Annotated in this window: 50 protein-coding genes (1 of these 50 running past the window's edge); 21 read left to right on the top strand and 29 right to left on the bottom strand. The window is 49.4% G+C overall.

The features are described 5' to 3' along the window. On the bottom strand, positions 1 to 305 hold the 5' end (the start) of the coding sequence (locus B160_RS0100295; RefSeq protein ID WP_083927660.1) for an isoaspartyl peptidase/L-asparaginase family protein. Its footprint begins 742 nt before the window's first position; the window shows 305 of its 1047 coding nt (coding positions 1–305); its start codon is at positions 303 to 305; its stop codon lies beyond the left edge, outside the window. A 64-nt stretch (positions 306 to 369) separates the two neighbouring features. Here B160_RS0100295 and queG point away from each other — a divergent pair, with 64 nt between their 5' ends. Next, positions 370 to 1299, top strand: a complete 930-nt coding sequence (gene queG, locus B160_RS0100290) for a tRNA epoxyqueuosine(34) reductase QueG (protein WP_018625833.1) — start codon at positions 370 to 372, stop codon at positions 1297 to 1299. A gap of 102 nt (positions 1300 to 1401) precedes the next feature. Here queG and B160_RS0100285 read toward each other — a convergent pair whose 3' ends face one another. The 3 genes from B160_RS0100285 to sppA all read right to left on the bottom strand — a co-directional run bounded on the left by B160_RS0100285 (position 1402) and on the right by sppA (position 4963). Next, positions 1402 to 1899: an SRPBCC family protein gene (locus tag B160_RS0100285; protein ID WP_018625832.1), complete on the bottom strand. Its 498-nt coding sequence runs from the start codon at positions 1897 to 1899 to the stop codon at positions 1402 to 1404. A gap of 139 nt (positions 1900 to 2038) precedes the next feature. Beyond that, positions 2039 to 3166 (bottom strand): ABC transporter permease, encoded by a 1128-nt coding sequence (locus B160_RS0100280; RefSeq protein WP_018625831.1) that lies wholly within the window; start codon positions 3164 to 3166, stop codon positions 2039 to 2041. A 42-nt stretch (positions 3167 to 3208) separates the two neighbouring features. After that, positions 3209 to 4963, bottom strand: a complete 1755-nt coding sequence (sppA, locus tag B160_RS0100275) for a signal peptide peptidase SppA (protein ID WP_018625830.1) — start codon at positions 4961 to 4963, stop codon at positions 3209 to 3211. 73 nt (positions 4964 to 5036) lie between these two features. Here sppA and folK point away from each other — a divergent pair, with 73 nt between their 5' ends. The 5 genes from folK to B160_RS0100245 all read left to right on the top strand — a co-directional run bounded on the left by folK (position 5037) and on the right by B160_RS0100245 (position 10263). Further along, positions 5037 to 5516: a 2-amino-4-hydroxy-6-hydroxymethyldihydropteridine diphosphokinase gene (gene folK, locus B160_RS0100270; RefSeq protein ID WP_018625829.1), complete on the top strand. Its 480-nt coding sequence runs from the start codon at positions 5037 to 5039 to the stop codon at positions 5514 to 5516. A 35-nt stretch (positions 5517 to 5551) separates the two neighbouring features. Then, positions 5552 to 6187: a deoxynucleoside kinase gene (locus B160_RS0100265; protein WP_018625828.1), complete on the top strand. Its 636-nt coding sequence runs from the start codon at positions 5552 to 5554 to the stop codon at positions 6185 to 6187. A 381-nt stretch (positions 6188 to 6568) separates the two neighbouring features. Continuing rightward, positions 6569 to 7831 (top strand): MFS transporter, encoded by a 1263-nt coding sequence (locus B160_RS0100260; RefSeq protein WP_018625827.1) that lies wholly within the window; start codon positions 6569 to 6571, stop codon positions 7829 to 7831. 180 nt (positions 7832 to 8011) lie between these two features. After that, positions 8012 to 8815: a 3-keto-disaccharide hydrolase gene (locus B160_RS0100255; protein WP_018625826.1), complete on the top strand. Its 804-nt coding sequence runs from the start codon at positions 8012 to 8014 to the stop codon at positions 8813 to 8815. Positions 8816 to 8994: 179 nt separating this feature from the next. Next, positions 8995 to 10263 (top strand): CinA family nicotinamide mononucleotide deamidase-related protein, encoded by a 1269-nt coding sequence (locus tag B160_RS0100245; RefSeq protein ID WP_018625824.1) that lies wholly within the window; start codon positions 8995 to 8997, stop codon positions 10261 to 10263. Between the two features lie 3 nt (positions 10264 to 10266). Here the strand turns inward: B160_RS0100245 and B160_RS0100240 are convergent, their stop codons facing one another. The 3 genes from B160_RS0100240 to B160_RS0100230 form a co-directional block, all read right to left on the bottom strand. After that, a complete protein-coding gene (locus B160_RS0100240; protein ID WP_018625823.1) occupies positions 10267 to 10782 on the bottom strand; it encodes a 5' nucleotidase, NT5C type in 516 nt (171 codons plus the stop codon). Positions 10783 to 10830: 48 nt separating this feature from the next. Then, positions 10831 to 11352 (bottom strand): GNAT family N-acetyltransferase, encoded by a 522-nt coding sequence (locus B160_RS0100235; RefSeq protein WP_018625822.1) that lies wholly within the window; start codon positions 11350 to 11352, stop codon positions 10831 to 10833. A gap of 114 nt (positions 11353 to 11466) precedes the next feature. Continuing rightward, entirely contained in the window at positions 11467 to 12564 is a 1098-nt protein-coding gene (locus tag B160_RS0100230) for a DUF3810 domain-containing protein (RefSeq protein ID WP_018625821.1), read from the bottom strand. Positions 12565 to 12626: 62 nt separating this feature from the next. On the opposite strand from B160_RS0100230, the gene B160_RS0100225 reads away from it, so the two are divergent. Then, positions 12627 to 13178 (top strand): GNAT family N-acetyltransferase, encoded by a 552-nt coding sequence (locus tag B160_RS0100225; RefSeq protein WP_026309416.1) that lies wholly within the window; start codon positions 12627 to 12629, stop codon positions 13176 to 13178. 9 nt (positions 13179 to 13187) lie between these two features. Here the strand turns inward: B160_RS0100225 and B160_RS0100220 are convergent, their stop codons facing one another. Beyond that, positions 13188 to 14378: a M20 metallopeptidase family protein gene (locus B160_RS0100220; RefSeq protein WP_040679340.1), complete on the bottom strand. Its 1191-nt coding sequence runs from the start codon at positions 14376 to 14378 to the stop codon at positions 13188 to 13190. A 208-nt stretch (positions 14379 to 14586) separates the two neighbouring features. Here B160_RS0100220 and B160_RS0100210 point away from each other — a divergent pair, with 208 nt between their 5' ends. Next, positions 14587 to 15264, top strand: coding sequence for an HD domain-containing protein (locus tag B160_RS0100210; RefSeq protein WP_018625817.1), 678 nt, complete (start codon positions 14587 to 14589; stop codon positions 15262 to 15264). Positions 15265 to 15269: 5 nt separating this feature from the next. Beyond that, positions 15270 to 16415, top strand: coding sequence for a methionine aminotransferase (locus tag B160_RS0100205; RefSeq protein ID WP_018625816.1), 1146 nt, complete (start codon positions 15270 to 15272; stop codon positions 16413 to 16415). A gap of 3 nt (positions 16416 to 16418) precedes the next feature. On the opposite strand, the gene B160_RS0100200 is transcribed toward B160_RS0100205, so the two are convergent. Both B160_RS0100200 and B160_RS0100195 read right to left on the bottom strand, forming a co-directional pair. Beyond that, a complete protein-coding gene (locus B160_RS0100200) occupies positions 16419 to 16910 on the bottom strand; it encodes a hypothetical protein (RefSeq protein ID WP_040679186.1) in 492 nt (163 codons plus the stop codon). A 258-nt stretch (positions 16911 to 17168) separates the two neighbouring features. Then, on the bottom strand, positions 17169 to 17870 hold the full coding sequence (locus B160_RS0100195) for a VIT1/CCC1 transporter family protein (protein ID WP_018625814.1): 702 nt from the start codon (positions 17868 to 17870) through the stop codon (positions 17169 to 17171). Between the two features lie 495 nt (positions 17871 to 18365). On the opposite strand from B160_RS0100195, the gene B160_RS0100185 reads away from it, so the two are divergent. Both B160_RS0100185 and B160_RS0100180 read left to right on the top strand, forming a co-directional pair. After that, complete coding sequence (locus B160_RS0100185; protein WP_026309412.1) at positions 18366 to 18983, top strand: FMN-binding negative transcriptional regulator; 618 nt, start codon at positions 18366 to 18368, stop codon at positions 18981 to 18983. A 2-nt stretch (positions 18984 to 18985) separates the two neighbouring features. Beyond that, a complete protein-coding gene (locus B160_RS0100180) occupies positions 18986 to 19744 on the top strand; it encodes a hypothetical protein (RefSeq protein ID WP_018625811.1) in 759 nt (252 codons plus the stop codon). Between the two features lie 382 nt (positions 19745 to 20126). On the opposite strand, the gene B160_RS0100175 is transcribed toward B160_RS0100180, so the two are convergent. Together B160_RS0100175 and B160_RS0100170 are read right to left on the bottom strand one after the other, a co-directional pair. Beyond that, positions 20127 to 21302, bottom strand: coding sequence for an oxygenase MpaB family protein (locus B160_RS0100175; protein WP_018625810.1), 1176 nt, complete (start codon positions 21300 to 21302; stop codon positions 20127 to 20129). Between the two features lie 36 nt (positions 21303 to 21338). Beyond that, on the bottom strand, positions 21339 to 22610 hold the full coding sequence (locus B160_RS0100170; protein WP_018625809.1) for a nucleoside recognition domain-containing protein: 1272 nt from the start codon (positions 22608 to 22610) through the stop codon (positions 21339 to 21341). Between the two features lie 180 nt (positions 22611 to 22790). On the opposite strand from B160_RS0100170, the gene ychF reads away from it, so the two are divergent. Next, a complete protein-coding gene (gene ychF / locus B160_RS0100165; protein ID WP_018625808.1) occupies positions 22791 to 23888 on the top strand; it encodes a redox-regulated ATPase YchF in 1098 nt (365 codons plus the stop codon). Positions 23889 to 24257: 369 nt separating this feature from the next. On the opposite strand, the gene lysA is transcribed toward ychF, so the two are convergent. The 4 genes from lysA to B160_RS0100145 all read right to left on the bottom strand — a co-directional run bounded on the left by lysA (position 24258) and on the right by B160_RS0100145 (position 28400). After that, complete coding sequence (gene lysA / locus B160_RS0100160) at positions 24258 to 25475, bottom strand: diaminopimelate decarboxylase (RefSeq protein ID WP_018625807.1); 1218 nt, start codon at positions 25473 to 25475, stop codon at positions 24258 to 24260. A gap of 65 nt (positions 25476 to 25540) precedes the next feature. Next, on the bottom strand, positions 25541 to 26440 hold the full coding sequence (gene scpB, locus B160_RS30365) for an SMC-Scp complex subunit ScpB (RefSeq protein WP_018625806.1): 900 nt from the start codon (positions 26438 to 26440) through the stop codon (positions 25541 to 25543). Between the two features lie 89 nt (positions 26441 to 26529). After that, the gene (gene atpG / locus B160_RS0100150; protein ID WP_018625805.1) at positions 26530 to 27411 is read right to left on the bottom strand and encodes an ATP synthase F1 subunit gamma; all 882 of its coding nucleotides are present in this window, start codon (positions 27409 to 27411) and stop codon (positions 26530 to 26532) included. 119 nt (positions 27412 to 27530) lie between these two features. Further along, positions 27531 to 28400 (bottom strand): phosphodiester glycosidase family protein, encoded by an 870-nt coding sequence (locus tag B160_RS0100145; protein WP_157557834.1) that lies wholly within the window; start codon positions 28398 to 28400, stop codon positions 27531 to 27533. 279 nt (positions 28401 to 28679) lie between these two features. On the opposite strand from B160_RS0100145, the gene B160_RS0100140 reads away from it, so the two are divergent. Then, entirely contained in the window at positions 28680 to 29294 is a 615-nt protein-coding gene (locus tag B160_RS0100140) for a hypothetical protein (protein WP_018625803.1), read from the top strand. Between the two features lie 16 nt (positions 29295 to 29310). Here the strand turns inward: B160_RS0100140 and B160_RS0100135 are convergent, their stop codons facing one another. After that, positions 29311 to 30345 (bottom strand): hypothetical protein, encoded by a 1035-nt coding sequence (locus B160_RS0100135; RefSeq protein WP_018625801.1) that lies wholly within the window; start codon positions 30343 to 30345, stop codon positions 29311 to 29313. A 261-nt stretch (positions 30346 to 30606) separates the two neighbouring features. Between B160_RS0100135 and B160_RS27980 the strand changes: the two genes are divergently transcribed. Together B160_RS27980 and B160_RS0100120 are read left to right on the top strand one after the other, a co-directional pair. Beyond that, entirely contained in the window at positions 30607 to 31224 is a 618-nt protein-coding gene (locus B160_RS27980; RefSeq protein ID WP_018625799.1) for an ankyrin repeat domain-containing protein, read from the top strand. Positions 31225 to 31265: 41 nt separating this feature from the next. Further along, positions 31266 to 31670: a hypothetical protein gene (locus B160_RS0100120; protein ID WP_018625798.1), complete on the top strand. Its 405-nt coding sequence runs from the start codon at positions 31266 to 31268 to the stop codon at positions 31668 to 31670. Between the two features lie 169 nt (positions 31671 to 31839). Here the strand turns inward: B160_RS0100120 and B160_RS0100110 are convergent, their stop codons facing one another. Then, positions 31840 to 32148, bottom strand: a complete 309-nt coding sequence (locus B160_RS0100110; protein WP_018625797.1) for a DUF3467 domain-containing protein — start codon at positions 32146 to 32148, stop codon at positions 31840 to 31842. 576 nt (positions 32149 to 32724) lie between these two features. On the opposite strand from B160_RS0100110, the gene B160_RS32045 reads away from it, so the two are divergent. Then, entirely contained in the window at positions 32725 to 32868 is a 144-nt protein-coding gene (locus tag B160_RS32045) for a hypothetical protein (RefSeq protein ID WP_157557833.1), read from the top strand. Between the two features lie 50 nt (positions 32869 to 32918). On the opposite strand, the gene B160_RS0100100 is transcribed toward B160_RS32045, so the two are convergent. From B160_RS0100100 to B160_RS0100065, 6 genes are all read right to left on the bottom strand, one after another. Next, positions 32919 to 34400, bottom strand: coding sequence for a SusD/RagB family nutrient-binding outer membrane lipoprotein (locus B160_RS0100100; RefSeq protein WP_018625795.1), 1482 nt, complete (start codon positions 34398 to 34400; stop codon positions 32919 to 32921). A gap of 11 nt (positions 34401 to 34411) precedes the next feature. Continuing rightward, positions 34412 to 37639 (bottom strand): SusC/RagA family TonB-linked outer membrane protein, encoded by a 3228-nt coding sequence (locus B160_RS0100095; protein WP_018625794.1) that lies wholly within the window; start codon positions 37637 to 37639, stop codon positions 34412 to 34414. Positions 37640 to 38761: 1122 nt separating this feature from the next. Continuing rightward, entirely contained in the window at positions 38762 to 39217 is a 456-nt protein-coding gene (locus B160_RS0100080; protein ID WP_018625793.1) for a lipid-binding protein, read from the bottom strand. A gap of 90 nt (positions 39218 to 39307) precedes the next feature. Continuing rightward, complete coding sequence (locus B160_RS0100075) at positions 39308 to 40021, bottom strand: BT_2262 family domain-containing protein (protein WP_018625792.1); 714 nt, start codon at positions 40019 to 40021, stop codon at positions 39308 to 39310. A 14-nt stretch (positions 40022 to 40035) separates the two neighbouring features. Further along, a complete protein-coding gene (locus B160_RS0100070; RefSeq protein WP_018625791.1) occupies positions 40036 to 41424 on the bottom strand; it encodes a SusD/RagB family nutrient-binding outer membrane lipoprotein in 1389 nt (462 codons plus the stop codon). Between the two features lie 28 nt (positions 41425 to 41452). Further along, positions 41453 to 44602 (bottom strand): SusC/RagA family TonB-linked outer membrane protein, encoded by a 3150-nt coding sequence (locus tag B160_RS0100065; protein WP_040679179.1) that lies wholly within the window; start codon positions 44600 to 44602, stop codon positions 41453 to 41455. Positions 44603 to 45064: 462 nt separating this feature from the next. Between B160_RS0100065 and folD the strand changes: the two genes are divergently transcribed. The 3 genes from folD to B160_RS0100045 all read left to right on the top strand — a co-directional run bounded on the left by folD (position 45065) and on the right by B160_RS0100045 (position 48020). Next, positions 45065 to 45943 (top strand): bifunctional methylenetetrahydrofolate dehydrogenase/methenyltetrahydrofolate cyclohydrolase FolD, encoded by an 879-nt coding sequence (folD, locus tag B160_RS0100055; RefSeq protein ID WP_018625788.1) that lies wholly within the window; start codon positions 45065 to 45067, stop codon positions 45941 to 45943. A 192-nt stretch (positions 45944 to 46135) separates the two neighbouring features. Then, complete coding sequence (locus tag B160_RS0100050; RefSeq protein ID WP_018625787.1) at positions 46136 to 46717, top strand: 7-carboxy-7-deazaguanine synthase QueE; 582 nt, start codon at positions 46136 to 46138, stop codon at positions 46715 to 46717. Positions 46718 to 46892: 175 nt separating this feature from the next. Continuing rightward, positions 46893 to 48020, top strand: coding sequence for a M42 family metallopeptidase (locus B160_RS0100045; protein ID WP_051107113.1), 1128 nt, complete (start codon positions 46893 to 46895; stop codon positions 48018 to 48020). Positions 48021 to 48089: 69 nt separating this feature from the next. On the opposite strand, the gene B160_RS0100040 is transcribed toward B160_RS0100045, so the two are convergent. The 3 genes from B160_RS0100040 to nth form a co-directional block, all read right to left on the bottom strand. Then, on the bottom strand, positions 48090 to 49604 hold the full coding sequence (locus B160_RS0100040) for a RagB/SusD family nutrient uptake outer membrane protein (RefSeq protein ID WP_018625785.1): 1515 nt from the start codon (positions 49602 to 49604) through the stop codon (positions 48090 to 48092). Between the two features lie 18 nt (positions 49605 to 49622). Beyond that, positions 49623 to 52781 (bottom strand): SusC/RagA family TonB-linked outer membrane protein, encoded by a 3159-nt coding sequence (locus tag B160_RS0100035; RefSeq protein ID WP_211218021.1) that lies wholly within the window; start codon positions 52779 to 52781, stop codon positions 49623 to 49625. A gap of 594 nt (positions 52782 to 53375) precedes the next feature. Beyond that, positions 53376 to 54254, bottom strand: a complete 879-nt coding sequence (gene nth, locus B160_RS0100025) for an endonuclease III (protein WP_018625782.1) — start codon at positions 54252 to 54254, stop codon at positions 53376 to 53378. 115 nt (positions 54255 to 54369) lie between these two features. Between nth and B160_RS0100020 the strand changes: the two genes are divergently transcribed. Further along, entirely contained in the window at positions 54370 to 55020 is a 651-nt protein-coding gene (locus B160_RS0100020) for a peptidase M10 (RefSeq protein WP_018625781.1), read from the top strand. On the opposite strand, the gene B160_RS27975 is transcribed toward B160_RS0100020, so the two are convergent. Then, a complete protein-coding gene (locus B160_RS27975) occupies positions 55017 to 55475 on the bottom strand; it encodes a copper resistance protein NlpE (protein ID WP_018625780.1) in 459 nt (152 codons plus the stop codon). The two genes, B160_RS0100020 and B160_RS27975, sit on opposite strands and share 4 nt — an antisense overlap. Before the next feature lie 56 nt (positions 55476 to 55531). Beyond that, the gene (locus B160_RS0100010) at positions 55532 to 56878 is read right to left on the bottom strand and encodes a sensor histidine kinase (RefSeq protein WP_040679331.1); all 1347 of its coding nucleotides are present in this window, start codon (positions 56876 to 56878) and stop codon (positions 55532 to 55534) included. A gap of 131 nt (positions 56879 to 57009) precedes the next feature. On the opposite strand from B160_RS0100010, the gene B160_RS0100005 reads away from it, so the two are divergent. Further along, the gene (locus B160_RS0100005; RefSeq protein WP_018625778.1) at positions 57010 to 57558 is read left to right on the top strand and encodes a YqgE/AlgH family protein; all 549 of its coding nucleotides are present in this window, start codon (positions 57010 to 57012) and stop codon (positions 57556 to 57558) included. Positions 57559 to 57671: the final 113 nt, after the last annotated feature.

Here is a 57671-nt window from a genome sequence, read left to right as displayed (position 1 = left end):
CCCTTGCCTGCGTTAAACAACGGATTGTCCTCCATTATCCGGATGGCGGCCTGTACCGCCTCCAGGGCCGGTTGCCCGTCTTTGATTTTTGCATATCCTGCTTTTAAAGCAGCCTCAAGCGCTTCCCGGTACACTTTTTCTTTTCCGGACGTCATTTTTGACCGCAGGATCGTGCCGGCCCCTCCGTGGATCAGCAATACGTACTGCCCCTGGCCGGGCAGCTGCTGACTGGTTACGGACTGGCCGGCCGCAATGTGGCACAGGAAGCTTGCTGCTAACAGGAAGCACAGCCGGGCTCTTTTCATATATCTGTTTTTAACCATCACAAATTTAAAGTTTAATTTACCGGAAGCCAGTAATTTTACCAAAATGGATCCGATCGCACAGCATACACAGCTTATAAAAAGATACAGTCGTGAACTGGGCTTTGACTATTGTGGTATCGCCAAAGCGGAGCAGCTGGATGAAGATGCCCGCAGACTGGAACAATGGTTGTCGAAAGGCATGCATGGGGGGATGCGGTACATGGAAAACTATTTCGATCTGCGGATCGACCCGGCAAAGCTGGTGCCCGGCGCCCGGTCGGTGATCACCCTGCTGATGAACTATTTTCCGCAGCAAACACAGCAAACGGACGGACCCAGGATCTCGAAATATGCATACGGGCAGGATTACCATGAAGTGATCCGTGCCCGGCTGAACGCGTTGCTCCAATACATAAGGGAACAGATCGGTGCCGTCAACGGCCGTGGGTTTGTAGACTCTGCACCGGTGCTGGAACGCACATGGGCCCGGAAAAGCGGGCTGGGATGGATTGGCAAAAATGGTAACCTGCTGGTAAAAGGCGCGGGATCGTTTTATTTTATTGCTACCCTTATCACAGATCTGGCGCTTCAATATGATGATCCCTACGGAAAAGATTTTTGCGGCAGCTGCACCAAATGCATCGATGCCTGTCCCACCCAGGCTATTTTACCCGGTAAAGTAGTGGATGGCAGTAAATGCATTTCTTATTATACGATTGAATTAAAAGAAGCGCTGATACCGGAGGAGGCAAAAGGCCGGTTCCAAAACTGGGTATTTGGCTGTGATGTTTGCCAGGACGTTTGCCCCTGGAACCGTTTCAGTACGCCCAACCAGCAGCCGGATTTTACACCCCTGCCGGAGGTCCTCAACCTTTCCACGAGGGAATGGGAGCATTTTTCAGAAGAACAATTCCGGAAGATCTTTAAGCATTCTCCCATCAAGCGCACGAAACTGAGCGGCATTCAGCGGAACCTGAAATTCATCCGGGGTTGAAGTCTGTTTGCCACCAAGTCCCAAAGGCAGAAAGAAACACTAAGATTTTTTATCTGCAGGCGTAAACTATATTATTGAATTCCTTCGTGGCCCCGTAGCCCATTAATGTACATTCTCCTTTAACTTTTTCAGCCCTTCTTCCATGATCTGCCCGTAAGACCGGTCTACCAGCAGCCCTGAAAAACGCTCCCAGGGGTACCATTTAAAATTAAAATCCATATAATTCTGAAGGGTCAGCGAATCCGAATGCGCATAACGGATCAGTCTCCAGCTGTTGAGCACCGGCTGTACGCCCTTTTTCATCTGAACGGTAACCAGCGAATCGGCACTGGTGGTCACCTCCAGCTGTATGTTCTTTACCGTCGCTCTTGTAACCCTTCCGCCCGCGACTGTTACATCTTTCAGTTGCAGTGTATCAAAACCCGGGTACCAGTTCTTCCAGCGCGACAGGTCCCCGACCTCGCTGAGTACAGAGTCGGCTCCCGCATAAAGGTTTATTGCCCGCGACACGCGGACATGCGACGGCAGCAAGAGCGTTACACCGGTAACGGCCAGTAAAAGAATGATCGCACTAAAAAATAAGAGCTTTATATATTTCATATTTGCGTTCTTAGATTAGACGTTAGATAATAGACGTTAGACGATAGACCTTCAACTTAAACATCGGTCCCCGGCGTATTCCCTTTCAGGGAGCAGGCCTGGAACTTTGAACCTGGAACCTGAAACGTTGAACCATTCCTCACTCCCACCGCATAATTTTTGAAACGGTGAAATAAACCACCAGGATCCACAAGCCCAGATAGCCCAGCTCTTTCCAGCAATCATACAGATGCAGGCCTTCAAATGACACTTTGCGCATGGCATCATTGAACTGTGTCAGCGGCAGCAACTCACAAAGACGCTGCATCCATTTCGGAAATACATCGATCGGAAAAAAGGTACCCGAAAGCAGTATTTGCGGAAATCCAAAAACATTGATCATGAGCGGGATCACCGTATCATTTTTTGCGATGCTGCTAATGATAAGTCCTACCCCCATCAGTAAAAACAACATCACCACCGATAGCACCAGCATTTCCAGGAAGGTCAATGCCCCGTGCACCAGTGTGAAATCTAAAAAGAAATGCCCCACCAGGATCAGCACCACCAGGTTGATCAGCTGGAAGAACAGCCGGCTGGCCCCGATGCCCACCAGGATATTGAGCTTTTTCACCGGTGAAGCATAAAAACGTTTTAAGACCAGCTGCTCGCGAAGATTAAAAAAGACAAAGGCAATACCGAATAAAGTGGAGAACAGGACGGAAAACCCAAGCTGACCGGGCAGTACAAAATCAATGGAACGGTATTTTTTTCCGGGAACGATCTGTGTTTGTATGGTATAGTTCTTTTTTATGTGCGCTGCATTCAGCTGAATACGAAGCGCTGCATAGTCAATGGCCCGCACCAGTCCCGGGAGGGCCGCCGTGCCGACCTCACTGGTCTTTAGCCATATCCGGGCCGTTTCGCCCGTATCCCTTGCGTTCCGGATGAGCAGCACGGCATCCAGCTTGCCTTTGCTCAGGTCCTCGTTGCGGGCAGCGGTATCATGATAATGCACCAGTTTCATAAACCCGCTGCTCACCAGGCTGTCATAAAGAACACCGGTGGTATCCCCGGAAGGGTCGACCGCCACGGTTCTTGCCGCGGCCGGCCGGTCGGTAAATGCCCCAAAGATCAGGATGAACACAATTGGAAAAAGCAGGCTGAAAAAAAGGGATGACGGCTGACTGAATATTGCTTTAAAACTTGCTTTTGTTATGGCCCACAGGGCCCTTGACTGGTTATACTTCATGCTGATGCCTGATTGCTTGATCTGCGGTTTGTTCAACCTTCTTTTTTATTATTTGTAGCGGGTCCCTGTTGCTCCCCTTTAATGGACCGAAAACGTAAAAGGCAGCCGTGCCTGCACACTATTGGTCATTTGTTTTACCGATTTCAGCTGCTCATACACGGTTGCATACTCCGGCCCCAGTTCCTGCCCCACCATCGTGGCGGCGCTGCTGTTCCTGCTCACTCCCAGGAGACGCTCCAGCAGGCTCCCATGCCGAGGGTATTCTTTTACCCTGAACGTTTTTAATCCTGCTTTTTTCGCCGCTGCGTTGAGCGCGTCTTCCAGCCCCCCAAAGCGATCGATCAGTCCGATCTCTTTTGCTCGCAATCCGGTCCATACCCTTCCCTGGGCAATGGTTTCGATATACGCCGTGTCTTTTTTCCGGCCTTCAGCCACGCGTTGTTTAAACTGATCATAGATCCGTTCGATGCTGCCCTGAACGATCTTCTTCTCCTGCTCGGTCATGGGGTGATCAACGGATCCGGCATTGGCCAGCGGCCCCGTACTGACGCCGTCAAAAGTAACGCCCAGCTTGTTTTTCAGGAACGCGCTCATATCCGGAATGACCCCAAACACGCCGATGGACCCGGTCAGCGTACCGGGCAGGGCAAAAATACTATCCGCGGCACAGGACATATAGTACCCGCCCGAAGCTGCAACATCTCCAAAGCTCACCATCAGTGGCTTGGCAGCCTTTGCCATCTTCATCTCCCTCCAGATATGGTCGCTTGCCAATGCGCTGCCGCCCCCGGAGTTTACACGGACCACAATGGCTTTAATGGAAGGATCCAGGCGCACTTTGCGTAACAGATCTATATATTCACCGTCGCTGATCACTCCATCCTCCCCTTTTCCATCCACAATGCTGCCCGCCGCGTAGATCAGGGCGATCTTTTCTCCACTGCCTTCCAGATCTTTATTCGCCTGTGCATATTGGCCGATGGTCACAAAATCGATCTTGTCGGCGCTGTCTATTTTTAATTGCTGTTTCAGTTCCAGCCGCAATTCATCATCGTAACGCACCCCATCGATCAGCTTCCTGTCGGCGGCGATCCGTGGGGTAAGGATAGCACCCTCATTGGCCCACTGGTGCAGGGTGAGCGTATCCAGCTTCCGGGCAGCAGCCGTTTTTTGCAAAAGGTCGGCATACAGGTCATTCAGCCAAACGCTGGTCTGTAATTGATTGGCTTCCGTCATCTTTTCTGCGCGCAGCGGCTCAGTAGCGCTTTTAAATTTCCCTGCATAAAATATCTGCGGGTTGATCTGCAGTTTATCCAGGGCCCCTTTCAAAAAGAGATAGCTCACGCGGTACCCCACCCATTCAAAGTCCCCGGAGGGGCTCACATAGATTTTATTTGCAATATTTGCCACTGCATAAGCCTTCTGGGTCATCGTATTTCCAAATGCAATGACCGTTTTTCCCGAACGTTTGAAATCCTCCAGCGCTGTCCGGATCTCATCACTCGAGGCAAACCCGTTTGCATTTCCATTGGCTACGAGGTAGATCGCCCGGATCCGGTCATCGGTCTTCGCCTTCCTGATCAGGCGGATCACATCATACAGCGACGGTGTGGCCTCCAGCGATCGTTCCTGAACGATCGATTGTACGTCACTCGAAGGAATTTCCACATAGGCATCGGCCAGGTCGATTTTCAATACCGACGGGTCCGTGATCACCGGAACGGCACGGGAAACTGCGCTGCTGGCCATACCCATAAAAAAGAAAAAGGCAATGACACAGAATGCAAGGACGGCCAGAAAAGCGGCGAGGAATACTTTGAAAAAAGAACGCATATAATGAATTTAAAACAGATCTCCTTTGATGAAATGCCAAAATTAAAGATATTTGGCTTGTAGCGCATTACAAATGAACCATGCATTTTTATTAATCGGCGGAAACCTGGGCGACCGTGCGGCCCATCTGACGCAGGCACGCGACCTGATCAGCCACCGCATTGGCCCGGTCCGGAAAATTTCGGCGATCTATGAAACCGCCGCCTGGGGACTTACCGACCAGCCCGACTTTTACAACCAGGCCCTCCTTGTAACCACACCGTTGCTGCCGGAAGCCCTGATGCAGATGATCTTAGCGATCGAATCGGATATGGGGCGCGTTCGCAAAGAACGATACGGGCCACGGGTGATCGATATTGACATCCTGCTGTACAATGACCTCGTGTACCAGTCGCCGGTGGTAACCCTGCCCCACCCCCGGATGACCGAGCGCCGGTTCGTGTTGGCTCCGCTGGATGAAATTGCGCCGGAACAGATCCACCCGGAGCTGAACCGGACCATCCATCAATTGCTGTTGCAAACAACGGATGCCTCCCCGGTAAAAAAAATATAAGGTCTCAAAATTGTACTTATTTTGCAGGCAGTTACATGCAGTACGATTTTATCACCATCGAAGGCAATATCGGTGCCGGAAAAACGACCCTGGCCACGGCGCTGAGCAGGAGCTGTAACGCACGCCTGGTACTGGAGGAGTTTGCAGACAATCCCTTCCTGCCAAAATTCTACGCTAACCCGCAGCAGTTTGCTTTTCCGCTTGAACTTTTCTTTATGGCGGAACGGTACAAGCAACTACAGGAGCTGCTCGTTCAAAAAAACATGTTCCAGCAGCTCACCATCAGCGATTACCTGTTCACCAAATCGCTGTTGTTTGCCCGGGTAACCCTGTCGGAAGATGAATACAAACTGTACCAGCGTCTCTTTGATATTATCCAGCAGCAATTGATACAGCCCCAGCTGCTGATCTATCTTCATGCCCCCATAAAAAAACTACAGGAGAATATAAAAAAGCGGCAGCGCACCTACGAGCAAAAGATACCGGATGCCTACCTTCAAAGCATCCAGGACACTTATCTCCAGTACATCCGGCAACTGCCCTTTCCCATTTTGTTCGTAGATGCTTCGCAGGCGGATTTCATTACCAACGACCGGCACCTGAACATCGTTGTGAATGCGCTGAACAAACCCTATCCCCCCGGGCTACACCCGGTTGCCCTTCCGGCATAGCTGAAATCAGGTACCCGGCAGTTAAGTGATAATATTTCAGGCTTACGGCTTGAAGTTTCACGTTAGCTCCGGTGCATTCACCGATCACAGGCACGTTTCTGGTTTAACGTTTAATATTTGTTGGATCCATCTCATCCCCGGTGTTCCATCGACTATTCACACCTGCCGGATCCGGTTTCATACATAATACCGGGCGCTCATTCTCACATTTCCACACTTTCAAATCTTCAAATTCTCAAATCAGCTCCTAAGTTCTCCGGACAAATTGTTCTATACAGTAGCTGCCTGTTAAACAACCTTAACCTGCATTAAAAAGGGAGCACAAAACGCCGGTAAACTTTAAACATCAAACGTGAAACGTTCATTACCTTTGCTGCCTCAATGGAAAACGAGCAACCACCTGTTGTACAGGTTACAGACGACCCGCTGGGCGCGGTACGCATCCCCGAATACCGGAACCTGATGACCGGTCGCTTTTTGTTTGTATGCGCCATGCGTATGATCACCACTGTTGTGGGCTGGTGGATCTACCAGCTTACCAAAGACCCGCTGGCCATTGGACTGATCGGCCTCTCGGAGGTGATCCCGGCTCTTTCCCTGGCGCTCTATTCGGGCCACAAGGTAGATATCAGCGATAAAAAGAAGCTGTTGCTCCGGTCTGTGGCCGGCTACTTCTTTGCCGCATGCTTTCTTTTGTTCCTTTCCACGGATACAGCCGCAAAAACTTTTCATATCCGCCATATTACCTGGTGCATTTATGGCACTTTTTTCTTCACGGGGATTCTCCGGTCCTTTGCCGGCCCCTCGTTAAACTCAATGATCGCCATCATTGTTCCGCGGCACCTGCTGCAAAATGCCACTACCTGGAACCAGGGCACCTGGCTTTCCGCCTCGGTTACCGGTCATGCGCTGGGCGGATTCCTGATCGCGCTTTATGGCATTACCAATACCCTGGTGGTGATCGCCACGTTGATCTTTACGGCATTGCTGATCCTTACACAATTAAAGCCCAAACCGCCGTTTAAAGGCAATCTTGAAAAAAAGACCCTGGAAAGCGTAATGGAAGGGCTGCGTTTTGTATTCCATACAAAAGCGCTGCTGGCTGCGATGGCGCTGGATATGTTTGCGGTACTTTTTGGCGGTGCCGTGGCCCTTATTCCGGTTTTCGCTTCCGATATTTTAAAAATAGGCCCGCTCGGGTACGGATGGCTCAATGCCGCCTCCGATATCGGCGCCATCATCATTGTGCTTACCCTTACCTTCTCCCCCATGAAAAAAGCACAGGGTAAAAAAATGCTGATCGCAGTGGCCGGTTATGGTATCTGCATCATCCTGTTCGGCCTATCCAAATGGTTTCTTCTGTCATTTGTAGCGCTACTGGTTTCCGGCATCCTCGACGGCATCAGCGTGGTTGTAAGAGGAACCGTTATGCAGCTGCTTACACCGGATCATATGCGCGGCAGGGTCAGCAGTGTCAGCGGCATGTTCGTAACCAGCAGCAATGAGCTCGGCCAGTTCGAAAGCGGCGTAATGTCGCGGGTAATGGGTGTGATCCCTTCCGTCGTTTTTGGCGGCGGCATGACCCTGATCGTAGTGATCACCACCTGGCTGAAAGCCCCTACGCTGCGAAAATTTGAATACTGAATCTTTTGGTTCCGGCTGCAGTGCTCCTCCCGGCTTTACTTGTGTCACTCACTGCAGCTTCAGTACGCTTCCCAAAACGCCTTGAAAAGCAGGACGGATGCATATTACAAAAGTGATAACCTGCAGACATCGCCCCTTCAATGTTAAGATCCGATTGCCTATCTTTATCCAAACTATTGTATGTTTAGCAGATATTTTTTCTTTGCAATACTTTTCTTCATACTGATCCATGCAGGTTGCTCCACATCCCGCCATCGTGCGGCCGAACAGGAAGGTTGGACTTCACTGTTCAACGGCAGGAACCTGGATAACTGGATGGTGAAGATCCACCACCATGAAACAGGCGACAACTATGCCCGTACGTTCCGTGCTGAAGACGGCATGATCAAAGTACGTTACGATGGCTATGATCATTTCAACGAACGCTACGGACATCTTTACTACAAAACGCCTTTATCACACTACCACCTGAAATTCGAGTACCGTTTTCTTCCGCAATCCGAATGGCGGACCGATGCACCGGAATACACCATTGAAAACAGCGGCATCATGTATCATTCGCAGGATCCGCGCACCATGCCGAAAGAACAGGACTGGCCCATTTCCATCGAAATGCAGCTGCTGGCCGGCTTATCAGATGGCAACCCAAGAACCACCGGCAATATGTGCTCACCGGGTACGCATATTTTTTATCAGGGCAAGCTGGATACCCGGCACTGCATCAACTCCACCTCGAAAACCTATCCCCCGGGGCAGTGGATCAGGGGCGAGCTGATCGTACATGGCGACTCTTTGATCACACACATCATTGAAGGCGATACGGTAATGCAGTATTCCAAACCCCAGATCGGCGGGCCGGTGGTGAACCGGTATGCGCCCGATCAGAAAATCGACGGGAAACCCCTTACCTCGGGCTATATTGCCTTGCAAAGCGAAGGGCAGCCGATCGATTTCAGGAATATTTATCTGAAGGTATTGAAATAAATGGCCGGCGCACATGCCTGCTTCCACACAATGAAAGGCAACATACCAACCTTCCGGTCAGCAAAAATAACGGCCCCGGTTTGTATCATTACAAACCATCAAAGCCGGGTAATCACCGTACCGCCGTCTTTGATCTGTTTTTTGATCCATAAAAGTTGAATATTTGCAAAAACTTTGTCATGAACGCTTCCATTATTACGATCGGTGATGAATTATTGATCGGACAAACCATTGATACCAACAGTGCTTTTATTGCACAGGAATTTAACAAAGCAGGCATCTGGGTCAGGCGACGGGTGGCGGTCGGAGACAATGCTGAAGACATCGAAACCGCGCTGAATGAAGAATCAAAGCAGGCGCAGATCATTATCCTTACCGGCGGACTGGGACCTACTGCAGATGATATTACCAAGCCGCTTTTAAACAACTACTTTGGCGGCAAAATGGTGATGGACCCCAATGTAGCCCGGCATATTGAATACCTGTTCCGGGAAGTGTACCGTCGCCCCGGCCCCATTACCGAGCGCAACAAAAAGCAGGCAGAGGTGCCGGATGTGGCAAAGATATTGCACAACGCCCGGGGGTCGGCGCCCGGCATGTGGTTTGAAAAAAGCGTTGATGGCAGGAACGTGGTCTTCGTTTCGTTACCGGGTGTGCCGCACGAGATGAAGGGATTGCTGATCGATGAGGTGATGCCGCGGCTGCTGAAGCATTTTAAATTTCCGTTCATCGTGCACCGTACAGCATTCACCGCCGGAATGGGAGAATCCATGGTGGCAGAACGGCTGCTGGATTTTGAAGCAGCCCTGCCCCGGCACATCCGGCTGGCCTACCTGCCCAGCTTTGGTATTGTAAAACTGCGGCTCACCGGCCAGGGCCGCAAAGAGCAGCAACTAACAGAAGAGGTCGGCTTACAGTTTGACCAGCTGACGGCGCTGCTGGAAGATATTGTCGTTTCCAAAACAGATGAGCCCATTGAAAAAATCGTCGGGCACCTGCTGTTGAAACAGCAAAGGACCGTGGCTACTGCCGAAAGCTGTACCGGTGGTAATGTGGCGCACTGGATCACCCGGGTGCCCGGCTCCTCCGCTTATTACAATGGCAGCATTGTTTCCTATTCCAACATCATTAAAGAGGCGCTGTTGCAGGTGCCGGCAACAACATTGCGCACGCAGGGCGCCGTCAGCAGCGAAACAGTGGAAGCCATGGTAAAAGGTGCATTGCAACAATTGGGCACCGACTACGCGGTAGCCACGTCGGGCATTGCCGGTCCGGATGGAGGCACCCCGCAAAAGCCGGTAGGCACCATCTGGATCGCCGCAGGGAACCAGGACCGGATCGTTACCAGGCTGCTGCAGCTCCGGTTTGACCGGGAGCAGAATATTGAGATCACTACCATGCAGGCCTTGTTATTGCTCCGTAAGGTCATTCTGGGTCTGGAAGGCTAATGCTCACAACAAGACCTGTTCCACCTCCTGCCAATCGGCCACACGTACGTGTTTCCCGGGGTCTTTCGTCATGTTGTGCGGCTGGGCATATAGCAGGGTTCTTCCATTGAAATGGTCCAGATTCTTAAAATGATCATCCAGCATAATGTCCCCGTGTATGACCTTCTTGGAGCCACAGAGCACCATCTGTTCCCAGCCGAGAAATGAAAAATTTTGCTGCAGCCACTGGTATTTTTCATAAAGGCTTAAAGGAAATTCCATAGCCGCAGATACGATATATACTTCATATTTCCGGTTCAGGCGCCGCATCACCTCCACGCTTCCCGGCATGACCGGGGCTTCGAGAAAAAAACCAGGCGTATTCACATAGGTTCCCGCATTTTTAAACGCTTCCCGCTCCGCTTTCCCGATAGCAGCCGCTGTTTCCTGCTCTATTCCCAGCTCTGCCTTTTCATACTTTCGAAACTGGCTGTACACATCCGCCAGCACGCCATCCATATCAATAATTAAACGTTCCATATAAATGCTTTCCTGTAAAAGAGCTGTTTTTTTTAGCTACAACCGGCATCAGACCGCTTCAAATTCTTTGGCATACACCACAATACCGGATACATTCTTCAAACCAAACTCCACCAGCTCTGCCGCCATAAAGGCTTCATCGGGCACGTCAAAAGGAGCCTGGATATTCCAGCGGGAAGCCGGTTGAAAACCAAATTGGGGATAATAAGTTTCATGGCCCAGGACAATCACAGAAAGGTAGCCGATTTCCCGGGCCTTGCTCAGTCCCGCCCGGATCAGGGCAGCCCCGATACCCTGCCTTTGAAAGCGGGTACGGACGGCTATAGGCGCCAACGCCAGGCTTTCAAAACAATGATTAAAGCTGTCGATAATCTTAATTTTGGTAAAAAGCACATGTCCCACGATCTGCCGGTCTTTTTCCGCTACCAGCGAAAGCTCCGGAACAAAAGCACTGCTGTTTCTGAGGAGGTCTACCAGGTTCGCTTCTTCTGCCCTTCCAAAGGCCTCTTCGTTCACATCGGAAATGATCCCCACATCTGCACTGCGCTCTTCCCGAATCAATACGTCCATTGATCTGAAATTTTACCAAATTTAAGAAAGGAAGCGCGTAAATAAAGCCTCCGGCGAAATCTTTGCGAAATTTTAAAACTACGAAGCCATTCATGGACCCGGATCATCTATCGGTCAGATCGCCTCCTTCCCGTATTTCTTGTACCACCCCACCAGCCAGAAGACCACTTCGTCATAAGCCCGCTCTCCGGCGGGCTGATTGTTGGCCCTCAGGTAGCTTCCATACAGCCAGTCAATAACGGCCTCTATCCGGTTTTCGTATTTTTTGTAAAACGCACGGTACGCTGCAAAATCCTTTCGCACCTGCGGGTGAAGGGTGCGGTCGTACTGTTTTACTTTTGCGGAATCCATCAAAAAAAGCATCCCGCTGGCGTACGCGTACATTACAAAATCCGTTGCATACTGAAAATGAATGGAGGGATGTTGCCGGCTGGTTAAAAAACTCAGGAAATTTGCCTCGCTTTCCATTCCATACCCCACCTGGTGACCGATTTCATGGGTCACCACAGAGGGCAGCAGGAAGGCAGGAATGGTCGTGTTGACCTGTGCCTCGCCCGTAAAAGGATTATAATACCCCTGCACACCTGTATAGTTCATCAGCTCGCCAAAAAGCGATGCTTTTACGGACCCCGGCCGGCTATCCAGGAAAGGATAGGCCTTTTCCGCCATCCGGTATGCATCCTCCGCCTGCTTAAAGAGCAGCGAACGATCGCTCAGCAGGGTCCGCTCCCCTAACGGCACCAGTGTTATATCCCTGTTGATACGGTTGTGCAGCAGCTGTACCAATGTGTCCAGGTCCTGCCGGGTCACTTCTTGATCCGAAAGACCAAATTGTGCCGCAATGCCCTGCCGGCTGTAATTCAGTCCCCATAATGCGTAAAAAACAACATACAGCAAAAGCAATGCGAACAGGAACCGCATCCATCCGCTCCGCCAACGGACGTTGCGCTGTCCGCGGTGCAGCAGTGCGCGGATTGCGCGGATGCACCAGATGATCAGAAAAACGATCACAGCAGCATAAAACAGGTCGCCCACGCTGAATGGCAGCCAGCCCAGGAGCAGACGCTGGGCCTTTGAAGTCAATACATAGACGCCGCGGGTGTAATATTTTTCAACCACACCCGGAAAAAAAGAGACCAGCTTGATCATCAGGGCCAGTCCGCCAAGCAGTACCCAGGCCTTATTATTGCGCATCCAGTGCAGCCGCTTCATATAAAAACAAATGTATCATATTAAATGAATGCGCATACCACATCCCTTTGTTAATTTTAGGCATGAAAATCAATCCGGTTACGGTAACGCTTAAAAACAACGTAACCATTACCATAAGAGCAGCTATAAAAACAGATGCGGAGGACCTGTTGGAAGCGGGGTGGCGCTACCTGCAGGAAAGTCCGTACCTCATTTCCACTGTCAATGAATTTAATTTTACCAAACAGCAGGAGCAGGCGTGGATCCGCTCTTTAAATGAAAGCGACAACAGCCTCCTGCTGGTGGCCATATATAACAACAGGATCATCGGCACCCTTCAGCTAAGCGGCGAATCCCGGAGCAAGATACGGCACAATGCCCTCCTGGGGATCGCGGTACGCAGGCAATGGCAGGAGGTGGGCCTGGGAACGGCACTGATCCGCACCGCAGTCGGCTGGGCAAAGGCCAAAGGCATTCTTAAGAACATCTGGCTGAATGTGCATGCCACCAATGGATTGGCCATAGCACTTTACAAAAAAATGGGGTTTACAGAAGCGGGATACCAGAAAAATTACATCCGGGACCCCGGCGGCCGGCAGATCGACAATCTCCTCATGGGTCTGTTTCTGGAATGAGCAAGGCGCTCAGGCAGTTTGCAGCCAGCGGAGCGCCGTATAGGCCATCAGCCCCGCTCCCAGCTCCAGGGCGTCTTCGTCTATATTAAATGATGGCGTATGCAGCGCCGAGCAAATATCCTGCTCCTCATTACGCACACCAAGCAGGTAGAAAAAAGAAGGACATTCCTTTCCGTAATAGGCAAAATCCTCTGACGCCATCCAGATGTCCCGGGGCAGTACATTTTCCTTTCCCATGTATTCTTCAAAAAAGCTGATTGCCCGGGAGCTGAATGCCTCATCATTTTTCAGATGCGGATAGCCTTTCCGGATCTCGATGGTGCACCGGCCGCCCATGCCGGCTACCAGGTTTTGGGCCAGTTCTTTTATCTGCGTATGGGCCTGCCCGCGCCAGGATTCATCCAGCGTCCGGAACGTGCCTTCTATCAGTACCATGTCCGGGATGATGTTGATGGCGCCGTCTGCCTTTAAACGGCCAAAGGACAATACCGTTGGCATCAGCGGGGGCGCATTGCGGCTTACCACCTGTTGCAATGCCTGCAGCAAAGCACAGGTGATCATCACCGGGTCTACCGCTTTGTGCGGCTCGGCGCCGTGGCCGCCTTTACCATGCACTTCGATCTTTATTTCATCCATAGAGGCCATGAACAAACCGGTACGCACACCTACCTTTCCCACCGGGATCCAGGGCATTACATGCTGCCCCAGAACAACGTCGGCACGGGGCGCCGTCAGCCCGCCTTCTTCGATCACCTGTTTCGCCCCTCCCGGCAACAGCTCTTCTCCCGGCTGAAAGATCAGCTTAACGGTTCCGGAGAATGCTGTCCTTATCAACTGCAGGATATGCGCCACACCCAGCAGGGAAGCCGTATGTGCATCATGGCCACAGGCATGCATCACACCTTCATTCACCGATTTGTATGCAACGGTATTGGATTCGGTTATGGGCAGGGCATCCATATCGGCCCTTAAAGCGATCACCTTGTCTGAATCCCCGTTCCCTTCTATCAGGGCCAGCACCCCCGTTCCGGCAATAGGTTTCCACGGAATGCCCAGCAGATCCAGCTGCTCCTTGACAAAAGCCGATGTATGGAACTCTTTAAACGAAAGTTCCGGGTGCCGGTGTAGCTGTCGCCTGTAACCGGTCACTACTTCTTTTATGGCAGCAGCTGCTGCTTTTACTGTTTCCTTTAATTCCATGTTGGTCCTTTCCTGTTTTATGATTGTATGCGTTGGCAATAACATCAGGGAGACAAAAGTAGCAAAGATCTTTAATTTATCGGGTGCCCTTCCTTAACAATGCAGGAAAAGCGGAAAGCGGACAACAAAACAACATTTCCAAAAAAGTTGCGCAGCCGTCCGCCAGGTCTTTTCCCGAAATAAATATCTTTGTTCCAGAATCATCATCATGGCGGACCATAAAGAGCTCATTAAAAAGACCCGCATTTTTGTTCAGGAACAGTTACAACATGCAGAAGCAGGCCACGACTGGTTCCATATTGAGCGGGTGTGGAAAACGGCAAAACATATAGCAGCACAGGAAGCAGCCAACCTCCTGATCGTTGAGTTGGGGGCCTTATTGCACGATATTGCGGACGCTAAATTCCATAACGGCAACGAAGACCTGGGCCCGCAGATGGCCCGGGAGTTCCTGTCAGGGGAACGGGCAGACGAATCCCTGATCACCGCGGTGGAAAACATTATCCGGCATATCTCCTTCAAAGGAAGCTACCAATCCGGTAGCTACAAGACCATTGAGCTGGATATTGTACAGGATGCAGACCGGCTGGATGCCCTGGGGGCTATCGGTATTGCCCGGGCATTTAACTACGGGGGCTTTAAGAACCGGAAATTGTACGACCCGGCAATAGCGCCAGCCACCTATAACACAAAAGAACAGTACAAAAACAACGAAGCGCCTACGATCAATCACTTTTACGAAAAACTATTCCTGCTAAAAGATAAAATGAATACGGCCACCGGAAAGCGAATGGCGGAAGACCGGCACCGGTTCATGGAATTTTTTATAGCACAGTTTTACCGCGAATGGAACGGTGTACACTCCTCTGAATTTTATATCCAATAAAAAAAATGATCTTACCATCCAAACATTCTGCAGCAGCGGTTAATATATTTACGACCATGTCATCGCTTGCTCGGAAAGAAAATGCATACAATCTTTCCCAGGGGCTGCCGGATTTCCCCATAGCTCCGGCATTAAGCGATCTGTTAAAAGAAGCCACGGTAGAGGGATTCAACCAATATGCGCCCATGCCCGGCCTGCCGGAGCTCCGGCAAAACATTGCCTCCTCCTTTAATAAAAGATACAGCAGTAATTATTGTGCGCCAGACAGGGTAACCGTTACCCCCGGCGCCACCTACGGCATTTTTACAGCGCTGACCACTGTTTTGAACAAGGGTGATGAAGTCATTTATCTTGAGCCTGCATTCGATTGCTATGTGCCGGCCATCGAGATCAACGGAGGCATCCCCGTTCGTGTACAGCTTGATGCGCAAAAGAACTTTGAGATCGACTGGCAACAGATCAGCGACTCCATTACTCCTAAAACAAAGGCCATCATCATCAACACACCACACAACCCCAGCGGAAAAGTGTGGGCGCAGAACGATTGGGACAAACTTGCCGCAGTCATCGGCCACCGCGATATTTATGTAATCTCCGACGAAGTGTACGACACTATTGTATACGATGGCCTGCAACATATTCCCGGGTTTCTCCAAAAGAACCTGGAGGGCAAAGTACTGTCTGTCTATTCCTTTGGGAAAATGTACCATATTACCGGGTGGAAGATCGGTTTTGTAATAGCAGCGCCCGCCTTTACAGAAGCATTCCGGTCCATTCACCAGTACCTGGGGTTCAGTGTGAACACGCCGGCACAATACGCCCTGGCAAAATATCTGCTTATTGCGGATCAGGAAGCCTCGGCCATCATGTTGCAGGCCAAACGCGATCTGCTGGTCAGCAGGATGCAGTCATCAAAATTCAGGCTGAATGCCTTGTCAAAAGGCTCCTATTTCCAGTTATTTGATTACAGCGGGGTAAGCAGCCTGGACGATGTGTCCTTTGCCCGGTGGCTGGCTATCGAACATAAAGTGGCAACGGTTCCGTTAAGCGCCTTTTACCGCGTTCCGCCCGGAATAAAACAGATCCGTTTAAGCTTCGCAAAAAATGATGACGTCCTTAACGCAGCCACCGCAATACTCGGCAATTTATAAGCGCTACCGGCGTTCATAACCGATCTGGTTGGTCTTACAGAAGGATTCAAATTGAGCCAGGATATGTTTCCACTGCTTGCGGGTAAACATGCAAACGGATCTGTTTTCCTTATCAAATACCAGTGTATATTTAAAGCCCATCCGGATGAATGTTTGAACGCGGACCCCTTCGATCTCTGTTAACACTTTATCCTCATCTCCGTATTTCTCCGAAAAAACATTAATATCCTTCAGCAACCGGTACATCTCCGCTGCATTTCCCTTAAAATATTCCACTTCATAGGTCCCTGTTGCCCAGTTATCCTTATCGGACTGGTACCCCCAGAGGGAGAAGGTGTTCGGTTTTTCCTTTCCGGCGCTGCCCTCCAGTAGTTTCCAGTAAGAGAGATACGTGGTCCGTGCCCTGTCGGCAAATACCGGTTCCAGCCGGTACACCTGCGAAAACAGCATAGTGGAGCAAAACATCCACAAAAGGGAAAGCGTTAATTTTTTCATAGACATCCGGTTGCTATTTGGTGATCAACAAAAATAGGCGGAAACCTACCCGGAGTGGACGATACGAAAAGTGAATTGGCAAAAGATTAACCCCAGCCCGCTGAGGAATTTAAAACAGCCATGTAAAATATTAAATGTAAAAGCAAAGATCACGTTGTTACCCCTTAGCTTTCCTTCAACCAGCCACATCGACGTGATAAAAATCAAGCATAGAACTCCTCATTAGGCATCAAACGGAACCCAACCAGGAACCGGGACTTAGCCCGTTTGCACTCCAAATAAATATCCTACCAGTGCCGTGGCCCCCATGGCCATGGTTCCCCAGAAACAAACCCTCAAAATCCCCTTTACAATACCCGAGCCACCGGCACGGGCTGCCATCATACCCGTAACGGCTAAAAACACAATGGAACAGAGGTATTCCGTCAGCACCATATATTTTACCGGCGCCAGCACCGCCACCAGCAAGGGCAGCAGCCCTCCTGCAATGAAAGATGCCCCCGAGGCCAGCGCTGCCTGCAGCGGTTTTGCCTGTGTGATCTCGTTGATCCCCAGTTCGTCTTTCGCATGCGCCTCCAATGCATTGTGCTGCGTCAGCGCCTTTGCCACTTCCAGCGCGAGCTCCTGCTTCAGCCCGCGTCCTTCATATATTTTGGCCAGCTCTGTAAGCTCCGCCTCCGGCATGGATTCCAGCTCCATCTTTTCCCTTTTCAGGTCAGCGGTTTCAATATCCGACTGCGAGCTTACCGACACGTACTCACCGGCCGCCATGGAAAATGCACCGGCAACGATCCCCGCAAGGGCCGCCAGCACAATGGGGTTCCGCAGATCTGTGGCGGCCGCCACGCCAATGACCAGACTGGCCGTGGATAATATACCATCATTGGCGCCCAGCACCGCAGCCCGCAGCCAGCCGCTCCTGTTGATATAATGCGTCTCCAAAAAATGTGCGCTTTCCATATTGAATATTTTAAACCATTGTTCCCACTGCAACAACCGTAACCGCTAAATTAACCATTTCTTTTCCCCAAACAGCCTTTACCCATCAACGATGCAGGTCCGCCGCGGCAAACGGGCCAAAAAAGAAAGGATGCACAGGGCAAACGCATTAAAACAGATACGAAGAACGACCAGCCGGTGCCATTATAAAAAGAGTCTGTCAAAAGTTTTTTTGGAGGCCGGCAAGGCGGAAAAACGTAAGGTGATATCGATTGATACAGAATCCTCCCCCGCCCTGCCTTCTTCCCGGCCAAGGATGGATTCACTGCTTTTGAGGCAGGTCTTTTTCCATACGTTTCGAGGGCACGCCGCTGCCTGGCCACCTTTGGAGATTGAAATGCGTCTGACATGAAGGGGATGCAGCGGATTACAATAAACCTGCTACCTTTGCCCCCGGTGCTTTGTATGCCGGGCACAAGCCGGCCCTGCTTTTTTAAAACAACAACTGATACTCCCGTGTATATCCCTGCAATCAACCGCATGAACGATCCGGAGGAGATCCTTTCCTTTATTGAGCGGTTTTCGTTCGGAACCATCATTTCCGCCGCTGCGGATGGTTTACCTACAGCCACGCACCTGCCTTTTCTTGTTGAGCGGCAGGGGACCTCATTTGATTTAATATCCCATTTTGCAAAAACCAACCCGCAATGGAAAGAGATCGCGCACAATAAAAAAATACTGGTCATCTTCCAGGAGCCACACGCCTATATTTCACCGGTCCATTATGAAAAAGCGCTGAATGTGCCCACATGGAATTATATAGCCGTTCATGTTTACGGAGAGGGCATGCTGATCCGGGAGCAGGATCAGACACGGGCTGTGCTTGACCGGACGGTAGAACATTATGAAAGCGCTTACAAACCACAATACGACCGGCTTCCGGAAGATTTTAAACTCAAAATGAGCCAGGGGGTTGTTGCTTTTAAGATCCGGGCAACTGCCATCGAGGGAAAGAAAAAACTGAGCCAGAACAAAACAAAGAGCGAGCAGGAAAAGATCATACGCACCCTCTCCCAAAGCAAAAGCGGCAGTGAGCAATACATTGCTGAATACATGCAACGGCATCTGTCCTGAATATGAAAAAACGGGTTTCCTTATGGTCCTTAGTGGTTTTATACGCAGCCTGCATTCCCGGTGGCTGCCATCCTCCATCTGCCCTTACACTGCCCCCATCTCCCTGCCCCAGCACCCGTTCCGGATCGGCAAACGCCACCCTTCTTTTTGATCATGATACCTGTAAAGCGGCGCTGGTCCAGATCATCCATGCAGCCGGCGACGGAAAAGAGCATGCAGTATCCTTTGGAAAAGACCGTCATGGGAACATCATCCGGTCGGCTGTCAGCAATGGTGCTGCCAATACGGCCCCGCTGCCATTTGTTGCGCACCGTTTTGCGGACCTGCACAACCACCCGGAAAACAAGCCTCCGTCAAGCGGGGACCTGTATCATCTCATTGACCAGGCAACAGCCTATGACAGCAGTTATCAAAAATTCATCCTTCTCCCTGATGGAACCGCATATGCGCTGCGGATCACCGACCCGGAGGCCGCTAAAAATTTCAATACGCGCTATCCAAGAGTTGCAGGCATTACCAATACGGCCAAGGGAGTAACATATCAACCCACTTTTCCCCGTGCCCTGGTCAACGAATTGAACCGGATAAAAGGATGGGGCGAAGCCACAGAAGAGGCGGCCATCGTTTTTATGCTTCAAAAATACCGTACCGGGATCGCGTTGCTGAAAAGGGACCAGGACGGCCAGTTCAGAATGCTGCATACTACCCTGCATACCCGCAAAGACGGAGTACAGGCTTATACCGTTGCTCCCTGTCCGTAATGACCAGCTTGTACCGGTAAGACATCCGGCCGGTTCTCAGGAACTATTTAAAAACGACCCTGGAGAATCCTTATCGTCACAAGAGGTACCGGCTTTTTATCGCCGCTACTTAGGGCTTCGCCGTAGCCGCCATCTGTAACATACGCGGATAAGCGATCATTTTAGCAAAAGAGGCATGGCCCCGAAAGATCCGGTAATACAATAGTGAAATTTATTATAGATCAAAACAATGCGTTGCGTCTTTGCGAGAAACTTTTTGGGCTCATTAAAATATCACTTTCGTATAAGAACGGGTTCCAACCCGTTTATACATCCAAAAGAACAACAGAAAGCCATGGGCTCAGGGCATAGTGAGCTGTGCCCAGGGCACTTAAACAGGTGCTTAATGCCGTTTGTATTTCAGGTAGATATCCAGTGCATTTGCCTGGCGCGCTCCGCCTGCACGGATGGCCATTTGCCGGAATTGCGGGCGGTTCATTTTTCGCTCCATCCGTCTTAACCGCCACAAAAAAAAGCAGGCGATGTTCCCGATCCCCGGTCTGGGGATCTGCAGCAGCCGGCAGGAGTAAGGTCCCAAAAAAAAATGGTTATAAAATAAGTGTATCTGCTGCATCAGTTTTCGCAGCAACAGCGACCGGGGAAACCCGGAAGATACGGTTTCACCGATCAGCGCCTGTGCCAATGCCACGGAATCGGTATCGCCCTGCGGCTGCGTCATTGTCCAGTAATAAAGGGCCTCGATGGCTTCTGATTCCTGCTCCGGCAGCAGCTCCAGTGGGATCCCCAGCAGGTAGCCAACATATTTCCACAGGTGAAAAAGTCCTTCTGTCTCTTCCGCCGACGGCCGGAATCCCATCCGGCGCAGGCCCGTCAGGAAAACCAGCGAGAACCCCAAATGGGTAGCCAGCATATCCCAGGTATTCAAAGGGATGCCCCACTGCTCGTTGTCCCAGTCTGTTTTACCAAGGATGCTGCTCCGGGAGAACGAATGAATAAAGCGCGTGCTGATCACATGATACAGTCCCTTTCCTCCTTTTTTAAAAGCTCCCTTGCGGGTAATGTTCACCCAAAAAAGCGTGGTCTCCGTTAATCTTTTTGCCGCACCTTTTTTTAGGGCCCCTGTATAGATCAGCGGTTTATTGATGGCTGCCGATTCGTAGCCGCCCATCAAACAATAATTACGCAGGACCAGCAGCCCGGGGATCCCGGAACGCTGGCTCAATTCAATGCCGCGGTCTATTTTGTCATGATCCAGCCATGAAGGAGTAAGGTCGATGCCCGCAAAAAAATGATCGAAAATTCGTTTCGGTTCCGGATCCACCGGCTCGCTTTTCATATAAGCGCTCAGCGCTTCCTGTGCTTTTACAAACCCTGTTTTCGCATACAGCTGGTCCGCAACCACATCCCCGGCACGGTCCCATTCAAACAGAAAATGCCGGAAGCGGTCTGCCGCCCGGACATCCGGTGTATAACCCAGCTGCAATAACAGCTGTGCTCCGGCTCCTTTTTTCCAGTAATGATCAAAGGATGTGGTATTGATCTGATAACGGGCGGGCATCTTCACCACCTTTCAACAAGTTTGGAGACAGGAAGTTCAGGTAAAAAACAAATAACTGATCCCAACCGCTGTGATGACACCCGCCAGATCGGCCATCAGCATGGTTCCGATGGAGTACCGGGTATTTTTGATCCCGACCGCACCAAAATAAACAGCAACCACGTAAAAAGTAGTATCTGCTGCGCCCTGAAAGACCCCGGAGAGCTTACTGGCAAAGGAATCAGGACCAAAGGTGGTCATGGTGCTCACCATCATTCCCCGCGCAGCGCCGCCGCTCAGCGGCCGGATCAGCGCGGTTGGCAGGGCATCTACAAAGCGGGTATCCGCGCCCAGGGCATGAAATACGTATTTCATACCGTTGATGACCATATCAAAAGTGCCGCTGGTACGCAGCATGCTTACCGCTACCAGGATGCCCAGGATATACGGAATGATCTTAATGGCTGTGTCAAATCCGCCCCGGGCCCCATCGATAAATGCGCTGAACACATCGATCTTTTTATACACCCCTCCCAGCACGATCAGAATGAACACCAGCAGGATCAGTCCGCTGCTCAGCATACCCGAAAAAGACTGAATGGAAGTGGCATTTAACGAGGATACGTACAGCACCAGCGCTACCACGACGGCGGAAACCGCCAGCAGCCAGGTCAGGATCACCGGCTGAAAGAGGTTTACCTTCTGCCGGAGCGAAACGATGATGAGCGCCACGAGCGTGCCTACAAAAGTGACGATCATACAGGGAATGAACACATCAGTAGGATCAGAGGCGTTCTGAGCTGCCCGGATGGCAATGACGCTTACTGGTATGAGGTTGAACCCTGCGGCATGCAAACAAAGAAACATGATCTGGGCATTGGAGGCCACATCCCTGCTGGGATTGAGCTCCTGCAGGCTTTCCATTGCCTTTAGTCCAAACGGCGTGGCCGCGTTGTCCAGGCCGAGAAAATTAGCGGAAAAGTTCATCACCATATGCCCCATGGCCGGGTGATCTTTGGGCACATCCGGAAATATCTTTGAGAAGAAGGGGCCAATGATCCGCGACAAAAAGCGGATGCCCCCCGCCTTTTCGGCAATGCTCATAAAACCCATAAAAAGACAAAGCACACCGATGAGCTTAAGGCAGATCTCTACCGCCACCCAGCAGGTCTCGATCACCCCATCCAGCTTTAAGGGGTTGGCAGGATCGCTGGCCTTGCCGCTGATCATGTAACTAAAGATCTGCGTTTCTCCCAGGAAGAAACACTTGAATGCCGCTACCAGAATGGCTACAATTATAAAAGCCGACCAGATCCTGCTCAATACCATAATTCGTCAGATTATGAATTTAAATCGAAAGCGGGAAGTTAGGCTTTATTTGAGAAATTGAGCCGGAGAATTTGTACCTTTGCGGCCGGAAAATCAAGGTCCAAAGAGCTTAGGTCTGGGGTTTGAGATTTGGAACTTGAGATTTAGAACTTAGAATTTGTAATTTAGAATTATCACAGTATGGCATTACAGGCAGGCATCGTGGGGCTACCCAATGTAGGAAAATCAACGTTATTCAACGCAGTCAGCAACAGTGCAAAAGCGCAGGCAAGCAATTACCGGTTTTGTACCATCGAGCCCAATGTAGGGTTGGTAAACGTGCCGGACGAACGGCTGCTTGTGCTTACAGAACTGGTACAGCCGGAGCGCATCGTTCCTACACAGATCGAAATTGTGGACATCGCCGGCCTGGTGCGTGGTGCCAGCAAGGGAGAAGGGCTGGGCAATAAATTCCTGGCCAATATCCGCGAAGTGGATGCCATCATTCATGTGATCCGCTGCTTTGAAGACGAGAACGTGCTGCGCGACGAGGGCGCGATCGATCCCGTGAGCGACAAGGAGATCATTGACACCGAATTGCAGCTAAAGGACCTGGACAGCGTGGAGAAGCAGATCCAGAAAAAGGAAAAACAAGCCAAAACGGATCCCAAGGCTAAAGTCGAAGTGGAAATCCTGCACCGTTGTAAAGCACACCTGGAGCAGGGAAAGAGCATCCGCTCGCTCGATATCAGTAAGGAAGAAAAGGCGGTGATCGCCGACCTGTTCCTGCTGACCGACAAGCCGGTATTGTATGTGGCCAATGTAGATGAACCTTCCATGCATACAGGGAATAAATTTTCAGCGGCCCTCAAAGAAGCCATAAAAAGCGAAAATGCCGAGATGATCGTGATGAACAATTCGATCGAAGCGCAGATCTCTGAAATGGATGACCCGGACGACAAGGCGCTGTTCATGGATGAATACAAAATGACCGAACCGGCCCTGGACCGCCTGATCCGTTCTGCTTACAGGCTGCTGGGATTAAATACCTATTTTACCGCAGGTGTGCAGGAAGTGCGTGCCTGGACCTTCCACAACGGCTGGAAAGCCCCGCAATGTGCCGGTGTGATCCATACCGATTTTGAAAAAGGATTCATCAAAGCCGAAGTGATCGCCTATAATGATTTTGTGCAATACAAGTCGGAAGCAGGTGCTCGGGAAGCAGGTAAGCTGCGCATTGAGGGTAAGGAATACCCCGTAAAAGACGGGGACATCATGCATTTCCGGTTTAATGTATAATTTTATTGGCCGGGCTGCAGTGCAGGGGGCTTTTTACCCGGAATAAACGCTGGAGTCGTTTCTATGTACAGCCTCATGCCGTTTATAAGCCATGATCCTTTGTTGATGAAGAAGACCAGCAAGAGCAAAGAAAGTTCTGTCAGAATACTTCGCGTACTTTGCGGTTTAAAATATAACCGCTAAGCGCGCAATGAATCAGCAACGATCGCAATGAAAATTTCATCGGAATATTTTGCGAAAGTCTTGCATCCATTGTGGTTAAGCCTTCCCGTCTAAGGCAATGCGAGCAGTGCAACTTGTATGAAATGAGATTGTTTTTCCATACAACGGTTTTGTTTTGTTAACCTCCCCTTTCTTCCAGGCTATCCGCTATCCGGGTAGATCCACCACCACCTGGTTCCGCGTCAGGTCCTCCAGCGTATCTCTTTTGCGGATCAGCCGGGCCCCGCCATTGCGCACGATGACCTCGGCCGGGCGAAACCTCGAATTGAAGGTAGATGCCATTTCATACCCGTAAGCCCCCGCATTATAGAACACCAGCAGATCGCCTTCCCGTACTTCCGGCAATGGGCGGTCCCAGGCAAACGTATCGGTTTCACAAATATTTCCTACGATCGAATAGGGCCGCTGCTCCCCATCCGGATGGGTAAGGTTCCCGATCCGGTGGTAAGCATCATAAAACATCGGGCGAATGAGGTGATTGAACCCGCTGTTGATGCTCACAAAAGTAGTTGCAGCTGTTTCTTTAAGAAGATTCACGGAGGTGACCAGGTAGCCCGACTCACTGACCATGAACTTACCGGGCTCAAACCATATTTCCAGGTTACGGGCCGCTTCATGTGCATCAAAGGCAGCCAGCACTTTTCGGGAAAGCGCTTCAATATCGATCACCGGGTCGCCTTCCCTGTATGCCACTTTGAAGCCGCCGCCCAGGTCAATTGATTTCAGATCGGGGAAATGCGGAATGATGTCGAACAATACATCAATGCCCTTTATAAAAACATCAGCATCTTTAATGTCGCTTCCCGTATGGATATGCAGATTCTGGATCCGGATCCCATAGGTCTTTACCAGCTCCTGCAGCTGCGCCAGTTGTTCTACAGGAATACCGAATTTACTCCGGTCGTGCCCGGTTGATATCTTGAGATTTCCCCCGGCCATAATATTCGGCCGCAGCCGTACCCCTACCGGGTACTGACTTCCATATTTTTCGCCCAGCTTCTGAAGGTTGTACAGGCTGTCGATATTTACAAAAACGCCGAGATGCAGCGCTTCTTCGATCTCTGAAAAATGAATGCCGTTGCTTGTATAAAGCACCCGCGAGGGCTCAAAACCAGCCTGCAGCGCCAACTTTACTTCGTTGATGGAGCTGCAATCCGCATTGGCGCCGATCTTATGAATAAAACGAAGCACACTCAGATTGGTGAGCGCCTTTGCCGCATAAAATATCTTTACCCGGCCACCGTCGAAAGCCTGGCACAACCGCTGGTACTGCTTTTCAATTTTATCGGCATTATACACATATACAGGTGTTCCAAATTCATTCGCAATCTGAATCAGTTGTTCGTTTGTTAATTGTTCGCTCATGATGCTATTTACAAAAAAAGCAGTAAAATTACTGCTGCATAAAAAATAATCGTATGGGCAGCAGCTTATTCTTGCTCCGTTTTTTCCGAATCATCTTCCTGCTGCTGCGTTCCTGCCGCCGCGCTTTCGGTGTCGGCCGCCTTATGGAGGTCCTCCTCCTGCGCAGCTTCCACAATTTCCGGCACCTCCGCTACGGCTTCGGTCGTTACCGGGGGGGCATCATCATCTGCGGCGGCTTCTGAAGGAAGGGCATCACCCGCTGCTTCCGGCTCCCCGGCTTCCATCAGCTCCCCGCCCGCCTGCGCGGCAGACAGATCTTCGCCGGTCGCCAATGGACGTTCCGCATCACCGCCGGCCTGTTCTTCCGGAACAATGGCATTCCCATCCTCGTCTACCGGGGTGGGCAGGATCTCCTGCTCCGCCAGCACTTCTTTGATCCTGGGCAGCTCTTCGGCCGAGTTGATCCCAAAGTAATCCATAAAATTCTTTGAGGTTGCATACACCAACGGGTGACCCGGTAATTTTTCGTTACGGCCGCTGATGATCACCAGTTCTTTTTCCAGTAACTTTTGAATGGCATAATCCGCACTTACACCTCTGATGGCTTCGATCTCTCCTTTGGTAACGGGCTGTTTGTAGGCAATGATCGATAAGGTTTCCAGCGCTGCCGGTGACAGGCGTTTCATAAACTTATCGCCATTGATCTGGGCAACCGTTTTGTGATAGTCTTTTTTGGTGAGAAATTGCCAGCCCCCGCCGCTTTCGCGCACTTCAAACGGGTAAAATTCCGAATTGTATTTTTCCACCACCCCTTCAACAGATGCTTCCACCTGATCCAGCGTAATCTTATCTTCCATAAAACCGAACGCATTGTTCAGCAGATCCGTCAGCTCCAATGGGGTCAACGGCTTATCGCTTGCAAAGATCAATGCTTCAATATGCGGGATCAATCCGGTTATTTCCATGATGAAAAGTTCAAAGTTTAAACGTTCAGGATTTAAAGTTAAGGGCAAACAACATTGGAACCTTAAACCTGAAACATTGAACAAGTACTTTATCCCTGTAATGCCGCTGCGCCACTTACGATCTCCGTTAACTCGGTGGTGATCGCAGCTTGTCTTGCCCGGTTATACGAAAGCTTCAGGTTCTTCAGCATTTCATTCGCATTTTCTGAAGCCTTGTCCATAGAGGTCATACGGGCGCCATGCTCGGAAGCATTTGAATCCAATACGGCTTTGAACAACTGGGTGTTTAGGATCTTAGGCATCAATTCGGCAATCAGGTCTTCCTTATTGGGATCAAAAATAAAATCTGCTTTTACAGCGCCTTCTTTTTTCTCCACTTTCGGGATCGGCAGGAAGGGCTCCACGGTAAAGATCTGTGTGGCAGCATTTTTAAACTGGCTGTACACGATCTCCACTGCATCAAACTTTTTTTCTTCAAAAGCCTTCATGGCTTCCGCAGCTATTTTCTGCACATTCTCAAAAGAAAGTTTCAGGAAAATATCCCTGTGTGCATCGTCTGTTTTGTAACCGGCCTTGGTGAGGGCTTCATATCCCTTTTTACCCAGGTTCCAGATGGTCACGTTGCCTTTATCAAGCTGGGCCTGGTATTTTTCCCGGATCAGGGACCGGGTCAGCTTGACTACATTGGCATTGAAAGCCCCGGCAAGGCCACGGTCGCTGGTAATGGCAATGATCAGTACTTTTTCCACAGGTCGCTCGGCAGCCAGGGCAATTTCCGTATCGCCGTCATTGTTGCTCACGATATTGCTCAGCATTTCCTGCAGCTTTTGAGCGTATGGCCGCATTTGAATGATCGCGTCCTGCGCCCGGCGGAATTTTGCCGCACTTACCATTTTCATTGCCTTGGTAATTTGCTGCATGCTTTGTACCGAACTAATGCGATTCCGGACCTCTTTTAACTGACCTGCCATAATTATTTAACGATTTTCAAGGCGCAAAAGTAAGCGCTAATCGCCAGATTTCCATATCTGGACCTCTCAAATTGAGCACTATGTGGAAAAACACCGGTCAAACCTGGAAACAATGGCCTTTATCTACTATAAAACAGCGCATTAGCTACAGCGCGCTCCCCTTTATGGTCCCATTTTTTATTATCGGAGGGATGGTTGATCACTCCTCTTTTTTGGGTCCAAAGCGTAGTGGAACCGCCACCGTCGAAGTTGATCGCCGCAACACAATGCAGCCATCGCATCAGTTTCCGCAATTCCTCAAGACTTAAACCCGCTGCTTCCGGGCTTCGTCCGTCCGCCACCAGCAGGATCACCGCTCCTTTTTTGGTGATGCCGACAGCGGTTCTGGGATGCCGGTTCTTCGAAAACGCAGACGGATCTACCGGCGCATCCGCAGCGTTCTGCAAGAGCAGGGGGCCGTTGGCCAGAACAGAAGCTGCTGGAACGGAATCGGGCCAGCCGGGCCGGGCACCTCCCTCCACAATGGCCAGCTTGCCATCCTGTATCACAACCGCTGCTTTTTGATGAACGCTCATTTTTCCTCGGGCATTCACCAGATTTCCGCTGAGCACGCGGCCATCTACTCTTACATAATCTACCGAGCCGCCTTCTTTTGTGTTAAAAAAATTGCCGTTGATAGCCACGAGGGCGCCGGCTTCTTTTGCAAAAACAGATACCGGCTTCAGCAGTTTTTTTTCGGCGGCAATATGAAATCCCCGCTTCCGGCCGTGGTTCTTCACGACTGCATACGCTATAAACTGGTTTGCCATAAAAAGGTCCTTATCCCGGAAATGATGGGTAACCAGCTTTGTGCCCCGGCCTATACGCTCTTTTTTCCAGCGTGCTTTTACAAAACGGACCGAATCCGCATCCTGGGCTACGGCCATCAGGCCGGTCATGATGAAACAGAAAAATAAGAACCCCTTCCGGGTGGTACCAGCGGTAAACATCTTTTTTTGATTTTTGGACCACAAAAATGCGATGTTTTTGCTGCATTATTTTGATTAGAGAAAACTATAATGTAATTTTAATGAGGGGTGACACTCAGAGAAATATGCTGCGTTTCATAAACTTGTTCCAATAAGGGGTTAAAAGCATACCTGCTGCTGGTACAGACGGATGCGGAAAGATCAACTTCCGGCAGATCCGTTACCGGCCGGGGAGTAACCCTGCTGCAGCTCGTTTGAGACCGGCCCCCGCTTCATCAAAAAAACCGTAAACGATTTGCCATGCTACAATCTACAAGCCGTGTGCTGCTGCTGCTGGGGCTCCTGATACAGGTATCAGCAACACAGGGACAGCTGTTAAAAACCAAACAGGAGAAAGGATACTTTAACATCACCACCCCCGTGGAGCTCCAGGTGGTGCGGTCCATCGACTCGGCAATGCAGGAGGATGGGAACACCCGGTTTAAAGCAGGGTTCGAGATCAACACCATCAACGGCTATTTTGTCAATCCTCAGTTTTCCCTGGGTCTGGGCATCGGTCTTCAGTTTTCGCATTATAAATACAGCCCCTTCACAGATATACCGGAACAGGATACGATAACCAGGGGTGCGCGGGTTACCACCCTTCCCATTTTTGCCGATTTCCGTTATTATCCCCGCAACAGCATCAGCGGAACTATGTTTATTGTGGATGCCGGCTATGCCCCTACGTTAAATACCAGCCATGCTGCGCACCGTCCGTTCCTTAACGGGGGGGCGCTCCTGAAGCTGGGGGTGGCATACAAAGTTTACCTGAGTGATCTTATAACATTTGTTCCCTCCCTGAATTTTAAAGCACAGCAATATGGAGAGCACACGGTTGTAGGAGGTATATTAGGGCTTGGGTTGATGTTTTAATCTTCTGTTGCTCTTCTCACAAAAACCGCTTCCGCATCTGCTCCGTTTTGCGCCCGATCAGCCAGAATGAAAGGGCGAGCAACGCAAAAAAGATCCCTTTATTGGTCTTGTCCCAGAAGTACTCGAAATACCGGGTATAAATATTCAGCAAAAAGAACAGCAGCACCAGGTCCCGGAACAGCTCGTCCTTGCGTTTGTAAGCATATACCACCAGTACCGCCAGCAACAACGTGTATCCCAGCGCCCAAAGGAACAGCCTGCCTTGCCGGATGTTGCTCCAGACATCATAACTCAGGTTGCCTGAAACAGAAAGAAGCAGCCCCGAAAGCAAAAAGAAAATCCACAGAAAATAGGCGGTGATCTCATAAAACGGTATTACAGCTGCCCGCTTTTGCATCCGGAAAAACCATATTGTCAGCAGCAGCACAACTCCCAGGACCGTCATCCGCAGCGGGTAATTCATTCCCAGGAAATAATCATGCTCCGGGCCGGACCAGATCCAGGTCTGGATGCCCCAGCTTACGATCAGCGCCAACAATGCACATACCCAGATCAGCTTTGACTGCAGGTAACGGGCAACCGCACCATAGCCGGCTGCCAGCACAAACACCACCAGCCCATATAGCCGGTACCCGCTTCCCATGCCACGGGTAAGGTAGGTGATGGACACACCAAGGCTCAGCACCGCCAGGATGTTGAAGCTCTCGTTGCTCAGCGATGCATCGGGATGCCTTTGCTTTCTCTTTTTCGCAAACCAGATAAGCAGAAGGGAAAGCGCCAGGAAGACCACGCCGATCAGCACTTCGGAGAATGCAAAAAACCGCCGGATCCGCTCGATCCACTTTTCATCCAGCACAATGGCGCCAAAGGCGAGGATGGCGCAGGAAACGGCCGCCACAAACGCATAAAAGGTAAAGGACCCCAGGTCATCTTTGTGCACCTCCACAGACTGCCGCAGCCGCGCTGCATGCTGTGCATCCACCACCTGCTCCTTCTCCCATTGATCAATGGCATTCCCGATCACATCCGCATCTTTTTTTGATACCCGCATCGTTCAAAGTTCGTAATAAATATTTTAATGAAGCACCTGCCGGCAGGAAGCGGCCGGGTACAGGTCCTGTTTTTAAATGCTGCAGATTTGCAGATCAGGGGACATTTGCGGTTCCTTTTAGCCGGTAAAATCAAAAAAACAATCCGCGCCTGCCCGGATAAATCCGGCGGACAGTAAACCCGGAAGCCCTTTCATCTCCCAAAAACAACCTATTATTGCACGGCGACCCTACGGTGCCGCAGATTTTATAAAAAAAGCAGGATGACAAAAGCAACAGATCTTTTCGGGCTTATTGATAAAAACAATACCGAAGGCCTCACAGAAGCGCTCCGCCGCAAAACGGATATCGAAATGACCAACCCGGAAGGACAAACACCGCTCCTGTACGCTTTATACAAAAAAGACCGCCCCTCTGCATTGCTGCTGATCGGCTACGGAGCAGATGTCAATGCCCGGGACCAGGTACACTATACTCCGTTCCTCTATGCGGGCGCACAGGGTTTTACAGATGTAGTTAAAGCCTGCCTGCAGCACGGGGCCGACTTTAACATTTTTAATCGTTATGGCCGCACAGCGCTGATGCCGGCCTGCGAAAAAGCTTACCTGGAAACGGTGCGGCTACTGGCCCAAACACCCGGGTTTCCCATCGACCATGTTAACGATACCGGATGGACGGCCCTGCTGGAAGCGATCCTCCTGGGCGAAGGCGATGAAACACATGCTTCTGTTGCAGCGGAGCTCATCGCCGCGGGCTGCAACACCCGGATCCCCGATAAAAAAGGCATTACACCGCTGGTACACGCACGGGAACTGGGTTATCACAAAATAGCTTCCCTGCTGGAGGCAGCCGGAGCCCGACCAGAGGCACAACCTTTTTAATAGTGCCCTCGTCTTCAGGAAGAGTAAAAATTTTTCAAAAGATGAAAAAGACCGGCATCATTCTTTTACTGGTTTTATCTGTACAGGCCCTGAATGCGCAACGGGTAGAAAGCATCCATTTACACCTGTACACCGACAGTCTGAAAAAGGGCACGCACAATTACATCAACGTAGACGGGAGAATGAGCGACAGCAGCTGGCGGCCGCTAACGGAAAAAGAGCTTAAATTCACATCCGATTATGGCAAGTTTGAAGGCAACAGCCTGGTATTGCCCGGCGAACCTTCTGTAAAAAAAGTATCCGTGACCGTAACCTTAAAAGAGAATCCAAAAATGACCCGGAGCGCTGCGATCTGGATCAAACAACAACCGGATCCCCCGCTGCCGGATTATGAAACCGGTACCAATCGCAGGAAAAGAAGCTCCCGGTTTAACACCTCACGTTAATGGCGTTTTGATACCTGATGGCCGCTTGCCGGTCTAACAATTTAAAGGGCAAGATCGGTTTTCAGGCTTAATGCACCCCGGATATATATTTTCAGCAGGGCATACATCCTGCGATCTGTTAGCAAAGAAAGCCAACCCGACGCTTTAAACTTCTATATGAAACGAAAGGCTACGCCTGAGCCGTGGGTCCGCCAAAATTAACGGGTAATTGCACCTCATCCAGGTCTTTGATGTCGCCTTGTGTGGCCTCAAATTTTTCAACATTTTCGATCAGGGCCTTCATAAAGCGTTTTGCGTGCTGCGGGGTGAAAATGATCCTCGCCTTTACTTTGCTCTTGGGTGTTCCAGGCATTACATTTACAAAATCGATCACAAATTCCGCCATCGAATGGGTGATGATGGCCAGGTTGGCATACGTACCTTCCGCCACTTCTTCAGAGATCTCTATATTTAACTGATTGGGTTGCTGCTCGCTCATTTTAATGCATTTGAAACGAAGGTAACAAAAAAGGGCTTGCATCAAAGCCGGGCGCATTCCAAATTGCAGCACTCCCATAAACACAATGTCTCCCCCGACTACTTCATTTGCATAGCAAAATCAATAAGGTGATAACACTCACTCCTATGGTTCATTCTGAACTTGTTTCGCCCTCTATCGAACGACAATATGCATAGATGCTGAAACAAGTTGCATTGCAACGACAATTCGGTATGCACCCGGAGTCAATGTTCATTTTCTTTTCCGGGTATCCTGAAAGGGACCCGGAATGAACACCGCTTCATTTTGTTTACAAATCCACAGAGAATTACGCCACTGTAAACGAATTCGTTTACAGTCGATTTGTTTACAATGGCGCTGTAAACATCGCCTGTGTAAACTGTGTAGACCCTTATTCAACCTGCTAAATGCTTTATAATGAAAACATTCCGACAATAAACACAGCTAAGCCTGCGGGAGCTGCCCCTGTTACCTGGAGTATCGCACAACCCGATCGCCCTGGAAGAAAAAGGCCGCCGGAGCTTACCGGGTGCTGTCGAGATGAAACCTGGGGCCTTGAGAAGACCCTGTTCGCTGCACAGGAAAAAGGAAAGCGCCGCCGCTACCCGTGGCGTTGATAAACAAAAGATAGCGGAGAAAATGCAGCGAACTGCTGCGGCAGAAGCTGCAATTCCTGCAGGAAAGAAGATCGGAGGTTGATTCAACAGATGACCGGATGGCAAAGATCCTTGACGCCTATAAGGATGCTGTTAATTTTTATCCCAAAAAACCCGGGTCGTCAACTTATCTCCACCGATCGCTTCGGACGCTGCCCGCCAATTGGCCCCGTTAACGGTTTGCTCATTGATCGGGTATGTAAGCCGCACGGGCACTTTGCCGTCAGCCGCCGGCACAGCCAGCGGCGCGGTCATTACCGGGTAATCCAGCCGCCGGTAAAAATTCCAGGATTCAAATCCACGGTTAAACATTGCAATATATGCCTGCCGTCCTATTTTGGCCTTCCAATCGCCTTGCGCCGTAGCATAAGCAACCGCAGGTTTGGCCAGGTAAAGTGTGGCATCCGCATCGCTTAGCCCAAGCTGTCCAAAGGAAGCCCGGATCGCCGCATTGTAATAATTCACTGCCGACCCTCCAACCGAAAAGCCGCGGGCAGCCGCTTCTGCCAAATAAAAATTCACTTCAGCAGCATCAAACAAATAACCCGGATCGTCCGGTGCTACAAACCGGTCGCCCACGTGTGAAAAATCTTCATATGCCTGCTCGTCATCCCCCAATACGGCGCCCACGTACGCGCCGCCCACCCGGGTAAAATAAACGGCCCGCCTTGGATCCGCCAACCCGTTCATCATATCAACAATCGTTTTTTCGATAATATAATCGTTCCTGCCGCTGGCGATCACATTTGCATGCACCGGGTTGAAATTCGGAGATAAAGCCGTGTACTTAAACGAAACATTCTGCGTGTTCTGTGTAATGACGCCCCCGGTAACTGCCGCTTCCACAGCCGACTTAGCCAAACCAGCATCCACATCAGAAAGATTTATTCCAATTTTAAGCAGCAACGAATTTCCAAACAGCTTCCATTTGTCCACATCCCCTCCCAGCATATATTCTTCCTGTGCACCAAATGACGGAGCGGAAGGATCTAACTGGCCCAGATCTGCCTTTAGCCGCTCAATTAATTGGGGATATATAGCCGCATCATCATCATATTTTGGCAGCACCACACCCGCATCTGCAGCCTCTGAATAAGGGACATCTCCGAAAGAATCCACAAGGATCTGGAAAGCATATACCTGCAGCATATCCAGGATCGCCATTTTATTGGCCTGCTGCTTGTCCCAATCTTCCTGCGAAGTGGCCGCCGGCTTTGCCTCTGCCTGCACCGCCTCCCTGGCAGATTGCAGATTGCCGATCACCCTTGCGTACAACGCGGTCCAGTGATTATCCGGCACCCGCCTTGTTCCGGCAAAATCAAACTGGGCATCAGTAAAATAAGTGGTCATGGTCCAGTAATGCTGAAAAAAACGAAATACATTCAGGTTTACGTCGGGCGTTGTTACCTGGTCTGCCAGCTCCTTTTGTGCGTTGGTCAGGAGCAGGGACGGAGCCACCTGGTAAGGTTTATCATGGTCATCGTTAAATCCTGCCCTGTCTTTCACGCATCCCGACCCGGCAACTAAAATGGTGGCAAGCACTGCGGCAATGAGTTTATTATTTATGGATTGCATTTTTTTCTGATTTAAAAGTTCAATTTAGCGTTGAATGAAAAAACCCGGGTAGCAGGCATTACCCCGCTCTGATAGCCCTGAATATTTCCCGAGGAAGTACCCGCCTCAGGATCTGCATAGGGCACATTTTTATGAATGATCCATAAATTGTTCCCTACCAGGCCGATGGTGGCCCCTTTTACAAAACTTCCGCTTTTAAACAGTTGGGCGGGAAGCGTATAGGAAATATTGGCTTCCCTTAGTTTTACATAGGACGCATCGTATATAAAGGCTTTATTCGGATAGGCGCCATCGCCGCCGAAAACCCCGTATGCACTTGCATCTACACGCACATCATTGGGCGATCCGTCTTCCTTAACACCCGGTAAAATAATTCCGCCGCCATCATCCAGGGAGGCGCGAACCGGGTTCCCCAGATCATTCAAACCAACCGTATTGGGATAAAGACCGGTAGACTGACCGTATGCCTGATCAAGGGAAAATATACTGCCCCCGTGCTTCATATCAACGAGGAATCCTAATGACAGGTTTTTATACTGCAGCTTGTTGTAAACACCGCCGATCCATTTAGGCTGAATATTGCCGAGGATCTGGTCCTGCGCCTGTAAATAGATCCCGTCTTCATCCACTACCGGCTTGCCATCTTTGTACACATAATCAGTTCCCCGGAATGTACCATAGGGCTGGCCTACTGTTGCATTCAATGAGGTCATCTGGAAGTTGGCCAGCTGCAGGTTTTCCCGGCCTTCGTTCAATGCGACCACCTTGTTCTGGTTCTTTGCCCAGTTGATGTTCATTTTCCATTCAAAGTTCTCGTTCCTCACAGGCGTTACCCCCAACGCTATTTCGATCCCCCGGTTCTCTGTTTCTCCCGCATTCACCAATGAAAAAGAGTACCCCGTGGACGTGGACTGGGGAACGCTGAACAACAGATCTTGTGTATTTGTTTTATAAAGGGAAAGATCCAGTGTAATTCTCTTTTTCAGCATCGTGGCTTCCAGGCCTACTTCTATACTTTTCTGCCTTTCCGGTTTTAAGGATTCAAAATCGACATAAGTGGTACTGTTATCCGCCATCGGGTAACCGCCTATAAGGCCATTGTTCACTTTAAATCCCGGAAGGCCGGGGGGCAGATCGTTCCCCACGCCGGCATAGCTCAAACGCAGCTTCGAAAAATCGAGCCAATCAGCCGTTCCGTTTTTCTTAAGCAATTCCGAGAACACAAAGCTGGAACCCAGCGAAAAATAAAAATACGCCCGGTTATTTTCCGGCAGGGCCGTTGACTCGTCCCTCCTTACCGTTCCTTCAAGGAACAATGTTTTTTTGAAGTCGGCAGAGGCCTGCGCATAATAGCCCGTTTTTTCCAGGGTAACATCTCCCTGTATGGGCGGGAAATAGCCCACAGAGTTACCCAGGGTATACAATTTCGGTATGACCAGCCCTCCGGTTGTAGAAGCTTCAAAATCTTCCTGGTGGGATTTTACAAATGTTCCGCCCAGTAAGAAATTGGCGTTGAAATCATTGCTGATCTGCCAGTCGTAGGTCCCGATCAGGTCATAGGTCTGCTGTAAAAATTTATTGGTAAACAACCAGTAGCCGGAGCTCTCTCCGGCAGGCGCCTGCGCCACTCCAAACTCTTCGGAATGGCTGCCCACTGCTTTCCGGATCTCCTGTTTGCTGGTAGAGTAGTCAATGGTTACACGGCCCAGGATGTTAAAATCGGGGGTTATGTCCCAACTCAGATTGGCCCCGGTCAATACCCTTGTTCTGTCGTCTGTAGGATAATTTTCATAACGGTCCCAATAGGGATTGTTCCAGAAGGCGGGTACCAGATTGCCCGTTTGAGGTGAAGTCATGTTCCAGGTCAAATTCTCATGATCCCGCATATACTCCTGTTTCAGTTCTTTTATATCCACATTCATAGGCCACCATTGCCGGAAACCGGTCAAGATATTGTCTCCGTAGCCGACACTATTCCTGCCGGTAGCAGACTGATCTAAAAAAGTAGCAAACGCCGTAGTCTTAAATCCTTTTCCAAAATCCCTGGAAAAATTACCGTTCAGCATGTTCTTTGTTAAACGGCTGTTGGGCATGACGCCTGTTTCATAATGGTTGGTGTAGGTAAAGTTATAGGTGGCGTTATCACCGCCGCCGTTGAAGTTGACGCTGTTAACAGCCGTAAGCGCTTTTTCAAAGAACGTGCTGGGGTCATTTGCAGCGGCTACCCAGGGCGTTGGTTTTCCAAAGTTCGGATTACCGGGGGCAAAAGCATTCCATTGATATACCATTAAGCCGGGATCAAACCGGGGACCATAGGAGGCATCATCACCTGTGCGTACCAGCTTGTCAACAGTTCCATCCTGGTCCACATCAACATTTCTGAATACGGGACCGTATCCTTCGCCATATTCTTTTTGGTAAGTGGGGAATGTTGTTTTGTCAATAGCCCCCACGGAGAACGTAGTGTTCAGCGTGACTCCAAGCCGTTGATTCTTCTTTCCCTTCTTAGTGGTGATGATCAATGCGCCATTAGAGGCCTGGCTGCCGTAAAGTGCCGTGGCTGCCGCGCCCTTCAATACATTGATCGACTCTATATTATTGGGATCAATATCGGAAGCGGAGTTACCAAAATCCACTCCATCCCTTCCCCTGGCAGCATCCCGGAGATTCAGGTTTGTATTCGCGATAGGCACACCATCCACCACGATCAAAGCCTGGTTATTATAGGAGATACTTTTTATCCCCCGCAACACAATATTGGTTGAACCTCCGAAATTCGAGTTCGTCTTAATATCCAGACCGGCAATGCGGCCAGACAGGTTATTTAAAAAGTTATTGGTAGGCCGGGCATTAACGGCCGCACCGTCGATTTGCTGTGAAGAATAACCCAACGCCTTTTTTTCGCGGGATATGCCCAGGGCAGTGACCACCACTTCTTCGATCAGCTGCCCCTCTCCCGCTGCCAGGGTAACCTCCACCGGGGACTGGGATGCTGTTACGGTTTGTGTTTGAAAACCGGTAGCGGAAACTTCGAGTGTAGCCCCTGCTCCCACGCGGATACTGAAATTACCTTCAGCATTTGCCGATACGGCGCTCTTTGTTCCTTTCTCCGCAATCGTGGCAAAAGGGACAGGGTTTCCCGTTTCATCCTTAACCGTACCGGTTATTGTCTTTGTTTGTGCTAAAAGCAAAAAGTTGCCGGCAAGCAGCAACGTAATTAAAAGTAAAAACCTTCTCATGTAATGTGTTTTTGTTAAGAAATAATTAAAGCGCAACCGATCTCGTTCCGATCATTTTTTAAAAAAACACTAACAAGTTATCACTTATAAAAAATATTATCAAAAAAAAGTTAATAATAATGAATAATTTCTAATATTAATACTAACAATTGTTTGTTTATTAATAATTTACAAATGATGTTTTTTTATAAGAGGACAAAGCATTTTTGTCCTTAAATGAAGAAAAAAACAGGACAACTCCTATTTTGAAGAATCGAAGGCGCCCCGATGGGTCTGTGGGGAATGGCAGTAACCGCTGATCATGGGACCTCCGGCAGGCCGTTACGGGTCTGTTACACAATGCGACTCCGGGATATGACCCTGCTAACAATGAAAAGGACATCATAGCCGCCAGGATAGTTTTTTATAGGGCCTAATGAATGCGGCAATGACAAACAATTTCGATAGATCGGAATATTTCAAGGTCTGCCGCTGCCTTTCTTTTTCACTTTTCTCCCGATCAATCGGGGACGAAAAGCAGAGCAAATCCTGATAGCTATCGCATATGCTTCAAGTTAGTTTTAAGAATTTAATGGTCAACCGTAAAAGCAGGCAAGTAACGGAACTGCACAGATCCGCTTCTCCACATTGCCTTGCTGCAGACCTGCACAAGGTGTAAAGAAAAGAAAGGAGCCTGATGGATTGGCAGCGGCTCATATCCTTTGTCATTGGCAGCGAAAAGTGAAGCTGATAACACATTATACATTCGATCTTCACGCGGAAAATGCACCGTGCCCATGGAACGCACCACACTATCGCATGCTTTTAACCCCGAATCAATTCCGGAGTTGTTTATATATACAGGCAGATGGCCTTTTTACAAGCCTGCTTGTAAAAAATATACGCAAAGGGCAAGAGGCAAGGCCTCGCCTCTTCTACCAACAACGAACCCCGGTTCGTTGTAAAAACATATTTTAAAATAAACACCGGTCTATTATAAAACAGATCGCTGCCCTTTGCCCTATGGGAAGGGGAAAGACATCCGCAAAAGAAGGCTGTACCGGGTACCTGGTACAGCCTTCTCCTATTTTTATTATCCGGTAACCTTATGGTTATCCGGCATTCGAAAAGATATCGATCCTGCTAATCCTGCATATACTCATCATATGAAGTGGTCCGATGTCCGGAGACTGAAAAGATCGTTCCGGGATCATCAGAAAACTCCACTTTAAATGCTATGCTGTCCTTGTTAATGACCTTACCTTCGGTTAACTTAACATTAATGCCATAGCCTGCTATTGCATTCTTGGACCCCCCGGTTTCAAATGTCAAATTTGACATATCCACTTTTGCCTTGAACTTCATCTGGTAGAAGTTGCCGTTATAATCATCCAGCCATATGGAGTCCTGACCAAAGGAAGAGTTATAGATTTTTACTTCAAAGGGACCGGCCACCACCTGGTCACCGATAGCCGCCTTTAACGTCCAGTCGCCGGCAACAGGGTAAGCCCAGTTATACTCTTTTTCCACTTTCTTCTGGCAGGAGAAAAAGGCAAGGGACAAAATCAGCGCGGCGCCCAAAAAATATATTGTTTTCATTCGTATGCTTTTATTGTGTTTAATGATCTGTTGAACCTGTTCTAATCTAATATGCTTAAGGATCACATCCGCGATCCGCTATCAAAAACATTATTCGATCGGTGACGGATTGTTCAGTGTGACTTTGAACAGCATCGTTGCAACATCTTCCATTCTTGTATGCAGAACAAGGGTTTTTGTCGCCGGTGTATAAGTAGATACATCGGTAAAAAGACAGGGGTATCCCCATGCCAAAGGTTCCGCAGATACGATCTCAAAAGTGTTATCCCCTTTCAGTTTGATCACCCCGGGGCCGGCATAGGCCGGGCCGTAGCTATTTCCCAGGTCGTACCAGCGCCCTAACAGATCCTGAATATGATATTCATTATTCCCAACCCCAAACACCAACACGCTGAAGGGTCCTCTGCTTGATTTTACCCCGGCGTTGTCGCGGTCTATTTTAGAATCATAATACCCATTCAAAGGAGCGCTTTTCTCATACACAATAACGGTACGGCTTACGGAAGCGGGGTACCCATCGCTGTTGTTCACAGAATAGGTAATGTTATAAATTCCGCCCTTTGTAGCATCTACATTCGACTTGGCCGCGATCTGGCTGGTAAGATCTGTTTCGCCTTCTTTTGCCTCGCAACCCGGGTCAACAAAAGCCTCTCCCAACTCCCAGAAGAGCGTGCTGGGCCCGTTCATGGTCATATCTGCATAGGTCGTCATAAAAGACACACCTTTGGAATCTTTTGTGCAGGAAGTTACCGCAGTAACGCAAACCGCCAAAAGGATCAGTATATTCAGTATTTTCTTATTCATGTCTTCGGTTTTTATTATTTAGCCCACCATACAGGCACGTTCAGGTCAACCCTTTGTGGTGTGTTGGAATTGGATTTTTGCTCGCTTGCCGGGAAAAAGAACCGCTTGGGACGGTCGTCGTTTGCCCAGATGGAAGTTGCGGGCCTGGTAAAGGTATTTGCAGGATACCCGGTCCGGTTATAGTCAAAAAACGCTTCCAGAGATCTTTTATTGGTAGACGCCACCCATTTTTGCTCAATGATCGACTGAATACCGTTGTACGGGTAAACAATGGCATCATCTTCCATCCCATAGCTGGCAAATGACGCTTCCACTGCTGCATCGAATGCATCTTTTGCATTGGCCGCAGCTCCGTAACGGGCCTCCGCTTCGGCGATCAGGAACAAGGTTTCTTCTGCGGTAAAAAAGTACACCGGGTAGGTAGCATGGATGCTGGGTGTTGCATAGCTTTTAATAGTACCTGTAGCGGTAAGATAGTCACCGGAATGCAGGGATGCCCAGGTGCTTCCTGTTTCGGAAGCCGTATAGATCGTATCCCTCCGGGGGTCATTGTTTTCTGTCAGCCATTCCATAAGGGTGGTATTGGCGATCACGTTACCGGCTAACCGATCAACAAACGTATTGTAGAACGGGTTTGCCGCTGTTTCTTCTTTTTTGAACGATTTAAACATGGCATCTTCTGTCAGAAAATCGTTCTCTGCCAGCAATGCTTTGATCTGGGCGCTGTATTTGTTTGCATCCACATTCACATAACGGAGATAGATCTTTAACTTCAATGTATTGGCAAACTGCCGCCATTTGCTCATATCTCCTCCGAACACAACATCTGCAGCACCGGGATCCGAAACGGTTGATGCTGAAAAATCTTTGGACATCGCATCATCGATCATACCGATCAACCCTTCATATACCGCTTGCCCGTCGTCATATTTGGGCTGCAGGGTACCTACACCGTTGAGCGCTTCGGAAAAAGGTATTTTATCATACAGGTCTGCAAGTACCTGGAACGTATAGGCCTGCATTAAACCTGCTATTGCATAAAGCTTCCAGTCGCTTTTTTCACTGGCTTTTTCCTTTACATAGTTATAGTCATAAAGCGCACCGGCGTACAATGTGGTGAACTGGCGGTCAAAATCATTGTTCGTCAGGTTATACGACTCCCAATCGGCCCACTGGGAAGCCCCTGACGACTGTGCGTATTGCTGGGTCCAGAAGGCACCCACCGCCTGGTAATACCCGCCAAAAACAAATGCAGTGCCGGCGATCCCGCTTGGTAGAACCAGGGCCGGTGTTGCCTCTGCCGGGTTGTTGGGACTGACATTGATATCAAAAAATCCCTTTTTACAACCGCTTGCCAGTACCCCTGCGGTTATAAAGATCAATATATAATTCTTAATATTCATTTTTTTCCTTTTTAGTGTTAGTAATTCGCTAAAACCCGAGTTTTAAGTTAAATCCAATACTCCTGGTAGTGGGGGCAGCACCAAAGTCACCGTAATCGGCCTCCATATCATTACCAAATGTTGTTTGCTCCGGATCCGTGAACGGATTCGAGCTTGGCGTCCACAACAGTAAGTTGGTGCCGATAAGGCCGAGATCCACAGACCGGATAAAGGATTTGGAGATCCACTCTTTAGGGAATGAATAGTATAAGCTGAATTCTCTTAATTTAAAAAAGGTCTTCGACATCAACACATAGGCGGATCCAATTCCTGCGTTATTGGTCTGATTAAAATACGCATTCAAATTATGATCAAACCCGGCGATGGGTGTTGTATTTTCTACATATTCACCATCGATCTTCTGCACGGAGTTGGGGATGATGAACGGCTGCCGGTCATTGTAGGTGGTCTGTATGGCATTACCGGTAAAATACATCATTTCGGCAGTACGAGAGTACATCACACCGCCGTTCCGGTAATCACCTACGAGGCGCATGCTCCAGTTCTTATAACTTAAAGAAGTTCCGCCTCCGATCCTGAATTTGTTCGGAGAAGAACCCAAGGGTTGTTTTTCTGCGCTCATATTCGGCAGCCCTTGGGCATTCACCACCACTCTTCCCTTAGGATCGGTTTCAACAACCGTTCCTTCAAACAAGCCAAGCGGGTTTCCGGGGCGTGCAACAAACCCGATCGATCCGGTACCGCCCAGGGAGATCTGGTCCAATCCTTCTACCAGCTCCACAAGTTCATTTTTGTTGCGGGAGTAGTTGGCAAACACTTCCCAGTTCCAGTCTTCGGTTTGTACGGGAATAAGGTTCAGCGCAACCTCCACACCTTTGTTGGTGATCTTACCCAGGTTTTGCGTTTGCGCCGTAAAACCGGTAGTGGAAGGAATGGTGGATGTCCAGATCAGGTTGGTGATGGTCTTGTTGTAAGCCGTTAAATTCAGCCCGATCCGGCTTCTGAAAAATTTCAGATCCGCACCGATCTCGTAGTCGGTGGATATCTCCGGCTGCAGGTTCTGGTTACCGATCAGGTTCGACACGGTAAAACCATTGACCCCTTCCGGCAGCGGAAAATTAAAGTTACGGTACCCGTCACCCAGCGCGGTTTGGGTCAGCACCGCAAAGATCTGGTACGGATCTGCATCCTTACCGGTCCTTGCAGCACCCATGCGGATTTTACCAAAGGACAGCACATCTTTGTTGGGGATCAGCTCAGAGAACACAAAGCTGAGGCTTGCTCCCGGGTAAAAAAATGACCTGTTGGACGCCGGCAGCGTGGATGACCAGTCATTTCTGCCGGTAACGTTCAGGAACAGCATATTCCTGAACCCGATATTTGCACTTCCATAAACCCCCACCAGCCGGCGCTTGGACAAGGTACCAGCAACCAATGGTTTGGAGGAACTGTTGGACAAATTGTAGAATCCCGGAATATCCAGACCGATCACCTGGGTGGTTTGTGTCCGGCCATCCCGCTGGTTAAAGTTATGTCCCACGATCGCATCCAATGTGAAATCCTGGTTGATATGGGGTTTGATGTTCAGGAAAAAGTCGGTGTTGAATTCCGAAGAGAAATAAGACGCCTCTATAACCCTGCCGGCATCGTCGTTGCTGCTTGACCGGGCGGATGTGGTAATGGCCCTCCAGCTTTTTCCAGCGCTGCTTGAAACATCATTACCAGCTTTAAAGGTAGCCGTTAACCAGGGGGCAATTTTTGCGTCCAAAGACAAATTTCCGAATATACGGTTCTCTTCAAACCGGTTCCCATGCTCATTCAGCACATAATAGGGGTTCTGCGCGTAAAGCGTATAATAATTGTCAACATTGTAAAACTTGTTGTTATAGTCCTCCTGATCCACAAAACTGATATCCCGGGGCGCCTGCCACAAGCCATCAAGCACCGATTGATCCTGACCGGTCAGTACAAATTTTGAGGATTTATTGACGTAGTTTACGGAAGCGCTTGCATTGAATATTTTTAAAAATTTGCTGGCCCCTCTCAATGCTACGTTATGTCTTTTATAGGAATCCGCATCGGTTGGCATGATCCCATCGGCCAAAATATTCCCGTAAGAAATATAATAGCTCTTGTTCTCATCACCATTTTTTACGGCGATCGAATTGTTCAGTGTTTTACCCACCTCGAAAAAATCCCGCACATTTGATTTTAATGCAGAATAGGGTTTTACCAGCTGCTGGTTATCTACCACAAATCCCCAGGGACGGTTAACCCCGTCAAAGCGGGGACCCCAGCTACCATTCTCGGCCAGGTCACCACCTTCTGCCGTGCTGCGGTTATACCAGCCCTGTCCGAACTCATTTTGCATGAACGGCAACCGGAGCGGCGTTTCGAAGGTAGTGGCCGACGCAATGTCCACACTTGCCTTTCCGTTGGACTTTGACCCGTTCTTTGTGGTGATCAGCACCACACCGGATGCAGCCCGGGAACCATAAAGGGCTGTTGCCGATCCCCCCTGCAGGATATTGATCGATTCGATATCATTCGGGTTAATATCATTTCCACGGTTACCAAAATCCAGACCGCCATTAAGATCGGATGTCCCCACCTGCCCGTTGCTAACCGGTACACCATCCACTACAAAAAGCGGCTGGTTGGATCCGCCCAAAGAGCTGAAACCACGCATAATGATACGCGTAGATGCTCCGGGGGCACCGGAAGCAGAGGTAATTTCCACCCCGGGAACCTTTCCCTGCAGGGCATTCAAGGCGCTCCGGTTACCGGTGGCCGTAAGCTGTTCCGCATTGATCTGCGTGGAAGCATACCCCAGCGAACGTTCGGCCCGCTTTACACCCACGGCCGTAACCACCACCTCCTCGATCGTTTCCTTACCCTCCTTGTTCAATACGATCTCTTTGAGGTCTTCTAATGTACTTTTATCAATGGGGTTAAACCCGGCTGCCGAAATGGTAAGCGTTGCACCTTCCTTAACGTGCATCGTGAAATTTCCATCAGCATCCGCTGAAACAGCATTTTTTGCGCCTTTTTCTGCGATGGTCGCAAAGGGGACGGCATTCCCCGATTCATCCTTAACTGTACCTGTTATGGTCCTTGTCTGTGCAAAAACCAGCAAGGAACAGGTCACTAATGCTAATAGCAATACAAGTTTTCTCATGGATTTTTTTTTGTTAATAGAAAATATAGTCAGTCATAAAGTCAATCACATCCAGAAGTCAGCCAAATAATCCATGCAAAGTACAACGTTTTAACAAACTGTTGATGTTTTCTTAACGAAAGGAAAACGCTAACAGACGTTAATTAACAAGTAAAATAGTTGCATAGCTAACGTTTTATATTGATTTACAATATCTTGGAGTAGAGGACAATAATTTCGAAAAAATTAAAAAATTTGATTAGAATCAAGTCATTTTTTAGAAAAAAAACAACCGGAAACACGGTCGTTCGCTGTTGGATCACAAACAGGCGCAGGCCCAATTCAAAATGGCGGCCTCGCTGACCGTTTCCGGCAGGCGCCGCTTTTTGCGCCATGCAGCAAGAGCTTAAAATTATTTCGCGGACAGATATCAGGACCGGAATGTTTTCAATAAGCCTGAAACTTTAGCTACCTTTGCGGCCTATGCAACTACTGAACGGAAAAGAAACAGCAAAAGTAATCCTGGATTCCCTTGAGATCGACGTGGCGCAGCGCGCAGCTACCGGTAAAAAAGTGCCGCACCTTGCGGCCATTCTTGTAGGAAATAACGGCGCCAGCGAAACCTATGTGGCCTCCAAGGTAAAAACCTGTAATGAGATCGGTTTTGTTTCTACGCTGATCCATTTTGAAGAAGATGTTACTGAACTGAAGCTCCTGGAAAAGATCGAGGAGCTCAATGAAGATATGAATGTGGACGGCATCCTGGTGCAGCTTCCCCTTCCGGATCATATTTCAGAAAAAAAGGTGATCGAAACCATCGACCCTGCCAAAGATGTGGATGGGTTCCATCCGGTAAATATTGGTAAAATGACACTGGGAGAGAAAGATGCCTTTGTCTCCGCTACTCCTTACGGGATCCTGCTGCTGCTGGAACATCATAAAATTGAAACAAAAGGAAAACATGCCGTGGTGATCGGAAGAAGCCATATTGTGGGCCGCCCGATGAGCATCCTGCTGAGCAACAACTCCAATCCCGGCAACTGTACCGTAACGCTGTGCCACTCGAAGACCGCCAACCTGAAAGAGATCTGCCAGCAGGCGGATATCATTGTTGCAGCTATCGGCATTCCCGAGTTTGTAACCGCCGATATGGTCAAAGAAGGGGCCGTTGTCATCGACGTGGGCATTACGCGCATAAAAGATGCCACTAAAAAATCGGGGCACCGCCTGGTAGGCGATGTAGATTTTAAAAATGTAGCCCCAAAAACAAGTTTTATTACCCCCGTTCCGGGTGGTGTGGGTCCAATGACCATCGCAGCATTGATGAAGAATACCTTCAGGGCCTGCGACGACCGGAATTAAGCTTCGACAGGCCAGCTTAAGGTTTAATGTTCAAGGTTCACCACCTACCTGGATGGTGTTTCCGTTTCTTAACTGGTTTGGCAGACAAGAGACATTGGACATTAGACGTTAGACGTTAGACAAGAGACAATAGATATCAGAAATCAGAAATCACATACCACCCCTGCAACATTTAACGGCTGCTATCCCGTTATGGAGCACTTTTATACCATCCAGGGTGAAGGCTACCACCAGGGAAAAGCCGCCTATTTCATCCGCCTGGGAGGATGCGATGTAGGATGTACCTGGTGTGATGTTAAGGAAAGCTGGCCGTTCAACGCGCATCCGCAATGGTCTGTTGCGGCTATCGTGGAAGCGGTGAAAAAAACAGCCGCCCCCATCGCCGTGGTCACGGGTGGCGAACCACTGCTTCATCCGCTCGAAGCACTGACAACCGCCCTCCGGGAAAACGGGATCGCCACCAATATCGAAACATCCGGCTCCGCGCCCCTTTCCGGCAGCTGGGACTGGATCTGCCTGTCTCCAAAAAAATTCAAACAACCCCTGCCGGAGATCCTGCCCCGGGCAAACGAATTAAAGATCATCGTTTATAATAAAACAGACTTTTCCTGGGGTGAGCGGTTCGCGGCACAGGTATCCCCGGATTGTAAGCTCTACCTGCAGCCCGAGTGGAGCAAGGCTGCTGCCATGACCCCACTCATTGTAGATTATATTAAACAACACCCGCAATGGGAGCTGAGCCTGCAGCTCCACAAGTACATCCACGTGCCCTAACGGTTTGAAGTTTCCATATGTGAAGTTTGAAATTTCAGGCAATCCCCCATTCACACATCTCCACATTTTCACATTCCCACATTTACAAATTTTCAGATTCCCAGGCCTGATAATTCCCCCTGCCCGCCGATTCTTAATAAAATTTATGTACGTTTGGTGCTCTTAAATGATCATTATGGTTAAATCAAGTACAAAGGAAAAAGGGAAAAAGAGCAAGGCATCCAAACCGGTATTAACAGATGAAGCATTGCTGTTCTTAAAGAACTACATCAACAATGCATCTCCGGTCGGTTTTGAATCATGGGGACAGAAATTATGGCTCGATTACCTCACACCTCATATAGATACGCATTTTGTAGACCCGTACGGTACTGCCGTGGGGGTTATTAACCCCGGTCAGCCGTTTAAAGTGGTCATCGAGGCGCATGCGGATGAGATCGGCTGGTTTGTGAACTATATTACAGATAAAGGGCTGATCTACGTGAAGCGGAACGGCGGCGCGGATCACCAGATCGCTCCGGCTCAGCGCGTTTTTATTCATGGCAAAAAAGGGCCAGTAAAAGCCGTGTTCGGATGGCCGGCCATTCATACCCGTATCGGGAAGGAAAATGAGACCCAGCCCAAAACAGAAAATATCTGGCTCGACTGTGGTGCCCGCAGCAAAAAAGAGATCGAATCGCTGGGCATACACGTAGGCGCCGTGGTTACCTACCAGGATGGGTTCGACGAGCTGGCAGGGGACCATTTTGTAGGACGTGCTTTTGATAACCGGATCGGTGGTTTTATGATTGCCGAGGTTGCCCGTTTGCTGAAAGAAAATAAAAAAATATTGCCTTATAGTTTGTATGTGGTCAATGCCGTACAGGAGGAGATCGGCTTGCGGGGCGCAGAAATGATCGCACGCCGGATCAAACCTGATATTGCCATTGTAACCGATGTGACACATGACACCAACACCCCCATGATCAACAAAAATATTGAAGGGGATGTATTGTGTGGCAATGGCCCTTCGCTGGCTTATGCGCCGGCAGTACACAACAAGCTCCTAAGCTTTGTTGAAAACATCGCAGAAAAAAATAAGATCCCGGTGCAATGGCGGGCATTAAGCCGCAGCACCGGAACCGATACGGACTCCTTTGCCTATGCCAATGACGGCTGTCCTTCTGTGCTGATATCAATGCCGTTGCGGTATATGCACACGACAGTAGAAATGATCCATAAAAAGGATATTGAAAATACCATCCGGCTGATGTATGAAACATTGCTGGCGCTGACGCCAAAAACGGATCTTAGCTATTTGTAAATGTTTTTCCCGGATAAAAAAAGGGCCCGGCAGCACCGGACCCTTTTTTATTTCATGAACACCTGCTTTTTAAAACCCGGTATTATTGGGCAGCAGATTCGGATTCACATCTGTTTCCTGTTTAGGCACGGGGAACAACAATTGCTTTTCAGAGAACGTTGCATTGAACACTGTTTTATGCCCGACAAAATTATCCCAGGCGCCGGTAACATCATTGCGTACCTTTCTTGTACGCAGCATATCAAACCACATTTTATTTTCAAAACACAATTCAAAATAACGCTGCGACCACACTTCTTTTTCAAAAGCATCCTTGCCGGTATTTGCAAAAGGCGCCAGCTGTGCCCTTGTGCGAATGGCATTCAGGCACTGCAGCGCCCGTACATTTGGCGCACCTTCTGCCCGGTTGGAAGCTTCTGCGTACATCAGCAATACATCCGCATACCGGTACAACGTATAGTTTAAATTGGACTTAACAGTATTGGTTACTGCATTTACATCAAACCATTTGTACAGGTAGGGATGTGAAAAGGTAACCACCTTACCGTCCTTGGCACTGGGATAACTGCTGTAAAAAAATTGACGTTCTTTCGCCCGCTTATCTCCTGCGGGGAATGACGCGATGAACTGCTTGGAAGGATACACCGATCCGTATTCATCCGAATATTTGGAGATGCCGGAGTAGTTCGGAATGGTCAGCGGCGTTAGCGGGTTGTTCTGGTTTGCCGAAGCCGAATACTGTACCTGCAAAATAAACTCCTTCGTGTTCTTATTCGCCGGATTGATCATATCGGTATATTCAGGAAACAGACTGTACCCTCCGTTATTGATCACCTCCAGCGAACGTTTTGCAGACTCCGCGTAATATTCATTGCCGCCGTTGATGGCCGCGCCGGCATATGTTAAATATACATCTGCTAAAATCGTTTTTACGGCGCCCATGGAAATGGTGCCCGTTCCGCTCCGCCAGGCCAGGGTAGACTTTTCCGCAATAAGCAGATCCGGGATGATGATGCTGTCATAAATAGCTTTGGCAGGCGTTCTTGGCAATTTCAGCTGATCAAAACTCGTTGCCAGTTCGGTAACCTTCGGCACAGCGCCGTACATACGCACCAGGTAAAAATAGTAGAGCGCCCTCAATGTATGGGCTTCTGCCACCATATTGGTTTTGGACTCATCGCTTAAATCCCCGGCTACGATCTTCGGAATGGAAACAATGGCTTCGTTGCAGGCTCCAATTCCTTTGTATAAATATTGCCACCAGGTATCAAAATAAAACGAAGTGCTGTTGTATGCAAGGCTCTGGAACGTGGTATAGTTCGTTTGTCCCAGGTCGCTTCCGGATTTCCCTGTCATATATTCCATAAGATTCCAGGTATTTCCCCCGTAAGAGGAAGGCTGGCCACCTAATACGGCTTTGCTCAAATTCTGGTAACAGCCATCGGCAAAAGCCCGGGCTACTTTGCCACTGGTCAGCTTCGAATCGGGTGTGATAAAGGAAGTGGGCTTCTCTTCCAGGAATTTGGTACAGGATGCCAACAATAAGATCAATGCCGCACCTGCTAAATATTTTCTATTTTTCATTATGTTCATATTTTATTTTTAGAATACGAGGCTTACCCCCAGATTCCATACACGCGGGCGCGGGTAGGAAAAGAAATCGAGGTTTTGTGAAAAGGTTCCGTTACTCCCTACTCTTGTATTGTACGTATCGACTTCGGGGTCGTAGCCTGTATATTTGGTACTCAGGAACAGATTTTGAACACTTGCATAGATCCTTAACTTTTGAATGTTCCAGCGATCAATAGTGGTTTTAGGGATCGAATAGCCTAATATAAAGTTCTGACCGCGTATATAGGAACCATCTTCCACCCACCAGGTATCAAATTTGGAATCCTGGGCAAACTTATACGGCCTTACCTGGGAGATCATGGTATTCTGATGCTCCGGGGTCCAGGCATCCAGTACCGTTGCCAGGCTGTTCGCGATCGTCTGGCGGTCTTCCGTAGAATGCTTAAAAGTGGCCGCGGTATTCATTCCCTGCACAAAACGGATATCGAAGGAAAAATCGAAATCCTTGTAATTTATGGTGCTGGAAAAAGTCCCCGTCCACTTGGGGTTTGCCCTCCCGATCACACCATAATGTTCCGTACCATCCTCATCCAACAGGTATTTCCGGTCGCCCGGCTTCAGGTTCTGTGTTGCCGCCAGAGCGGCCTCATCTTCACTATAGGTGCCCAGGCGGGTTCTTCCCCAGAAGGTACCGATGGCTTCCCCTACGCGTAAAATATTTGTTTGACCTAAAAAGTTAGGCCCGGGAAAAATATCCGCATTCCCGTCGTTCAATTGCAGGATACGGTTGCGGTTGGTGGCAAAAATGAAATTGGTCGACCATTTAAAATCCGGATGATCAATATTCACCGTATTCAGGCTGATCTCCAACCCGGTATTTCTTACCGACCCGATATTGCGGTATACATAGGCCTGATCAAATCCCCCAGACCAGGGAATGGGTGTTTGCAATAGCAGGTCTTTTGTAGTACGTGAATACACATCCGCAGTCAGGTAGGCCCGGTTATTCCAGAGGCCCAGTTCCACACCGGCATCACCCTGCCAGGATACTTCCCATTTCAGATCGGGGTTTCCCATATTGGTGGGTACCAACGAGGTTGCCAGGTTGCCTCCCAGCACCGTAGAGCCGGGCTGTATCTTCTGTAAAGAAGTATACGGATCAATTTCCTGGTTACCGGCCGCTCCATAGCTCGCTCTTATTTTCAGATCACTGATCACATTGCTGTTTTTCAGGAAATCTTCCTCAGAGGCCCGCCAGGCAACACCCAGGGAGGGGAAGAAGGCATATTTATTGTTTTTACCAAACTTGGAAGACCCATCATAACGGCCTGTAGCGGTAAATAAATACTTATTCTGGATATTATAGGTCACCCTTGCATAATAGGAATTCATCGCCCACTGGTAGTCTTCGGATTCAGAAGCATTTCTTACGGCGCCCGCCTGTAAATAATGCCATTGGAAAATGTCATCAATGAACTGCTGGTTATCTGCCCGGAGACGTTCCTGGTTGTATTTCTGCCAGGAGGCCCCCAGCATTGCCGTCATCCGGTGTCCGTTTGAAAAATCCTTATTCCAGGTCAGGTAATTTTCAGATTGCCAGTAGCTATTCTGATAGGTATTTAAATTGGCTTCCCCACCCGCATCCATAGACAGGTTATGCAGGTCCATTGCGGAATAGAAATTATTTTTCAGATTATTGAGGTTATACCCAAAGTCAGATTTGAACTCCAGTCCTTTGGCAAGCCGGAACAGCAGGTACGTATTTCCCAGGGTTTGAACGGTATTATTCAGCGAATAACGGTTCGTTGCAATATGAACGGGATTTGCGCCACCTTCCATACCCGCTATATCACTGTTGCCGGCCCATACACCGCCTGGGTATTTCACCGGCAGGATCGGCAGCGCTTCCGCCACCATCCGGGGAACATTCAGGCCCCCGTTGCCATCGGACACCATCCGTTGTAACCCTTTTACAACACCAATGCTTCCCCCGATCTTCAGCCACTTGTTCACTTCATTATCCAGGGTAAACCGGGCAGAATACCGTTTAAACCAGGACTGGGTCATGATCCCTTTTTGATCCAGGTAACCCAATGAAAGCCCAAAAGTTGTTTTGTCATTTCCACCCTGGAAATTCAGCTGATGACTGGTTGAGGTTGCCGGTTTATACACTTCCGACTCCCAGTTGGTATTATAGATCGGCTGATCGTTTGCATCAAACAGGTCGGGATAGTTCTGATGGTTTAATGCGGGCGGAGGTGTATAGGGACTGTTTACCGGATCAGGATTGAATTTGTCTGCATTGGCAATGGCATCATTATATACCTTCATAAACTCAGAAGCATTTAGCGAGCGCAAATGCCGGGATAGTTGTGCCACATTCACATTTCCCTCATAGGAAACCTGCGTTCCGCCCCTGCGCCCCCTCTTTGTTGTGATCATGACCACACCATTGGCGCCACGGGCACCATAGATAGCCGTGGATGATGCATCTTTAAATACCTCCATAGATGCAATATCGTTGGGGTTTAAGGTGTTGGCGTCCACACCAACCACTCCATCCACAACATACAGCGGGTCGAGGCTGGAGTTAATGGAGCCTAAACCCCGGATGCGCACCTTGGCACCTGCACCCGGTGCGTTGTTGTTTACGCTTACTTCCACCCCTGCCACCTTTCCCTGTAACGCCTGCGTCACATTGGGTACCGGGGCATCCATCAGCTTATCGGACTTTAACGTGGCTATTGCCCCCGTCAAATCCGATTTCTTTGCCGTACCATACCCGATCACCACGACCTCATCCAGGGAAGTGCTGGTAGATGGCTGTAACGCAATCGTACCCAGGTCGGCCCTTCCGTTAACCGGCTCTTCGCGGTTCGTATAGCCCACCGCACTGAATACCAGCGTTGCGTTTGCATTTTCCAGATTTATGGTGAACGCACCGGTCTCATCTGTTATGACAGCCGTTCGCGTTCCTTTTACCTGAACGGTCACCGCGGGCAATGCGGCGCCTTTGTCATCGGTAACCTTTCCGGTAACCGTTATCTTTGTTTGCTGTAATGCGGCAGCGGGCGCGGTGTTTGCCATTGCTGCCGGGGCTGCCCCCCATAAGACGGTTGCGATAAAACACCCCCGCATTCTTGTGCATGCACCTGAGATAAACCCAGGTATGCGTTTACGACTTCTCATATATAATTAAAAAATGATTTACAGGGCTTTGTGTTCTGCAACAGCTATTCACTCTTTTTCATTCCTGGCCATCCTTACGGATGCAAAAACGTTATTGCAAGATCCGTACAACAACAGGTACCGCCGTTCTTTTGCCGCCGCCAACTATATAGGAACGAGCCACCGTAAACGGGCGCGATCCATTTAAAAAATCTCCTGATATAATTGATCCATGGCCGCAATACCTATTCGTGCTTCAACAGATCCGCTAAAACGTTATTGCAAAATCCTGATAATTTACAGCAATCTGTATGCCAATACTGTTGTGTGGTAACCGGGAGTTCAAAGAAGTCCCGCATCATTTCTCAAATGACCGCCCGGCTATTGCGGCTCCAACTGCCCGGGCGTTCAAATCATCAATATTCCGGATATTCAAAAGAAGGTTGTACCGTTCTTTGATCGCTCATATTCCATATCGAAGTAATAAAGACTGCTTCCCGGACATTACCCTTCCATCATGCCTGAAGCATTCACCAGCACTTTTCATTTCATTATCTGTCTGACACTACTAAAACGCTCAAAGGGACCGCTTAGTATATATTTCCGAAAAATAAATCACCCGTTCTGCTTTAGCAGCTGATGAAAATAGATGCAGACCTGCTGCAGCCCACATTCCCGGCATTTGGGATTTCTTGCCAGGCAGGTGTACCGGCCATGCAGGATCAGCCAGTGGTGCGCCTTGTGGATCAGCGCCGGCGCTATATTCCTGATCAGCTCTTTTTCCACGGCAAGCGGTGTCGTCAGCTTTTGCGGCACCAGACCCAGCCGTTTGCTTACCCGGAACACATGCGTATCCACCGCCATATTGGGTTGCTGCTCTACTACCGAAGTGATCACATTGGCCGTCTTCCTTCCCACGCCGGGAAGGGTGACCAGCTCTTTTACCGTCATGGGTATTGTACCATCATAATCCTGCATAACCTTTTGGGCCATGCCGATCAGGTGTTTGGTTTTGTTGTTCGGATAGGAAATGCTCCGGATCAGCGGGAACAGTTCGTCAAATGTGGCTTTGCTTAAACTGGAAAGATCGGGGTATTTTTCAAAAATAAGGGGTGTGGTCATGTTCACCCGTTTATCGGTGCACTGTGCAGAAAGAATCACTGCAACCAGGAGCTGGTAGGGATTGTCATAAACCAGCTCCGTTTCAGGATTGGGCATATGCTCCTGAAAATAACGGATCACAAATTGATAGCGTTCTTTCTTTGTCATAAAACAAACGTACAAAAAATACAGGGATATTGCCGTTTGAGATGGCGACAGGAGCAGGGTCGCAATATAAAAAGATCTGTGCTTCTGAGCTTCGTTGGCAAATACAGAAAGGCCGGGGTGCTGAAACTTTTGCAGCTTAGCACCAAAGTTATTTGTTGCCTTTCCGGCCTTTGAAACGATGAGCTTAACGCTTAGTTGCCAGGCCGCCCGTTTAATTGGACGCAACGGTTAAATGGTTTGCCGGACGTCTGGGACCACTCCTCGTCACAGGAGCAGAAGCGGCTTCAGTGTTTCAGCGCCTCAGTAGCTTCATCCCAAAAATTTGACTTAACTTCCCCCCATGGGCATTATTGAATACGATAACCAGGCGATACGGATCCACTCTCATATCATTACCTACGGCAATGCTGCCGGCAGTATGCTTACCGAACAGATCAGGGCAGAGATCGAAGCCATGTGGAATGAGCCGGGCGGGTCCGTTTGGCTGAAAGGCGCAGCGTGGCCGGTCCGGTTCTACATTACCGCAGACTATCAGCCCGGGATAGTGCCCGAAGAAATCCTGGGGAACGATAATCCGAGGAATAATTATTTCCGGATCGAGGAGTATGCACAGGGCAATATTTCCTTTGTAGACGGTTTGGGATGCAACACGGGGTATTTTAAACTCGAAAATCTGTACGCGGGTTCAACCACGGCGGCGCATGAATACGGGCATACACTGGGATTGGAGCACCCGGAAGATCTCGACTACCGGGGTAAGGGCGTTCCGGGCATCATGTACCCGCGCGGCACCCTGGTAGATCCTCCCTATCAGTATGAGCCCGATCAGCCGGCAGGCGCTAAAGGCGGCACTTTATATCCGATTTACCGGAGAGTACGGAAAGAAGACATCGCCCTGCTGAAGATTGAACGGCTTTCTTTTAAAGACAACCAGGCGATCATCGGGGATTTCAGCAGTATCTGGCATCCGGATCATCAAACCCTGCTTTAATTTTTCATCAACACATAATGACCGGCCGATGCACCTTTTATTTCTTCCCCGTTCATATCCAGCTGGGTGAGCGCATTGAGCCCGACCGTGTACATAACCGGGCGCTCGATCCCCGCCCCATCCATTTTTAAATACAGGATATTCTTCTTTACCTCATATTTGCCTTTATTTACGAAAGAGTCCGGCTGCCCGCCTTTATAAACCTCCTTCATCAGAAAAGAATGGTCCGCATACAGGGTGAGTGTGGTCTCGATCCCCTCGCAGCTGGCGCAGGGCAAAAGGCCGGAATAGGTGCCCTCGAACTTTATGGTGTCGCCCGTATGTATTTTTTCGGAATCATGAATGGGCGATGGCTCGTAAGTGTATGCGTACGGCTCCTCCTTTGTCCTCTTCTCATTTCCGCTTCCGGCGCAACCGGCCATGCAGCATACCAGTATTATATATACACTTTTCATCCCCGTTCAATGATTTTATGGTGCGCAAAACGCAGCGCACCGATGTTCCCGCGTTGCTACCCGGCATCCGTATCTAACGGAAACTCCAGGGTAAATATGCTGCCCCTGCCCAATGCGCTTTCTACCTTAATGGACCCGTTGTGCGAATGTGTGACCGATTTCACGTAGTTCAGCCCCAATCCGAATCCTTTTACATTATGAAGATTGCCGGTATGCGCGCGGTAAAATTTTTCAAATACCCTTTTCTGTGTTTCCTTGGTCATCCCGATGCCGTTGTCTTCAAACTTCAAAATGAGCTTTTCTCCCGAGTTATAGGAGGTGATCTTTAAATGGATGGGGACATTTTCCTTGGAATATTTTACAGCATTGTCAATAAGATTATTGACCAGGTTGGTAAAATGCACTTCATCCCCTTTGATCAGGTCATTGGATGCACCCAATGCCAGCTCGGCCCGGCCGTTCTTTTCCTGAAGCTGTAACAGGAACTTACCGGCCACCAGTTTTATGATCTCATGAACATGCACGGGAGTCTTGTCGAGCTCTACTTCCTGCTTTTCAAACTGTGAGGCCTTCAGAATCGCCTCCACCTGCTTGTTCATCCGCTGGTTTTCTTCCTTGATGATGCCGCTGAAGTAAGACATCCGTTCCCGGTTCGAGACGACTTTTTCGTTCTTCAGGGCATCTACCGCCAGCGATATCGTAGCGATCGGCGTCTTGAACTCGTGGGTCATGTTGTTGATGAAATCGTTCTTTATTTCGCCGAGTTTTTTCTGCCGCAGCATGGTATAAACGGTTACGAAGAAGGCAGCAATGATCACCAACGTGAACAATATGGCCAGCAGGATGCTTCCCGTCAGGGAGCGTAACACGAGCTTCTTATAGTCGAGCGCCACTACAAACAGTGCTTCGTCCGGGTTTTCGAAGGCGGACCCGCTCGAAACAACGATCCCCACCCCTTTCCCGGAGTAATTGTGTATGGTATCTGCCTTCGCCTGAACATAGTTCGGGGTCTGCTTTTCAACGGGGTCAAAAGGCTGGTCGCTCCGCAGCATCAGCATGAACTCAAAATCCAGCTCCTCCAGGCCGGCGCGGTCGAAAGCCTTCCGGATCCAATCGTACAGTTTCTGGTGGCTCATCTTGGCATGGATCGTATTACGCTTAAAGAAGTCGTGTGCAGACCGGGGCAAAAGAGAAAGCGGAATGTCGTTATTATAAGGGGTGCTGTATTGCGTTTTGAACTGGATCAGCTCCAGCCCTACCTCATTTACAGCATTGTCGATCTTTTGCCGCACCTGGTCTTCCCGCAGGATGGCCGCATTCTTTAGCCAGGAAACCTGGAAAAGGATGATCCCCAAAAGCGACAGTGAGATCAGGACCGTTATCAATACAAATAATTTCTTCACGAACGTTAAAACTGGGTAAAAGCAAATATAATCATCGATCCGCATCTGTAAAAACCATAAATCTGTTTACCTTTATACTTTAACTTGCTTTTATAGCGCATTGGAGGTAATCATTCTATAAATGACACGAGATGGAGCCGGAAAGTGGTACCTTTTTGATAGCAAATCCTCATTTGAACGACCCTAATTTTGTGCGTACGGTCGTGTTCCTTTGCGAACATGATGCCGGCGGCAGTGTGGGGTTTGTGATGAACCGGAAAACCATTCATACGCTGAGCGACCTGGTACCGGGCTTTGAGGGCCTTGACTTCCCTGTTTATGAAGGAGGGCCTGTGGGCCTGGACAACCTGCATTTTCTGCACCAGTACCCGGAAGAGATCCCCGGTGGAAAGGAGGTCCTCCAGGGAGTTTACTGGGGCGGTGACTTTGAAATGCTGGCAACGCTGCTTTCCAGCGGGCGCATCGCTCCTGAAAAAGTGCGGTTTTTCCTGGGCTATAGCGGCTGGGGTGAAGGGCAACTGGACTTTGAAATGGAGGAAAAAACATGGATCGTTACCCGGGCAACCAAAGAGTTTCTCTTTAGCAAAGAGGACGACGCGCTCTGGAAAAATATCCTCACCCATTTGGGAGGCGATTATAAGCTGATCATCAATGCGCCGATCGATCCCCGGATGAACTAGGCTGCGGCAGGCTCAATTTGAGGTTTCAGGTTCAGCATTGACGGGGTTTTTGTATCTTAACAGGCTGATCTCAAATCTCAAATCTCAAATCTCAAATCTCAAATCTCAAATCT

The organism is Niabella aurantiaca DSM 17617 (assembly GCF_000374125.1).
GTDB classification, from domain to species: Bacteria; Bacteroidota; Bacteroidia; order Chitinophagales; family Chitinophagaceae; genus Niabella; species Niabella aurantiaca.
Note: the sequence above shows the minus strand (reverse complement) of the source record. Positions and strands in the feature narration are given on the sequence as shown.

Bases quoted from the DNA above. Each gene is read 5' to 3' on its own strand.
- B160_RS0100220 (WP_040679340.1), bottom strand. From the start codon at position 14,378: ATGGAATTAAAGGAAACAGTAAAAGCAGCAGCTGCTGCCATAAAAGAA.
- B160_RS0100135 (WP_018625801.1), bottom strand. From the start codon at position 30,345: ATGCGGGTATCAAAAAAAGATGCGGATGTGATCGGGAATGCCATTGAT.
- ychF (WP_018625808.1), top strand. From the start codon at position 22,791: ATGGCATTACAGGCAGGCATCGTGGGGCTACCCAATGTAGGAAAATCA.
- B160_RS0100175 (WP_018625810.1), bottom strand. From the start codon at position 21,302: ATGCCCGCCCGTTATCAGATCAATACCACATCCTTTGATCATTACTGG.
- B160_RS0100065 (WP_040679179.1), bottom strand. From the start codon at position 44,602: ATGAGAAAACTTGTATTGCTATTAGCATTAGTGACCTGTTCCTTGCTG.
- B160_RS0100045 (WP_051107113.1), top strand. From the start codon at position 46,893: ATGGTTAAATCAAGTACAAAGGAAAAAGGGAAAAAGAGCAAGGCATCC.
- B160_RS0100075 (WP_018625792.1), bottom strand. From the start codon at position 40,021: ATGAATAAGAAAATACTGAATATACTGATCCTTTTGGCGGTTTGCGTT.
- B160_RS0100200 (WP_040679186.1), bottom strand. From the start codon at position 16,910: ATGAAAAAATTAACGCTTTCCCTTTTGTGGATGTTTTGCTCCACTATG.
- B160_RS0100205 (WP_018625816.1), top strand. From the start codon at position 15,270: ATGATCTTACCATCCAAACATTCTGCAGCAGCGGTTAATATATTTACG.
- folD (WP_018625788.1), top strand. From the start codon at position 45,065: ATGCAACTACTGAACGGAAAAGAAACAGCAAAAGTAATCCTGGATTCC.
- B160_RS0100140 (WP_018625803.1), top strand. From the start codon at position 28,680: ATGCTACAATCTACAAGCCGTGTGCTGCTGCTGCTGGGGCTCCTGATA.
- B160_RS0100180 (WP_018625811.1), top strand. From the start codon at position 18,986: ATGAAAAAACGGGTTTCCTTATGGTCCTTAGTGGTTTTATACGCAGCC.
- B160_RS0100110 (WP_018625797.1), bottom strand. From the start codon at position 32,148: ATGAGCGAGCAGCAACCCAATCAGTTAAATATAGAGATCTCTGAAGAA.
- B160_RS0100040 (WP_018625785.1), bottom strand. From the start codon at position 49,604: ATGAAAAATAGAAAATATTTAGCAGGTGCGGCATTGATCTTATTGTTG.
- B160_RS0100005 (WP_018625778.1), top strand. From the start codon at position 57,010: ATGGAGCCGGAAAGTGGTACCTTTTTGATAGCAAATCCTCATTTGAAC.
- scpB (WP_018625806.1), bottom strand. From the start codon at position 26,440: ATGGAAATAACCGGATTGATCCCGCATATTGAAGCATTGATCTTTGCA.
- lysA (WP_018625807.1), bottom strand. From the start codon at position 25,475: ATGAGCGAACAATTAACAAACGAACAACTGATTCAGATTGCGAATGAA.
- B160_RS0100285 (WP_018625832.1), bottom strand. From the start codon at position 1,899: ATGAAATATATAAAGCTCTTATTTTTTAGTGCGATCATTCTTTTACTG.
- B160_RS0100120 (WP_018625798.1), top strand. From the start codon at position 31,266: ATGAAAAAGACCGGCATCATTCTTTTACTGGTTTTATCTGTACAGGCC.
- B160_RS0100195 (WP_018625814.1), bottom strand. From the start codon at position 17,870: ATGGAAAGCGCACATTTTTTGGAGACGCATTATATCAACAGGAGCGGC.
- B160_RS0100020 (WP_018625781.1), top strand. From the start codon at position 54,370: ATGGGCATTATTGAATACGATAACCAGGCGATACGGATCCACTCTCAT.
- B160_RS0100100 (WP_018625795.1), bottom strand. From the start codon at position 34,400: ATGCAATCCATAAATAATAAACTCATTGCCGCAGTGCTTGCCACCATT.
- B160_RS0100240 (WP_018625823.1), bottom strand. From the start codon at position 10,782: ATGGAACGTTTAATTATTGATATGGATGGCGTGCTGGCGGATGTGTAC.
- B160_RS0100170 (WP_018625809.1), bottom strand. From the start codon at position 22,610: ATGGTATTGAGCAGGATCTGGTCGGCTTTTATAATTGTAGCCATTCTG.
- atpG (WP_018625805.1), bottom strand. From the start codon at position 27,411: ATGGCAGGTCAGTTAAAAGAGGTCCGGAATCGCATTAGTTCGGTACAA.
- B160_RS0100070 (WP_018625791.1), bottom strand. From the start codon at position 41,424: ATGAATATTAAGAATTATATATTGATCTTTATAACCGCAGGGGTACTG.
- B160_RS0100260 (WP_018625827.1), top strand. From the start codon at position 6,569: ATGGAAAACGAGCAACCACCTGTTGTACAGGTTACAGACGACCCGCTG.
- B160_RS27980 (WP_018625799.1), top strand. From the start codon at position 30,607: ATGACAAAAGCAACAGATCTTTTCGGGCTTATTGATAAAAACAATACC.
- B160_RS0100145 (WP_157557834.1), bottom strand. From the start codon at position 28,400: ATGTTTACCGCTGGTACCACCCGGAAGGGGTTCTTATTTTTCTGTTTC.
- B160_RS0100265 (WP_018625828.1), top strand. From the start codon at position 5,552: ATGCAGTACGATTTTATCACCATCGAAGGCAATATCGGTGCCGGAAAA.
- B160_RS0100210 (WP_018625817.1), top strand. From the start codon at position 14,587: ATGGCGGACCATAAAGAGCTCATTAAAAAGACCCGCATTTTTGTTCAG.
- B160_RS0100245 (WP_018625824.1), top strand. From the start codon at position 8,995: ATGAACGCTTCCATTATTACGATCGGTGATGAATTATTGATCGGACAA.
- B160_RS0100230 (WP_018625821.1), bottom strand. From the start codon at position 12,564: ATGAAGCGGCTGCACTGGATGCGCAATAATAAGGCCTGGGTACTGCTT.
- sppA (WP_018625830.1), bottom strand. From the start codon at position 4,963: ATGCGTTCTTTTTTCAAAGTATTCCTCGCCGCTTTTCTGGCCGTCCTT.
- B160_RS0100080 (WP_018625793.1), bottom strand. From the start codon at position 39,217: ATGAAAACAATATATTTTTTGGGCGCCGCGCTGATTTTGTCCCTTGCC.
- B160_RS0100225 (WP_026309416.1), top strand. From the start codon at position 12,627: ATGAAAATCAATCCGGTTACGGTAACGCTTAAAAACAACGTAACCATT.
- B160_RS0100235 (WP_018625822.1), bottom strand. From the start codon at position 11,352: ATGGACGTATTGATTCGGGAAGAGCGCAGTGCAGATGTGGGGATCATT.
- queG (WP_018625833.1), top strand. From the start codon at position 370: ATGGATCCGATCGCACAGCATACACAGCTTATAAAAAGATACAGTCGT.
- B160_RS0100050 (WP_018625787.1), top strand. From the start codon at position 46,136: ATGGAGCACTTTTATACCATCCAGGGTGAAGGCTACCACCAGGGAAAA.
- B160_RS27975 (WP_018625780.1), bottom strand. From the start codon at position 55,475: ATGAAAAGTGTATATATAATACTGGTATGCTGCATGGCCGGTTGCGCC.
- B160_RS0100255 (WP_018625826.1), top strand. From the start codon at position 8,012: ATGTTTAGCAGATATTTTTTCTTTGCAATACTTTTCTTCATACTGATC.
- B160_RS0100095 (WP_018625794.1), bottom strand. From the start codon at position 37,639: ATGAGAAGGTTTTTACTTTTAATTACGTTGCTGCTTGCCGGCAACTTT.
- B160_RS0100035 (WP_211218021.1), bottom strand. From the start codon at position 52,781: ATGAGAAGTCGTAAACGCATACCTGGGTTTATCTCAGGTGCATGCACA.
- folK (WP_018625829.1), top strand. From the start codon at position 5,037: ATGAACCATGCATTTTTATTAATCGGCGGAAACCTGGGCGACCGTGCG.